Raw genomic sequence first — 55,886 nt, forward strand, 5'->3', positions numbered from 1 at the left:
CGTCCGCGAAGACGGCCGGCCGGTGGCGACGATTCAAGACAACGACGCGATTATTTTCTACAACTTCCGCCCCGACCGGGCGATTCAAATTTCGAACACGTTTACGAACGAAGATTTCCGCGAGTTTGACCGCGGCCCGAAACATCCGAAGCATTTGTTCTTTGTCTGCTTGACCCATTTCAGCGAAACGGTGAAAGGGTATGTGGCGTTCAAGCCGACAAACCTGGACAACACGCTCGGGGAAGTGCTGTCGCAGCACGGCTTGCGCCAGCTGCGCATCGCCGAGACCGAAAAATATCCGCACGTGACGTTTTTCATCAGCGGCGGCCGCGAAGAGAAATTTCCAGGCGAAGACCGGATTTTGATCAACTCGCCGAAAGTGCCGACGTATGACTTGAAGCCGGAAATGAGCGCCTATGAAGTGACGGATGCGCTGCTCAAGGAAATTGAAGCCGATAAGTACGATGCGATCATTTTGAACTACGCCAACCCGGATATGGTCGGCCATTCCGGCAAGCTCGAGCCGACGATCAAGGCGGTGGAGGCAGTGGACGAATGCCTCGGCAAAGTCGTCGATGCCATTTTGGCAAAAGGCGGCATCGCCATCATCACCGCTGACCACGGCAACGCCGATGAAGTATTGACGCCGGACGGCAAGCCGCAAACGGCCCATACGACGAATCCGGTGCCGGTGATCGTGACGAAAAAAGGCATCAAGCTTAGAGACGGCGGCATTTTAGGCGATTTGGCGCCAACGATGCTTGATTTGCTCGGCTTGCCGCAGCCAAAAGAAATGACGGGGAAATCGTTGATTGTAAAATAACGATGATCTTGAGAAAACGATACGAAAAGGAGTGTGTTCCCATGTCTGCCATTATCGATGTCTACGCCCGCGAAGTGCTCGATTCGCGCGGCAACCCGACGGTGGAAGTGGAAGTGTATACGGAAGACGGCGGCTTCGGCCGCGCCTTGGTGCCGAGCGGCGCCTCAACCGGCGAATATGAAGCGGTCGAACTGCGCGACGGCGATAAAAACCGCTACCTCGGCAAAGGGGTGCTGAAAGCAGTCGAAAACGTCAACGAAGTGATCGCGCCGGAAATCATCGGCCTCGAAGTCACCGACCAAGTGGCGATCGACCGGAAGCTGATTGAACTGGACGGCACGGAAAACAAAAGCAAGCTTGGCGCCAACGCCATTTTGGGCGTCTCGCTCGCCGTTGCCCGCGCGGCAGCGGACGAGCTTGGCCTGCCGCTGTACCAATACTTGGGCGGCTTTAACGCCAAAACGCTGCCGGTGCCGATGATGAACATTTTAAACGGCGGCGCGCATGCCGACAACAACGTCGACATTCAAGAATTTATGATCATGCCGGTCGGCGCGGAAAGCTTCCGCGAAGCGCTGCGCATGGGGGCGGAAATTTTCCACAGCTTAAAAGCGGTGCTAAAAGCGAAAGGCTACAACACGGCGGTCGGCGACGAGGGCGGTTTTGCCCCGAACTTGAAATCGAACGAAGAAGCGTTGCAAACGATCATCGAAGCGATCGAAAAAGCGGGCTACAAACCGGGCGAACAAGTGATGCTCGCCATGGATGTTGCCTCGTCCGAGCTGTACAACAAAGAAGACGGCAAATATCATCTTGAAGGCGAAGGCGTTGTGAAAACGTCGGAAGAAATGGTCGCTTGGTATGAAGAGCTTGTATCGAAATATCCGATCATCTCGATCGAAGACGGGCTCGATGAAAACGACTGGGAAGGACATAAACTGCTGACCGAGCGGCTCGGCAAAAAAGTGCAGCTTGTCGGCGACGACTTGTTTGTCACAAACACGAAAAAACTGGCCGAAGGCATTGAAAAAGGCGTCGGCAACTCGATTTTGATTAAAGTGAACCAAATCGGCACGCTCACCGAAACGTTTGACGCCATCGAAATGGCGAAACGCGCCGGCTACACCGCCGTCGTCTCGCACCGCTCCGGCGAAACGGAAGACAGCACGATCGCTGACATCGCCGTCGCAACCAACGCCGGCCAAATCAAAACGGGCGCGCCGTCGCGCACCGACCGCGTCGCGAAATACAACCAATTGCTCCGCATTGAAGATGAACTCGGCCACACGGCCATTTATCAAGGCATCCGCTCGTTTTACAATTTGAAAAAATAACGGGAACAGGCGTCCCCAACGGAGGGGGCGCCCGTCGTTTTGACGGAGGCCAAAAGGGCGCTGAATGGCTGGCGGTGATCAAGACGTCTTGACGCATTCAGGAAAGCTGCGCCTCTCCATCTCCATAAGATGGAACCATTCGTCAATGATCGTCTTGTGCTGCAGGGCGCAGACCGTGAATGTCGTCTCATGATGAGGACAAAGTCAAGTGGCATAATTTGTAGAAAATTATCGAATTTTTTCGAATAGTTTTTGTTGTTTTTTTATTTTTTTTTTTTTTTTTAGAATGGAATTATAAAAAAAGAATTCGAAAGTTGGTGAAAAACAGTAGATCTATCGGATTTGTACGAAGTCGCTAAGGAAAGAAAGTCGTAGTTCTGTAAAATTTTTTTATTTACACATCAGTGGTAGAGGAGGTATTTACTTGAAAGGGAAATTTAAGAAATTTTTGGTAGCCTCATCGTTTGTAACACTACTATCTGGATTTAATTTGGTAAACTATGCTTTTGCAGACTCAAAAGTTGTAAACAATGAAAGCAAAGAAGTTAAAGAAGTGTTAGAACAAAAAGAAAAACTTAAACAAAGTGTGAATATTGATAAGTATGACTTAGTCAGAAAATCAGAATTGGGAGTTAAAGAGGGTTATGACAAGGATGACCCTGAGCCGGACTGGGCGCCTGGTGATTCTTTTGGTTCACCCAAAGGTACGAATAACATATCTTTCGCGGCGTTTGCACCTGGCGATATTATTGTAGTACATGATGGTTCAGTAGCATGGGGGTATTATCGTCATGCCGCTGTATGGGACGGTACTTATTATACTGGTAGTTTAGATTCATATGCATTCATTGAAGCGAATGTAGAAAACCAACCTGGTGACGGACAAAGTAATGTCCACTATTCCACGGCAAGGAAATTTAGAAACTACGACCAAGCCGTCGGTTTATATGTCTATACTTTAGAACAGCAATTTAGAACCCTTGCCCGTAATTACATTAGAAACCAATTAGGAGAACCATACAAATTTGTAGGTTCTTACAAGTCGGATACCAGCACGTGGTATTGTAGCAAATTAGCTTGGAAAGCGTATTATGATATGGGGAATCGTGATTTGGATTACGATGGCGGGTTATACGTTTATCCGGATGATATTTATCAAGACGGAGATACTAAAATATTTGCAACCGGTTCATGACTCTGCTGATTAATACGCAATACTTGATGGTAAAATAATCTTTAGAAGGCTAGTGAAAAACTAGTTTTTTGCTCAAATCGGCGGTATTTGATCAGAAACGAGAACAGCTCTGAAAAGGCTTATCTCATTGAAAAAAAGAGTTAGGGTGAGCCGCTTTTTCATTAAAAATCACCGGCCTTTTAGAAACTATATTTTTGGATCTTCATCACAAAATGTGCTTAACAAAAAAGATGATCACGATAAAGAAAACCAAATAGTGCACATTTCTGCACTGTTATTTTGCACTAAACAACCGGGTGGCCTTCATAGGTGGAGGAGGTTTCTCGAACCCGGTGCGTGGCACTGTTTCTCTCGGCCAACGTAAAGGGGTCGCTCCGCGGGATGTTGACCGAATCGGCCTCAGCTAATGCTCGTACGGCGGTTGTCACCGTGTGTGGACCTACAGGGATTCTAGCGAGGCCGATTCATATGCGCTGTAAAGGGTTCTTGTTCGTCGCATCGGCGTGAAGACTCGGGGAGAAAGTCCTCTTTTGGGTAAATATGAATCAAGCAAGCGCTAATGATGTGGTGAATGCTGTCCTTATACAGGCGGTCGAGACGACGAGCCAACGCATCGTCATTCAACAGGGAAGGATGGAGCCCGGGATGGATGGGGTTCTCCAGGTCAATCGTGTGACCCCATTGTTCCAAGTGAACGAGGTTTTAAGTAGTCCTATTTTCATGAACACTTATTTACGAGGGGCTGTATAATGAAGAAAATCATGATTTTCATTTATTGCATCTGTTTGTTTTTAATGGTTGGGTGTGAGAAATTGAAAGAAACTGTCTCCCGAAACGATACAAAACTGAAGGTGAACCCAGCCTTTGTTGCACTTGCTGATGGAGATAGCAAATTAATTTTTCTTGATAAAAAGATGAATATAGTCAAAGAAATTGAAAATAAAAATAAATTTCAAAGCTTTTCTATAGAAGGAAATCGAGTTTATGCAATAGATGATGGTACATATATGGGAACTAAACCATCGATGCTTATCATCAATCTTTCGAGTGGTCATGTGGAAAAGAAGTTAAAGTTGCCGCATGTTCCGTCGTCTTATGCGGTACTAAAGCAAAAAGTTTACATGGCTTCATCTGAAATATTTAGAGAAGGCATGCCTTTTTTTGTTGTTAATGTGTCTAGTGGGAAAGTAGAAAAATTGACATTTACCAGTGGAATGGTCAGTACAATTAAACATTACAAAAATGAAATTTTCATCACTATAAATTCTGGTGGTAAATCCAGTGAGCATAGCAACGTATATAGGATACAAATTAATGATGCATCCCTTTCCTTTCATCCTGTCATTAAAGATAATATTGAATTACCACCAAGTGATTTTGTGATTGAAGATAACAAAATGTACTGTGTTTTTACAGGATTTTCTTACGGGCCAAGGCCAGAATGGGTAAAAAATCCTGAAAGATATACAAATAAGCTTATGGTTGTAGACTTGAATAATGGTCAAATCATTTCTGAGAAGAAATTGTCTAAACCTTTCCCGCAAAAAATAATTAATATTGGTAATAAATTATACATTAATAATTATACGGATTTGGATATGAAAGGGGGATTTTTCACAATACTTGATAAAAATGACTTAAGTGAATCTTTTTTTTCAATAGAAAATCCAGCGTATTTTGACTACAATAAGCGATTTGAAGAATTCATAGTTTCTAATCCTCAAAATGGAACTCTGCGATTAGTTAAAAACGGTAAAGTAGTCAAAAAAATTAAAGTTGGAGATAATTGTAGTATAGTTAAAGCGGTTCAAAAAAAATAAACTTTACTGTAGATGAGCAATTTTCATTACAATATTTTCCGTTAACAAAGAGACCAACCTACAGTTTATTAGTGAATTTGCTCAACTATATAGATGCAATTTGAAGCTTTACCATTTGCAGCTTTTCCCGAGTATTTGATCGACTGTCGGGCGACCGAACAACGCCGCTTAAGGTGATCGCGCCTAGAATCATCTTTTTCATGGCGCTGACTGTTTCGGCCGCGTCTATCTTTACTTTTGTGCATGGGCGGGGCACCTCTCTTTTGGACGCGGTATGAGAACCTCGCGTGCGGTCGCAAAACGATGGACGCAGACTGGCTGTTGGTTTATAATATTTTTGAATCATTTGAATATTCAGGAGGAAAGGGAATGGAACCAACCGTTGTCGAAACACGGTATGGACGGTTGCGCGGGGGGACGAATGAAGGCGTTTTCGTTTGGAAAGGAATTCCGTATGCGAAAGCGCCGGTCGGCGAGTGTCGGTTTCTTCCGCCGGAACCGCCCGATGCGTGGGATGGGGTGCGTGAGGCGGCCGCGTTTGGCCCCGTGGTCATGCAGCCGTCGGATCCGATTTTCAGCGGATTGCTCGGGCGGATGAGCGAGGCGCCGAGCGAAGACGGGCTGTACCTGAACATTTGGTCGCCCGCGGCTGATGGGAAGAAGCGCCCGGTGTTGTTTTGGATTCATGGCGGAGCCTTTTTGTTCGGTTCGGGTTCTTCGCCGTGGTATGATGGGACGGCGTTCGCGAAACACGGCGATGTCGTTGTCGTGACGATCAACTACCGAATGAACGTGTTTGGCTTTTTGCATCTCGGTGATTCGTTTGGCGAAGAGTACGCCCAAGCCGGGAATCTCGGCATTTTGGACCAAGTGGCGGCATTGCGCTGGGTGAAGGAGAACATTGAGGCGTTTGGCGGCGATCCGGACAATGTGACGATTTTCGGTGAATCGGCCGGAGCGGCGAGCGTCGGCGTCCTCTTGTCGCTTCCGGAGGCGAGGGGGCTGTTTCGGCGCGCCATTTTGCAAAGTGGTTCGGGAGCGCTTCTCCTTCGTTCACCGGAGACAGCCATGGCGATGACCGAGCGTATTCTCGAGCGCGCCGGCATCCGCCTGGGCGACCGCGGCCGGCTCTTGTCGATTCCGGCCGAGGAGCTGCTGCGGGCGGCGCTGTCGCTCGGCCCAAGAATCATGTACGGTCCGGTGGTAGATGGCCGCGTATTGCGCCGCCATCCGATCGAGGCGCTCAACGACGGGGCGGCCAGCGGCATTCCGATTCTCATCGGCGTCACGAAAGACGAGTACAATTTGTTTACCTTGACGGATCCATCGTGGACAAAGCTTGGCGAAAAAGAACTGCTTGACCGGATCAACCGTGAAGTCGGGCCCGTGCCGGAGGCGGCGATTCGCTATTATGCAGAAACGGCGGAGCCGTCGGCGCCCGCCTGGCAAAAGTGGCTTCGTATCATGACGTACCGCGTTTTTGTCGAGGGGATGCTGCGGACGGCGGACGCCCAAGCGGCCCACGGAGCGGATGTGTACATGTACCGGTTTGATTATGAGACGCCGGTGTTCGGCGGCCAGCTGAAAGCATGCCACGCGCTCGAGCTGCCGTTTGTATTTCACAATCTCCATCAGCCGGGCGTCGCGAATTTCGTCGGCAATCGGCCGGAGCGCGAGGCGATCGCCAACGAAATGCATTATGCTTGGCTTTCGTTCGCCCGCACGGGCAACCCGAACGGCGATCACTTGCCGGAAGAGTGGCCGGCGTATGCGAAAGAGCGCAAGCCGGTGTTTGTGTTTGCCGCGGCAAGCCATGTGGAAGACGATCCGTTCGGCTGCGAGCGTGCGGCGTGGATGACGCGCGCATAAGGAAAAAGGAACGGCCAACCGCCGTTCCTTTGTTATTCGTTTGCTCCCGGTGAAGGAAGCCCGAACTGTTCCGCCAGCGCCGGGTCGCGGTCGATCGCCTCAAGCAGCTTCCGCATGACGTTGACGTCAAACGTAAAGTTCGCCCCGATCGGCGAGGTGACGAAAATTTTTCCTTTCTTCGCCTCCCGCGCCCGTTTGAATTGATAGCCGTCAATCGCGATGACGACTCGTTCGTCTGGTCTTGCCATTGGAGTCCCTCCAGTCGTTGCCGATTTGCTTTCATTGTAACTTATTTCGGCTGCGGACGACAATGATCATACCGCGCCCGAGGCATGGAGCGTCAAGCAGATGGAGGATGAAACGTTCCCCCATCTATGCAAAGGGGTAGAGGCAGGGAATTTTTTTGGCCCCCGCCCTTCGATTCAGCTGTCTTGCAAAGACAGGAAACGCAGTCTTTCCTTCAACACCGTTCCATTCTTCCGTTGCCTCCAGGCCGATCAAGTCAGATACGTTGCGATTTTTGCCAGGCATTCGTCAATGATTTCATCGATTTCCTCCATTTGAGCATCTTCCGGATTGTATTTTTTTAAAACTTTTAGATGACGGGCTTTCCAATCCAATGATTTGATTTGATCCGCTAAAATGACTCCTGTGATGGGATCGCCGCCGCCTTCAAGGAGTATTCCTCCTTTTGGCAAATCCACTTCAAACGGATAGCCTTTCTTCTGATTGGTGATTGGACAAACAGCCACAAATCCTGTTGCCTGATTGAATTTTTTAGGAGATAAAACAATGGCAATTCTTCTTCCTGCCTGTTCATGGCCAGCTTGTGGATGGAAGTTCAACACAACGAAATCTCCTCTTTCCGGTACGTCTGCGGGCATTAGATCAACTCACGTCCTTCTACCCCGAAATCCATCTCCTCATGTCGATTTTCAGGGGTAATTTGTGATATCAGTTCTTCCAGTGTGTATTTCTTCCGTGTTCTTTTCGGCTTTAATGTGATGATTCCTTCGTTTTCAATGACATGTAATTCCATTTCAGAACCTTGTTGAATCCCGATTTGGTCAGCCGCGTCTTTTGGGATGCGAATGCCCAAACTGTTCCCCCACTTTTGCACGATTACGGTAGACATATCATTCTCTCCTTTCCTTTTTGCGATGTTGTTTTGTTTTGAATTCATTCTATCATCTCCATCCTTAAATGTATATACACAGTATATACAAATTCACCAAAAATGATCACATGTTTCACAAAAAAGTGAATTTGTGCCTTTCGTCGTGTTGAGACAGGCCCGCCAGTTGCCGCCAACGGCGATCTATGGTATAGTGAAATTATTGCAACGTCGGTCGTTGGAGGTGTCAGGCATGCATGCCTTGCTTGTGACGCTGCTTGTCATTGTGTCGATCGCGCTGATCGCGGTTGTCTTGTTGCAGTCGGGCCGCAGCGCCGGGCTGTCGGGGGCGATCACTGGCGGCGCCGAGCAATTGTTCGGGAAGCAGAAAGCCCGTGGGCTCGATGCGGTGTTTCAGCGCGTCACGGTCGTGTTGGCCGTCTTGTTTTTCGTATTGACGATCCTGGTTACGTACGTACAGCCATCATAAGTCAAACATGGGGCGGTCCATAGAATGAAGGGCTGCCCTTTCTATTTCACACCAGAGAGGAAGGAGAGCCTATGATGAAAATTGTTCCGCCGAAGCCGTTTTTCTTTGAAGCCGGGGAGCGGGCGGTGCTGCTTTTGCATGGGTTTACCGGCAATTCCGCCGACGTTCGGATGCTTGGGCGATTCTTGGAATCGAAAGGGTATACGTGCCACGCTCCGATTTACAAAGGGCATGGCGTGCCGCCGGAAGAGCTCGTCCACACCGGACCGGATGATTGGTGGCAAGACGTCATGAACGGCTATCAGTTTTTGAAAAACAAAGGCTACGAAAAAATTGCCGTCGCCGGACTGTCGCTTGGAGGCGTATTTTCTCTCAAATTAGGCTACACTGTACCTATACAAGGCATTGTGACGATGTGCGCGCCGATGTACATCAAAAGCGAAGAAACAATGTACGAAGGCGTGCTCGAGTACGCGCGCGAGTATAAAAAGCGGGAAGGAAAATCAGAGGAACAAATCGAACAGGAAATGGAATGGTTCAAACAAACGCCGATGAAGACGTTGAAAGCTTTGCAAGAACTCATTGCCGATGTGCGCGCCCACCTTGATTTGGTTTATGCACCGACGTTCGTCGTCCAAGCGCGCCATGATGAGATGATCAATCCAGACAGCGCGAACATCATTTATAACGAAATTGAATCGCCGGTCAAACAAATCAAATGGTATGAGCAATCAGGCCATGTGATTACGCTTGATCAAGAAAAAGATCAGCTGCATGAAGATATTTATGCATTTCTTGAATCGTTAGATTGGTAATGGAGAAAGGAGGGGATGGCCAATGGATCATGTGTTGGCCGAACGCATTTTAACGTTTATGCGCGATGAGGCGTACAAACCGCTCACCGTCGAAGAACTGGAAGAAGCGTTTGGCATCGAGGATGCGGACGGGTTCAAAGAATTTGTCAAGACGCTTGTCGCCATGGAAGAGGAAGGTCTTGTCGTCCGGACGCGAAGCAACCGCTACGGCGTGCCTGAGCGGATGAATCTCGTGCGCGGCAAAGTGACCGGCCACCCGAAAGGATTCGCGTTTGTCACACCGGAGGAGCCGGGACTGGATGATATTTTCATCCCGCCGTCCGAATTGAAAAACGCGATGCATGGCGACACGGTGCTTGTGCGCGTCCAAGCCGATTCATCCGGGGCGCGCCGCGAAGGAACGATCGTCCGCATTTTGGAGCGTGGGGTGAAGGAAGTCGTCGGCACGTACACGGAAAGCAAATATTTCGGCTTTGTCATCCCTGATGACAAACGGATCGTCAACGATATTTTCATCCCGAAAAACGCGGCGAACGGCGCGGTCGAAGGGCATAAAGTGGTCGTCCGCCTGACGTCGTATCCAGAAGGGCGGATGAGCGCCGAAGGGGAAGTCATTCGAATTCTCGGCCATAAAAACGACCCGGGCGTCGACATTTTAGCGATCATCTATAAATACGGCCTTCCGCTTCAATTCCCAGAAGACGTGATCGAGCATGCCAACCGGGTGCCGGACGTCATTACGGAGAAAGATTTGGAAGGGCGCCGCGATTTGCGCGGTGAGATGATCGTCACGATCGACGGGGAAGATGCGAAAGACTTGGATGACGCGGTGACGGTGACGAAGCTTGAGAACGGCAACTATAAGCTCGGCGTCCATATCGCCGATGTGAGCTACTATGTTGAGGAAGGCTCGCCCATTGACCGCGAAGCGTACGAGCGCGGCACGAGCGTTTATTTGGTCGACCGCGTCATTCCGATGATTCCGCATCGGCTGTCGAACGGCATTTGCTCGCTCAACCCGAAAGTCGATCGGCTGACGCTCTCGTGCGAAATGGAAATCACCCCGCAAGGTGAAGTCGTCCGCTATGAAATTTTCCCAAGCGTCATCCGCACGGTGGAACGGATGACGTATTCCGATGTCAATAAAATTCTCGTTGACAAAGACGAAGCCTTGCGCGAAAAATATGCGCCGCTTGTGCCGATGTTTGAGCTGATGGCTGAGCTCGCCGACATTTTGCGGCAAAAGCGGATGAAGCGCGGGGCGATTGATTTCGATTTTAAAGAAGCGAAAGTGCTCGTCGATGAAAACGGCAAACCGTACGATGTCGTCTTGCGCGAGCGGTCGGTCGCTGAGCGGCTCATTGAAGAGTTTATGCTGGCGGCGAACGAAACGGTCGCCGAGCACTTTCACTGGTTGAACGTGCCATTTATTTACCGTGTTCACGAGGATCCGAAGCCGGAAAAATTGCAGCGCTTTTTAGAGTTCATCACGAACTTCGGCTATGTCGTCAAAGGGACCGGCAACCAAATCCATCCGCGCGCCCTCCAGCAAATTCTCGAAGCTGTGCGCGGCGAGCCGGAAGAAATGGTGATCTCCACCGTCATGCTTCGGTCGATGAAGCAGGCGCGCTATGACGCCGAGAGCCTCGGCCATTACGGCCTGTCGACCGAGTTTTACACCCATTTTACGTCGCCGATTCGCCGCTACCCGGATTTGATCGTCCATCGGTTGATCCGGACGTATCTCATCAACGGCCAGATGGATCTTGACACCCAGCAAAAATGGGCGGAAAAGCTGCCTGAAATTGCGGAACACGCTTCCGATATGGAGCGGCGCGCCGTTGAGGCGGAGCGGGAGACGGACGATCTGAAGAAAACCGAGTTTATGGAAGACAAAATTGGGATGGAGTTTGACGGCATTATCAGCTCGGTGACGAACTTCGGCTTGTTCGTTGAGCTCCCGAACACGATCGAAGGCTTGGTGCACGTCAGCTACTTAACGGACGACTATTACCGCTACGACGAACGCAGCTACGCGTTGATCGGCGAGCGGACGGGGAAAATGTACCGCATCGGCGATGAAATCACCGTCCGCGTCATCAACGTCAACAAAGACGAACGGATCGTCGATTTTGAAGTCGTCGGCATGAAGGGACGCCGTCCGCCGAAAGCGAAAGCCGCTCCGGTCGTCATTGAAGGGAAAAAACAAAAACAGGCCAAGGCAAAGGCGGAAGCGAAAACGAACAGCGGCAAAAGTCGCAGCGCGAAAGCGAAAAAGAAGAAAAAGAAAAGACGGTGAGGAAAAGCCGAACAGGCGGCTTTTCCTTCTTTTTCGTTTTTGGTAAAATAAGAAACGCTACGATGAGGAGGGAGAAAACGGATGCCCAAAGGCGAAGGAAAAGTGATCGCCCAAAACAAAAAAGCGCACCACGACTATTTCATCGAAGAAACGTATGAAGCCGGCCTTGTGCTGCAAGGGACGGAAATCAAATCGATCCGCAACGGCCGGGTGAACTTGAAAGATTCGTTCGCCAAAGTGGAAAAAGGGGAAGTGTTTCTCCATAACATGCATATCAGCCCGTATGAACAAGGCAACCGCTACAACCATGACCCGCTGCGGACGAGAAAGCTCCTTTTGCACCGCCGCGAAATCAACAAGCTGATCGGCTACACGAAAGAGCAAGGGTATACGCTCGTGCCGCTGAAATTGTACATTAAAAACGGCTTTGCCAAAGTGGAGCTCGGGGTGGCCAAAGGGAAGAAAAAATACGACAAACGGGAAGACATGAAGCGGAGAGAAGCGCAGCGCGAAATCGAACGCGCCTTCCGCGAGCGGCAAAAACTATAGGGAGTCGGTGGTGTATGGAAAAAACAGCTCTAAACCGAATCTTCTCAAGTGGAGAAGCCTTGAAACATCGGCTCTTCTTTCCTAGTGAACTCCATCGCTTTGGCAAAAATGACCGTTTTTCACCGGCGTTGAAAACATTCCCATTGAAAATGCGCATCGCCATGGTATAATAAATAATGCAACAGCCAGTTATCTATCGCTTACGCTATTCCGATCTTTCTTCGCCACCGCGGGGACGATCCGGATTCGACAGGGGTAGGTCGAGCTTAAGCGGCGAGCCGAGGGGGACGTCCTCGTAAAAACGTCACCTAAAGATAACTGGCAAACAAAACTACGCTTTAGCTGCCTAATTGCTGCAGCTAGCTCCTCCCGCCATCGCCCGCGTGGCGTTCGAGGGGCTCATATGAAGCGGGCTACGCCCAAATCCGCCGCCTGAGGATGAGGGAAGAGACGAACCAGGCTAGCCGCCGGGAGGCCTGTCGGTAGGCGGAACGGACGGCGAAGCGAAATATACCGACTACGCTCGTAGATGCTTAAGTGGCGATGCCTCTGGACGTGGGTTCGACTCCCACCGTCTCCATTTCCAACATCCGAACGGTTTGGATGAAAAATTGAGAAACCATTGATGCGACTGCAATTGCAGTCGTTTTTCATTTTTGGGGAATCATCAAAAAAAACGATAGAATCAGAAAAAATTTTGCACGGATTTTGCACGGCTATTGGGCATGATACAGCTCCTATTGAACGGGCGGAGAAAAAATCAAACAACGTATAAACGAAAGCCTCTTCTGCTGCCTGTGCGAGTGAAGAGGCTTTTTTATAATGGATTTATCGGTCGGTAGCGCCAAGATGCTTCTTTAATGCTTCTTGAAGAATTTGGGAGTAGTTCACGTTATGTTCTTTCGCTAGATCATCAAGCCATTTCGGGATAGTCAGCGTTTTTTTTACCGCTTTGTTTTCCATTTCGTGTCGAAAAGGTGACATCCATACCTCTATGAACACGATTACTTGATTGTTTTCTGTTTGAATTTCGGACACTTTTGAAGGCTGAGGAATCTCTTCATTTTCCTGCTCCAAGCCGTATAAGTGTAATGCCATCGCCTCTTTGGCCATTTTAAAAGCTTCTTCCTCTGTATCTCCGCAGGTAAAGCAGCCAGGAAGATCAGGAAACTCGACAGATATTCCATCGCTGCTGTAATCAAAAATAGCTGGATAAATATAGCGGTCTTTTTTGTGCATATATGTTAACCTCCTTTAGGAGGGGCTTATAATAGCCCCGCCTGTTTGAGTATGCTTTTTACTGTTTTGGTCGGTAAGTTTTTCTTTGGATGAGGGATGGTTACTAGTCCGGGTTTACTGGGATGTTTAAACTGATGATGACTGCCACTTGTTCTTCATCCATCTTGTTGTATGATTTTTATTAATTCCTTTGAAGAGTAACTCTTCATTTCCCTCCTTGATTTTATTATAACACGTATTATTATACGTATAAACAGTTTTTGATTAATTTTTTACCCGTGGTGCTAGATAAAATCAGACAAGCATAAAAATAGCCCTTGCATGAGGATCTCCTTAAAATGAAAGTGCAACCAAACCTCAAAAGGAGAAGTTCCCATGCAAGAGCACTTTCATTTTACAACAGATCGTGTCAAACTTCCAAAACAATATGCATCGATTTTGCTTTTTGTATCGGCTCAACGATCGTATAACCTCGGTGACAAAGGGTATATCAGCCAAAAGCTGCAAAAGAAGCTGTACGAAGAGCACCGAGTCGCTTTCGGATCACCGAGATTCGAGCGAACTCGGTTTCTGGATTTGAAACGGCACTGGATGGTATTTTACTGGCTTACTCGCTTGTTGTTCTTGGGCTAGTTGAGCGTTAAGACTCAACTAGCACCACGGGTTTTATACAGTTTTGAGAAACAGAAAGAGATTTGTCGGCTGCCCAAAAATGCGGCGATGCATAGCCCCATCACCGAAGTGGTTGTCAGCGGTACAAATACGGGGTGCCGTAGTATTCCGTCCGGTTGAGCTCCGGGTATTCCGAAGTGAAATGAATGAAAATCGGGCACCAATCACAAAACGGGTACGTGTGAAAAAAAGCGCGGTCGCCATAGCGAATGGCTTCGAGCGCCAACGGCAATTCTTTCTTGAATACGTTCGCCCGGCGCGCATTTTCTTGCCGGCCCATTTGTCGGTTGCCAATGAATACATAGAGAAACAATACTAGCTGTTGCCCGGCTTGTTTCCATTCACCGAGCACTTCATCGCGTTGAGAAGTGAGCTGATCAGTGACAAATGCGCGGGAGACGGTGAGGAATAAGGCGCCAGTCGTGTCTGAGTGGGTTAAGGTGTACAGACGGCCGTTCACTGGTGACAGCTGGGTGATTCCAGCGGTCTGGGTGACGTACAGTCGCTCGGGAGAAAGGTGTTTCATGGCGGTCCTCCTTCTGTTCTGGAAAGTGGATGATCTCATTCATCTATATGTGCCTTTATTGGCGGCGATGACAAAACAAAACCGAACGGGACGGTCGATCCGCGTTCGGTTTTGCTTTATGGTTTTTCATGAGGTGGCGGTGGTTGCTTCTTTGTCCGCAGCGGCTTCATGATGAGCGGCAGGAGCGTCGGCTTCAGCCCATTGCGGGCGCCAGGCGATGCAAAGCGCCCCACCGATGATGCCGAGAATCGTGCCGACTAAGAAGCCGCCCAAGGCGCCCATGATCGACAGAATGGCACTGAACATGCCGATGATGCCGAGCAAGGTGGATAGCCGCGGCATGGCGTAGGAAAGAATCCCCATCAACATGACCATGCCGCCAAGGAAAAAGCCGGCGAACACCATGCTTCCGGGTACAAGCGAAATTTCATACAGCTGCATCGGAATCCATAAAATCACAAGGCTTGATAACAAGAGAAACGTCGCGCCCCAAAACGGGCGGCGTTTCCGCCAGCGACCAAACGCCTGCCAGCTGGAACGAATGATGCCCAATGTCCCTCATCCTTACTAAAATTAGTTAAGTTTTTCAAAGTACACTTTCATGCCCGGCAGCGACACTTTTTGCTGGAATAAGTAGACGGTTTTAATATCGCCATTTTCGATCGTAATGCTGTCGGCTCCTTGTGAGAATTCTTTGGCTGCCTTCTCGACTGGGTTGCTCGTATCGCCGACATAGCTTTCTTTCATCGTCAAGCTGCCGAAGGAGATGTTGCCGTTGATTTGCGTCGCTTTTTGCACGAGGCCGTCAATGGAGACCAGTTCGCTCGCGACAATGACGACGCGAATGCCCAAGGCCGGGAAGTCTTTCGAAATCCGAAGACCTTGAATCGTTGCTTTTTCCATTTCATTGACGAAGACCGGCGTCTGTGGGGCATTGCCTGCTTCCGCCACGCCGCCGTACATTTTAAACCCGCTGCCATTCAGTTTGTCAAATTGAACGGTGAACTCCCCGACCCCGCTGATCGGCACGGCATAGGCGACGCCTGTCAGCCCGAAGGCGGACAACATGAGGGCGAGGGAAAGAAATCCCCCGAGCAAGGCGAGAAGCAACGGTTTTTTCGCCGTGTGCCCTCCTAAAATCAGTGATTGGCTAGCCATGTTCATCAGCATTCTCCTCCCTTTCGCGAAATGTAAGCGCTTTTAAAAAATGAATTTGATTAAATATTAAAACAATTCTAACGAAATCACATCCCTACATTTGTAGGATTTTTTTCCTGTCTTTGTTGTAGAAAGGGGAAGGAATCGTTGGCTTTGGTGTGAAAATACAATAGTGAGGGAACACGGTCGATGAAAAAAGGGGGGAGCTACCGTGTCGAAAGAACTGCACGACCATTTGTTTCGACTGCTGAAAGAGGCGGTGGATATTTTGCGTCAGTATGAAGGGGAAGTGAAGGGAGAATGGGAACGGATCGGCGAAGCGCTTGGCAAGCGGAATGCGCGGGTTCAAGAGGTGTTTTCCACGCTGTGCGCATTCGTTCAGGCAAGATTGCTTCCGTACGGGGGCGACCATCCAGCGAATGAGCAGCTCGAACGCATTGCGGCGTTTCATCCGGAGATGGTCATATTTTCCCTGAATTTAATGGAAAATACGGTTCATCAAGTGTTGAAGGCGCATGCGTCAGCGGCTGCTGCGCTTCATCCGGCGGTGCGGTATTTGTTTTTTAAATGGAATGAGTGGTTGTTGTATGAAGTGAATGAACAATCATTCAAAAAGAGCGGTGATTCTCCATGGAAAAAAGAAACATTGTGGAAAGACGCCGTGATTTTGTTTAACGAATGGATTTTGCGGGCGCAGACGTTTGAGGAATCGGCGGCGCATATTTGTTTTGGTTTTTCTTATTTTCTTCCTTTCACCCGTTGTGCTCTGTTTCAATTTGTCAATCAAGAGAGAACGGCCATCGGCCTGCATGGGCACGGCGTGGACAATGAGCAAATTCAGCGGTTGCGCGTGGAATTGGACAGCATTCCGATGTTGAAAGAAAGTGTGGGGAAGTTGAAAGCGGAAGTGCATGAATTTCGCCATTTTCGGCCGATTTACGTTGAACGGGCGTCCGAACAGTTTCCAAACACGTATATCAAGCCATTCGATTTAGCTTCGCTCGTGATCGTTCCGGTGTATGTGCCGACGGAAGGGAGGATGATTGGAGGCGTCGTGCTCGACCGCGGACCGGGCCGCTTTTTTGCCGTTGACCGCCGCTTGTTTCCTGCGCTGATGAAATTTGGACAAAGCGCGGGGGAATTGTTGTTGAAATTGATCGAGGCGCCGGTGAGAAAAAAGGAAGGGGAAGAACATGAGCCGCTGTCGCCTCGGGAAATCGAGGTGCTGAAGCTGCTCGCTGATGGGGCATCGACATCAGAAGCAGCTGAACAGCTGTATTTAAGCGAATTTACAGTACGTGACTATATTTCGAGCGTCTTAAGGAAGCTTCGCGCTAAAAATCGGACGGAAGCGGTGGCGAAAGCGCTGCGCCTTGCGATTATCGAGTAAGCTTGAGAGGCGGTGATTTCACACAACTTTCGCTCGTTGTTCACGGTCTGCTCACAGCTTTTCCTTACACTGTAGATGAAAAAGATGCAAGGAGGGAAAGCGATGGAGCAGATGATGAAAGAGGAGAGGCAACAACGGGAGATGTATGCGGCGGTGTGGAGATGGCATTTCTATGCCGGGATCATCTTTGCGCCGTTTTTGATCATTTTGGCGTTGAGCGGCGCTGTTTATTTGTTTAAGCCGCAAATCGAATCGATGTTGTACCATCATTTGTACGAGGTGGACAAAATCGGCGAGAAAAGGCTTCCTCTCGTTGAGCTGACGGAGCGGGTCAACAAGAAATACCCCCATGATGCCATCGTCTCTGTGACGATTGAGAATGATGCGAATCGAACGGTGAAGGTCGGGATGATGGACAAAGGGGACATGGTGTTTGCATTCATCAATCCATATACCGGGGAAATTCAGGGGACGTTGCGTGCGGATGAGAATTGGACGGAAATCGCGAAAAAAATCCACAGTGAGCTGTTGATTGGCGGAACGGCAGCCAATCGTTTTGTAGAGCTGGCCGCTTGTTGGGGATTTATATTGTTGGCCACGGGTCTCTATCTTTGGTGGCCGCGGCAATCATTCTCTGTTCTCGGGACGTTTTGGCCGCGCTGGCGGGCGAACAAACGGTTGGCTTGGCGCGATTGGCATGCCGTGTCCGGTGTATGGATGAGCATCGGGATTTTGCTTTTGATCGTGACGGGTATGCCTTGGACAGGCGTGATGGGAGAAGCGATCAACCGGGTGGCGACAGCGACGAATACCGGCTATCCGCCGTTTGCGTTCAGTTTCGGCCCGAAGCCGGAATCGAAAGTAGTCACCAAAGACGTGGCGCAAGACGTGCCATGGGCGGTCGAACAACTGCCTGTGCCTTCTGTTCACAAGCATAAGGCGGTCACGCTTTCGCTCGATGAGGTGTATGCGATCGCGGAGGCGAAAAAGGTGAAAAAGCCGTTCACCATTTCGCTGCCGCAAGGGGAAAAAGGGGTGTTTACCGTTGCGACCTCGAAGACGAAGCCGTGGGAGAACGCCACTTTGCATATTGACCAGTATTCAGGGCGGGTTTTGAGCGATGTCCGTTTTTCTGACTATGGGGCGTTGGCCAAGACCATTACGATTGGCATTGCGTTCCATGAAGGGCGGTTGTTTGGGCTGGTCAATCAGCTCATCAATCTCGTTTTTTGCCTCGGATTGGTGTTTTTGGGCGTCAGCGGCTTTGTGATGTGGCGCAAGCGCAAGCCAAAAGGCGTCCTCGGCGCCCCTAGGCGGGTGAAGGATCCTCAGGCGGCGAAAACAGTGTGGGGCGGCATGATCGCTGCGGCGGTCGTGATGCCGTTGTTTGCGTTGTCGCTCGCTGTGATTTGGCTGTTTGATCGTTTTGTTGTGCAAAAGATTCCGAGCGTTCGCCGCTTTCTCGCGGCGTAACCATCGTTGGAAGCGGCTTGATGAGTAGGCATCAAGGCCGCTTTCTTTTTTGGGACGCTTGGTTTTTTGTCATGTTCGGCACAGGGCGGCATATGGATAAAAAGGGAATCTTCTTCAACGCATCAAAAGGGAGGAAATGAGAATGAACCAGCCCTACGCGTCCCATGCCTCGCCGCCGCAGCTCATTGCCCTGGTTGACCCGTATGTGTACCACGCTTTCCAAGCTTTGAACGGCAAAGAAGTGGTAGTGGAAACCGTCCGCGGTTCGATCCAAGGAATGGTGAGGGATGTGAAGCCGGACCATATCGTCATCTCGGCGCATCAGGCGGTCTATTACATCCGCTTGGCGCAAGTGGTGTCTGTTCGCCTCGGCAATTAATGAAAAAGGAGGAAAAGAGTCGTGGTATTTCAGCGGATCGACCGGCTGGCGATTGAATTGCCGAAGCCCAAATACGCGGACCCCAATGCGGCTGCCGCTGTTCAGGAGCTGCTTGGCGGCCGTTTCGGAGAAATGTCGACGTTAAACAATTATTTGTTTCAGTCATTCAATTTTCGGCAAAAACAGAAGCTGCGCCCGTTTTACGAGCTGGTGGCGAGCATCACCGCCGAAGAGTTTGGCCATGTGGAGCTCGTGTCCAATGCGATCAACCTTTGCTTGACCGGCTCCACCCATCCGGGTGATCCGGATGCGGCGCCGATGAAGGAGGCGAAAGACAAGCGCAATACGTATCATTTTATCGCGACGGCGCAGACGGCGTTTCCCGGTGATTCGATGGGGAAGGCGTGGACGGGGGAGTACGTGTTCAACAGCGGCAACTTGATTTTGGATTTGCTTCACAACTTTTTCCTTGAATGCGGAGCGCGCACGCATAAAATGCGCGTCTATGAAATGACGGATCATCCTACCGCCCGCGAGATGATTGGCTACTTGCTGGTGCGCGGCGGCGTTCATATTTTGGCGTACGCCAAGGCGCTGGAAGTGGCGACGGGCGTTGATGTGACAAAGCTCCTGCCAATCCCGAACCTCGATAACCGCGTGTTCGATGAGGCGAGAAAGTATGAGGAACAAGGCGTCCACCGCCGGCTTTATACGTTCAGCGACCGCTACTACAAAGAAATCGTCCGCATTTGGCAAGGAACCCATCCAAGCGACGGCCAGCCGCTCGAGGTGGTCGAAGGAGCGCCCCAAGGGGGGGCGATCCCCGATTTGGACGAAGTGCCGGAAGAATTCGCTCCCGGGATTTCGGCCGAAGATTTTTTCGAAATCGCCAAGCGGCTGCAACGGTCGGCCGGATTGTGATGAGGCGCCCAACGGCGCCTGATTTTTTTTGGGGGAAAAACCGGCCGTGGAACGAAAAGGGCAGGGCAACGAAGAGATGATGAGCGTATCGTGTTTTCATTTGCGTCAACATCCATGATGGAAGAAACCATTATCTTTTTCATGTTATCCGCCGGACGTGCGGGCGGAAACGGTTTGGAGCACATCAAGGAAGCGGCGGGCGCTTTTTGGCAAATACCGCTGCGGGTCCAGGATGACGGCAGCTTCTGCTGTCATGGAAGAATCGATGATCTCGAGCACCTTGATGCCGGGAAGGCGGAACAAGGCGACGGTGGATTGCGGCACAATGGTGGCTCCGAGGCCTTGGGCGACGAGGGAGAGCAAGATCGTCGCGTCCGGGCATTCGCATAGGACGTTCGGCTCAAATCCATGTCGGCGGCATTCTTCCATGACTCGCTCGTACTGTCCGGCACCATGCACGCGGTGGAGAAGGAGAAGCGGCCAATCAGCAAAATCGCGCATCGACAAGTAAGGTTTACTCAATGCCCAATGTTCCGGCAGGACGGCGATATAACGGTCGCTCGGCAGGTGGATGACGTCATAATCAGCTGAGTCGATCGGCAGTCGGACAATGCCGATGTCAATTTGACGCTCTTGAAGCAGCCGGCAAACGGAAAACGTATCCCCTTCGCGGAGATGAAAGGTCACGTTCGGAGCTTGTTCATGGAAGTGGCGGATCGCCTGAGCCAAATAGTAAAAGCACGATTTGACGCAGCCGATCGACAGCGTCCCCGCCGTTCCTGCTTCGATTTCTTTCACTTCCGCTACGGCGTCATCAAGCTGGGCGAGCAGCCGTTTCGCCTTTTCGTAAAACGCTTTGCCCGGTGCGGTGAGCTCCATTTTTTTCGCCTTCCGGTCAAACAACGGAACGCCGAGCTCTTCTTCGAGCTGCTTCAGCTGCTGGCTGAGCGGCGGCTGGGCGATATGAAGCTTTTGCGCTGCTTTCGTGATTTGCCCTTCTTCAGCAATTGTGACGAAGTATTTCAGCTGTTTCACATCGATCATGGCCGTGCCTCCTCTCTTGCTTCCATATCTTTTTCGTATAGGATGGTGGATCATTTTTGTATTTTTCATATATGAAATCATATGTTATATTAATTTTGAACATTCTGAATGATAGCGTTTCCTTATCTATTATACGTGAAAATAGGGGGAATGAAAATGCCGGCCAAAACAGGTCAGGAGTATATGGAGCGGCTCAAGCGGGCGAAAAGCAGCGTGTACATCCATGGGCAAAAAGTAGAGGATGTCACCGTTCACCCGGCATTTCGCAACGTCGTCCGTTCGATGGCCGCGCTTTACGACCGGCAGTATGAAAAGCCGGACAAAATGTTGTACCGGTCGCCGACAACCGGACAGCTCGTCGGCATGACGTTCATTCAGCCGACGACGATTGAGGAGCTCATCGCCCGCCGCGAGGCGACGCAAGAATGGGCGCGCATGTCGGCTGGAATGATGGGGCGCTCGCCTGATTATTTGAATGCCGAAGTCATGGCCATGGGCATCGCCAACGATTTGTTTGCCGAAGACGATCCGATGTTTGCCGAAAACGCGAAAAACTACTATGAGTACGCGCGTGAAAACGACATCAGCTTGACGCACACGCTCATCCATCCGCAAATGAACCGTGCCAAGGCGCTTCATGAGCAGAAAGACGCCGATGTGCCGCTCCATTTGGTCGAACGGCGGAAAGACGGGATCATCGTCAGCGGCATCCGTCTGTTGGCGACGCAAGGGGGGATTACCGATGAAATTTTAGTGTTTCCGTCGACCGTGAAAAAATCGTCGTCCGGTGAAGACCCGTACGCGCTCGCCTTTGCCGTTCCGAACAATACGCCGGGCGTCAAGTTCATTTGCCGCGAGGCGTTCGACTACGGGCGGAGCGCGTGGGACCATCCGCTCGCGTCCCGCTTTGAAGAAGGCGATGCCATCGTGTCGTTTGAAAACGTGTTTGTGCCGTGGGAGCGCGTGTTTGTGTGCGGTAATTCATCGATTTGCAACCGGACGTTCCGTGAGACGAACGCGGTCATTCATATGTCCCATCAAGTGGTGGCGAAAAACATCGTCAAAACGGAGTTTTTGCTTGGAGTTACCCTTTGTCTGATCGAAGCCATCGGCATCGGCGAATTCCAGCATGTGAAAGATAAAGGGGCGGAAATCATGCTCGTCCTCGAGACGATGAAGAGCCACCTGTACCGGGCTGAGCACAATGCGAAGCGAGACCGCTGGGGAACGATGACGCCGGATTTTGCCGCGCTTGATGCCGCGCGCAACTGGTATCCGCGCATTTATCCGCGCCTGGCGGAAATCATTCGCATTTTAGGTGCATCAGGCATGATGGCGATTCCGACGGAAGCCGACTTTGACAACGAAGAAATTGGCGATATCGTCCGCCGAGCAATGCAGGGGGCGACAGTGGATGGCTATGAACGCGTTCAGCTGTTCCGGCTCGCTTGGGATCTCACGATGAGCGCGTTCGGAGCCCGGCAGACGCATTATGAATATTACTTTTTCGGCGATCCGGTGCGGATGGGGATGGCGTATTTTGACGGCTATGAAAAAGAGCCGTATCAACAGTTCGTGCGTGAATTTCTGCGCGGCGCCAAAAGTGTGTTCATTCCTTCTGACAGCCAGCGGTGACAGTGCAAATGGAGTTGAATTTGATCGAAAGGGGAGAAGGATGGTGAAATTTTCCATTATTCGCTGCGCCCGCGCAGTGCTGCATGTGACTGATTTGGCCGCCGCCCGCGATTTTTACGAACGGGTGCTTGGGTTTGTCGTGACGGAAGCGGATGAGAGCCATCTGTATTTGCGGGGGCTGGAAGAATATCATCATCATAGCCTTCTGTTGAAAAAGGCGCCCCGTCCCGCGGTTGAAGCGCTTGGCTACAAAGTCGGTTCCGAGCAGGAATTGGAAGCGCTTTATGAATGGTTTGCGGCGCAAACGCTGCAGCCGAAATGGCTGGAAGCGGGAAGCCAGCGCGCCGTCGGGAGAGCGTTTCGCGTGCAGGATTCGTCCGGGCTGCCGCTTGAGTTTTTCGCGCATATGGACAAAACTGAGCGGCTGTTGCAGCGGTATGACTTGCACCGCGGCGCCCGCGTGCAGCGCATTGACCATTTCAATTGCGCGGTGACGGATGTTAAGCGTGCGTATGACTTTTATGTTCACGGCTTGGGGTTTGCTTGTTCGGAGTATACGGAAACAGAGGATGGGAAGCTTTGGGCGGCATGGCTGCACCGGAAACAAAATGTCCACGATTTGGCGCTGATGAACGGAAAAGGGCCGCGCCTTCACCATATCGGGTTTTGGCTGCCGGACCCGCTCAGCCTCATCCATGCGTGCGATGTGCTGGCGGCGGCTGGATATGCGGCAAACATTGAACGCGGGCCGGGCCGCCACGGATTGTCCAACGCCTTCTTTGTCTATTTGCGCGACCCGGATGGCCACCGAATTGAGCTGTATAACGGCGATTATTTGACGAGCGACCCCGATTTTCCGCCGATCCGTTGGGATTTGGACGATCCAAGGCGCCAGACGTTTTGGGGGCATGCGGCGCCGGACAGCTGGTTTGAAGAGGCGTCCGTCGTTCTCGATGTTCACAGCGGTCAGCCGATCGAGCCGGACGAACCGACATTGGCGAAGCAGAAACCGACCTTCCTGATTTAGAAAAAAACCGCCGTCCTTCTGCTCGCGGTTTTCGGATCAAGATTATATATGATTTTATCGTTGATTTTATATATGATAATGTGTACAATATAAATAACATTCGGAAAAGTAAAACAAATAGGGGGGAGAAAGGATGGCATACCGCGAGGCGAAAGAACGGCTGCGCGGCTCAATCGCGCCGGTCGTCACGCCGTTTGATGAGGAAGGAAACGTGGATTTTGCGGCGCTCGCCGCGCTCATCGATTGGCATATTGAAAGCGGCACGCACGGCATTTCCGTCACGGGAACGTCGGGAGAGCCAAGTTCGCTGACGCTTGACGAACGGAAACAGGTGATGGAAACGGCGAAAAAAGCGGTGGCGGGTCGGGTGCCGTTCGTGCCGGGGACGGGCTCGACGAACCATGCGGAAACGATCGAGCTGACCAAATTTGCGCAGGAGATTGGGGCTGATGCGGCGATGGTCATCGTCCCGTATTACAATCGCCCGTCTCAAGCTGCGCTCTATAAGCATTTTAAGGCGGTGGCCGAGTCCGTTGACATTCCGATCATCATCTACAATATTCCGGGGCGGACGGCGGTCAATTTGGAAGTCAAAACGTTGGCGCGGTTGGCTGAAGATTGTCCGAACATTATCGGCGTGAAGGAGTCAAACAAAGATTTTGAACATGTGAACCGAGTGCTGTGGCACTGCGGGCGCGATTTCCTTCTCTTTTCCGGCATCGAGCTGTTGTGCTATCCGATGCTGGCGATCGGCGGCGCCGGTTCGATCAGCGCGACGGCGAACGTCGTGCCGCATAAGGTGGCCGAGCTGCATGATGCTTGGTTTGACGGCGACATCAAGCGGGCGCAAGATCTTCATTTTGAACTGATGGAGCTCAATGATGTGCTGTTCATCGAAACGAATCCAGGCCCGGTCAAAGCAGCGCTCGGCATGATGGGGAAAATCACCCCGAAGCTCCGGCTGCCGCTCGATTTGCCAAGCGAAGAGCATCAGCGGCAAATCCGCCGCACGCTCGTCAAATACGGACTGCTGGCTGAAGAGCCATCCAAAACGGCATAACGGGGCGGGAGGAGAAGCGATGGTCAATGTGCGCTTGCGCCTGGCCGGCATGAGGCGGACGATTGAGGCAAAGGCGGATCCTTGGAGCGGAACGGTGTCGTTTGACGGTCGGATGCACCACATCGATGAATGGGAATGGGACGTGCCTGTTGACGGGGTGATGTACGGGGTGGCGCTGAATGATCAGAAGGAGTGGGAAGCGTTGTCAACCGAAATGAACGCCCCGCCGTATGAAAAGCCGCCGGAGGGCCCGGTTTTGTATATGAAGCCGGCCAACACGATCAACGCCCATCGGCGGCCGGTGCTGCTGCCTCGTGGGGTGAAGCATCTTCAGGCGGCTCCAGCGCTCGGGATTGTCATCGGACGGACGGCGGCGCGCGTGCAGCGCGAGCAGGCGCTCGATTTTGTATTCGGCTATACGATCGTCCATGATCTGTCGATTCCCCATAAGCAGCGTTACCGCCCGGCGGTGAAGGAACAGGCGCGCGACGGCTTTGCCCCGGTCGGCCCGTGGATCGTGCCGAAAGAGGAAGCACCGCCGCTCTTTTCGCTCGTCGCACACGTATATGTGAACGGACGCCTCGTCCAGCGCGCCGATCCGAGCCGTTTCCGCCAGCCGGTCGAACAATGGCTCGCTGAGGTGACCGAATTTATGACCCTTTACCCGGGGGATGTGCTGTTTTTCAGCTGGCCGGCCGACGCGCCGCTCGTTTCGGCGGGAGATGTCGTGCGCATCGAAATCGACGGGATCGGCGCGTTGGAAAACGAAATCGCCCCGGAACAAGGAGGCGATGAACAATGAAGCGGGCGCGTGTGGCATGGAACGGAACCGTGACGGAAGCGGAGCCGCTTGATGATGGACGCCTCCGCCTGCCGGACGGAACGATCGTCGACGAGCTTGACGTGATGTGGCTTCCCCCGGTCGAGCCGGGCGTGATCGTGGCGCTTGGGTTGAATTACGCCGATCACGCCGGCGAGCTGTCGTTTGCCGCGCCGAAAGAGCCGCTTTTGTTTCTCAAAGGGAAAAACACCCTCGTCGGCCATCGCGGCCGCACCGTCCGCCCGGAGGGGGTCAACATGATGCATTATGAATGCGAGCTTGCGGTGGTGATCGGCCGCCCGGCCCGCCGGGTGAGGGCGGAACAGGCGTACGACTACATTTCCGGCTACACGATTGCCAACGATTACGCAGTCCGCGATTACTTAGAAAATTATTACCGGCCGAATTTCCGCGTCAAAAACCGCGACCGGGCGACGCCGCTCGGCCCATGGATCGTCAGCCATGACGAAGTCGGCGATCCGATGGCGCTTCGGCTGCGGACGTATGTCAATGGAGCAGTGGTTCAGGAAGGGTATACGGGCGACATGATCTTTTCCATCCCGTATTTGCTCGAGTACATCACCGAATTCATGACGCTCGCGCCGGGCGACGTCATGTTGACCGGCACGCCGAAAGGAGCAGTGAACGTCCAGCCCGGCGATGAAGTCGTGACGGAAATCGAACGCATCGGCCGGCTGGTCAATTACATCGCCTAGCCAAAGGGGGAGAGAGGATGCCGCACTTTATTGTGGAATACACGGCCAATCTCGGTGAAGAAGCTGACATTCGCGGCTTGCTGGAAAAAGTCCACCGCGTGCTGATCAAGCGGCGCGATTCGTTTCCTGTCGGCGGCATCCGGTCGCGCGCGATTCGCCTTGACGAGTACTATGTGGCCGACGGCGCGGAAGACGATGCGTTTGTGCACGCGACGCTCAAAATCGGCGCCGGGCGCCCGGAACAGGTGAAAAAAGAAGTCGGCGCCGAACTGTTTGCCGTGATGAAAGACCATTTCGCCCCGCTGTTTGCGAAACGCTATTTGGCGCTGTCGCTTGAGCTGTATGAGTTCAGCGAGGCGGGGACGTACAAGCATAACAACATTCATGCGCGCTATCGGACATAGCGGGAGGGGGAAACGAATGGCAGTGCAACCAAAAGTGCTTCATTATATCAATGGGCAGTTTGTGGAAGGGGCGGCCGGTGCGCATTTCGACAACATCAATCCGTTTACGAACGAACCGATCAACGAAGTCGCCGAGGGGCGGAAAGAAGACATCGATGCGGCGGTTCGGGCGGCGAAGGAGGCGTTTGATCACGGGCCGTGGCGGACGATGCCGGTTGAAAAGAGGCTCCGGTATTTGTTCCGCATTGCCGAGCTGATTGAAACATATGCGGACGACATCGCCTATTTAGAGGCGCTCGACACCGGCATTCCGATCAGCCAGGCGAAAAAACAAGCCGCCCGCGCGGCGGAAAACTTCCGCTTTTACGCGGAAATGGTGAAGACGCGCCTTGTCGGCGAGGCGTACCATGTGAATGGTCAGTTTTTAAACTATACCGTTTATAAACCAGTCGGCGTCGCTGGGCTCATTACGCCGTGGAATACGCCGTTTATGCTGGAAACGTGGAAGGTGGCTCCCGCGCTGGCGACCGGCAACACCGTCGTCTTGAAGCCGGCCGAATGGTCACCGTTGACGGCGAATAAACTGGCGGAAATCATCGATGAAGCGGGACTGCCCCGCGGGGTGTTCAACGTCGTGCACGGGTTTGGCGAAACGGCGGGCGCTGCGCTTGTCACTCATCCAGACGTGCGCCTCATCTCGTTTACCGGCGAGACGACGACCGGCATGGAAATTATCCGCAACAGCGCGGCAACGTTGAAAAAAACATCGATGGAGCTCGGCGGCAAGTCGCCGCTCATTGTGTTCGCCGATGCGGATCTCGAACGGGCGCTCGATGCGGCAGTTTGGGGCGTGTTTTCGCTCAATGGCGAACGGTGCACGGCCAACTCACGGCTTTTGCTCGAGCAATCGATTTACGACGAATTTGTCGCCCGGCTGAAAGAGCGCGTCGACCGCATTGTCATCGGCGATCCGATGAACCCCGCGACCGAACTGGGACCGCTCATTCACCGCGACCATTGGGAGCGGGTGAACCGCTATATTGAGATTGCCAAGCAGGAAGGGGCGGACGTCTATGCCCCCAGCGTTCCGAAAGGGCTGGAGCGCGGCAACTTTGTGCCGCCGACATTATTGCTTAACTGCCGCAACAATATGAAAGTGGCGCAGGAAGAAATTTTCGGACCAGTCATGGCGGTCATGTCCTTTGCCGATGAAGAAGAGGCCATTCGGTTGGCGAATGATGTCAAATACGGCTTGGCAGCGTACGTTTGGACAAATGACATGAAGCGCGGCCACCGCGTCGCCCAAGCGATCGAAAGCGGGATGGCGTGGGTCAACTCGCCGAACGTCCGTGATTTGCGCATCCCGTTTGGCGGGACGAAATACAGCGGCATCGGCCGCGAAGGCGGGCATTACAGCTTTGATTTCTATACGGAAGTGCAAGTTGTCCACGTCGCGGTCGGCGATCCGCCGATCCCCGCGTTCGGCAAGGGGGAGAAACCGACCGCCTTGTCTGCCGAACAGGCATAATGGCTAGTCAATATATACGATCTAGTATATGATAAACGTATGGGAACGAAAGCGAAAAACAAAACCCAACTGGCTTACGAGTATATTCTTTCCCGCATTGAAAACGGCGTCTATGGTCCAGGATACCGCGTCGTCATCGACCAAATCGCCCGCGAGCTTGGACTCAGCAGCATCCCGGTGCGCGAGGCGATCCGCCAGCTCGAGGCGGAAGGGCTCGTCGAATTTAAGCCGTATGCAGGCGCCGTTGTGAGCAACATCAACGAGAAAGAATATATCGAGACGCTGTCGGTGTTGGCTGTGCTGGAAGGCTATGCGACCGCGCTCGGCTCCCCCCATTTGACAAAGGAGGCGATCGATCGGCTTGAGCAAGTAAACGAGCGGATGGAGCGGGCGCTTGAAGAGCTGGAGCTGGAACGGTTCAGCGAGCTGAACTATGAATTTCACTCTCTGATTTACGCCCATTGCGGCAACGCCTATCTTGAAGAGCAAATCAAGCAAATTTGGCAACGGATGAAGCGCATCCGCGTGTACGGATTTACGTTGATCCCGCAGCGGGCGAAAGCATCGATCGAAGAGCATCGAGAGATCATCCGTCTGCTGCGGGAACAGGCGCCGCCGTATGAAATTGAACAATACGTTCGACAGCACAAAATCAACACCGCCGAGGCGTTTAAGCGGCGGCGCTGATCTTCTTCCGCCGGGTGAAGGCCTGGCGGAAGAACGACGATTTGAAAGCGCTGTCAATATAAAAGGGGGAAAAAAGATGAAAAAAGGAATGTCTCGATTGCTGGCGGCATTGTTGCTCATGTTCCTTGCCGCTTGTGGGAAGACGGCGACATCGGGAGGAGAGGATGAAGTCAAAATCGGCGCCATTTTTTCTGCCTCAGGCGGGGCGGCGCCGCTTGGCAAACCGGAGATGGAGACGGTCAAAATGCTTGTCGAGCAATGGAACGAGCAAGGCGGTATGGATGGAAAGAAAATCAAGCTGATTGCCTACGATGACAAGTCCGATCAAAATGAAGCCGTATTATCCACGAAAAAACTCATCGAACAAGACAAGGTGACCGCCATCATCGGCGGCACGATCAGCGGCAACTCCTTGGCCATGATCCCGCAAATCGAAAAAGCCGGCATCCCGTACATTTCCCTCGCCGCAAGCAAACAAATCGTCAATCCAAGCGATGGATCCTCGCGTCATTGGACATTTAAAACCGCTCAAGGGGACAATATCGTCATTCAGAAGCTGCTAGGTTTTTTAAAGGAAAAAGGATGGACGAACGTCGCTTGGCTGAACGTCGCCAATGCCTATGGAACGAGCGGTCATGAAGAGTTTAAACATTATGCTCCGGAATATGGGGTGAAAGCCGTCATTGAGGAGGAATTTGAGGCGACAGTCGATGATGCGAAAGCGATGTTGACAAGAGTGAAGAAAGCCAATCCACAGGCGATCATCGTTTGGGGAACAGCGCAGGAATCGGCGGTCGTGACGAAAAACATCCGCCAGTTGGGCATCGAGTCGCCGATTGTGGAAAGCCATGGCATCGGCACGAAAAGCTTTATCGACTTGGCCGGGGAGGCAGCCAACGGCGTATGGTTCCCTGCCGGGCGCATTTTAGTGGCCGATCAGCTTCCGGACAGCGACCCGCAAAAAGAAACGCTGCTGAAATACAAAGAACAATTTGAGAAAGCGTACGGCTATGCCCCGACCACGTTTGGCGGACATGCGTGGGATGCGTTCCATTTGTTGGTCAATGCGATCAAAGAAGGGGGAACCGATAAAGAAAAAATACGGTCGGCTTTGGAAAATACGAAAAAATTTATCGGCATTTCGGGCGTATTCCATATGTCGAAAGACGACCATACAGGGCTTGACGCCGACAGTTTGGTGATGGTGCAAATTCAAGACGGCAAGTTTGTGCTTGCCGAGCAGTAAACAACAGTTGCTTGAAGGAGGGCAGGGCATGGAAGCGTGGAGCCAGTTTGTGCAGCTGTTGTTTTCCGGGCTGACGGTCGGCAGCATTTACGCGTTGGTGGCGCTCGGGTTTGTCATTACGTACAGCGTGACCGGCATTTTAAATTTGGCTCAAGGCGATTTCGCCATGTTAGGCGCGCTGCTGTGCATGACGTTTGTCAACAGCGGCATGCCGTTTGTGCTCGCGATCGGGCTCAGCATTGCGGCGGTGATGGCGGTCGGTGCGCTGTTTGAACGGCTGGCCATTCAGCCGGCGCGCCGTTCGTCTGTCGCCGTGCTCATTATCATTACGATCGGGGCGTCGTTTGTATTCCGAGGGATCGCCTTGCTTGCTTGGGGGACGGACCCATACGCGCTGCGCCCTTTTACGGGCCATGGGGCGCTTGAGGTGTTTGGAGCGGTCATCCAATGGCAAAGTGTCTGGGCGATTGTCATTTCGCTCGCGAGTTTTGCCGCCTTGCATCTGTTCTTTCAACGGACGTACATCGGCAAGGCGGTGGCGGCCTGCGTCATCAACCCGTTTGCCGCTCGATTGATGGGGATTGACATCCGCAAAATGTCGCTTGGGGCCGTGGCCGTCAGCGCCGGTCTGGGGGCGCTCGCGGGAATCGTCATCGCCCCGATTTCGGGCGCCTCCTATGATATGGGGATGATGATCGGGCTGAAGGCGTTCATCGCCGCCGTTGTCGGGGGATTGACGAACGCCCCGGCGGCGATCGCCGGCGCGTTTCTCGTCGGGCTGCTTGAGTCGTTTGCGGAAGGATACTTGTCTTCGGGGTACAAAGAAGCGATCAGCTTTGGGCTGCTATTGCTTGTTCTGTTGTTCATGCCGAACGGGCTGTTCGCCAAGATGACCGGAAAGCGGGTATAAGGGGGACGGATGGATGGAGCAGGATCAACGAATGGCGGATGGATGGAAACGATGGCTCTTGCTTGCCGGCGCAGCCGTCTGGCTCGGTCTCCCTTGGCTCGTCTTCGGCAATAATTACGTGCTAAGCACGTTGATTCTCATCGGGCTGTATGCGCTCGTGGGCACGGGGATGACGCTGTTGATGGGGTATGCGGGCCAAATTTCGCTCGGCCAGGCGGCGTTTTACGGCATCGGGGCTTATGCGTCCGCCTATTTGACCGCGCATGCGGGATGGCCGGCCTGGCTGGCGCTGGCTGCCGGCGCGGTTTTGGCTGCATTGGTGGCGCTTGTGGTCGGCATTCCGGTTTTTCGGCTGCGTGAGCATTATTTGGCATTGGCGACGTTAGGATTCGGTGTCATTATGTTTACATTTTTTAAGGAATGGAAAGGGATCACGGGAGGGTTAAATGGCTTTTTTGGCATTCCGCCGATTCGCATCGCTGGGGTTCCGTTGCAAAGCGATCTCCCTTTTTACTACCTTGTATCGTTGTTCGTTCTGGCCGGGGTATGGTTTGCCCGCAACATCGTCCGCTCCCGAGTCGGAAGGGCGCTGCGAGCGATTCATGGAAGCGAGGTGGCGGCAAACTCGCTTGGGGTGAACATTACAAAATACAAGTTGCAAATCTTTATGCTCAGCGCTGTCTACGCTTCGATTGCCGGGAGCTTATACGCCCATTATGTCACGTTCATCAATCCGGACTTATTCGGCATCGTCCCTTCGATTTACTTTTTGATTATGGTGGTGATCGGCGGGGCGGGCAGCGTATGGGGAGGACTCATCGGCGCGGCTGTCTATGTCTGTTTGGGAGAATGGCTCAAAGCCGTTGTCCCGCTGCTGCTTCCTGATGCCGGCGGGGAATTTGAAATCGTCTTTTTTGGCTTGCTGCTCGTCATCATGTTGATTTACATGCCGAACGGGCTGACGGGCGTCGCGCTCAAAGGATGGAGGCGGTTTTGGAAAACAGGCTGGCGCCGACAGGTTGACAGCCATAAGGCCCGTTCGATCGGAGGGGAGCGGGGATGAGCGCCATGCTGCTTGAAGTGGAGCGATTGTCCAAATCATTTGGCGGCGTGCAGGCGGTGCAAGACGTCTCGTTCGGCGTCGCCAAAGGGGAGATGGTTGCCGTGATCGGGCCGAACGGGGCGGGGAAAACGACATTGTTCAATATGATTAGCGGCGTGATTCCGCCGACTGGCGGCTCCGTCCGCTTTCAAGGGGGCGTGATCAACGGCAAAAAGCCGCACGAGCTGGCGATGCTGGGAATGACGAGGACGTTTCAAAACTTGCAGCTGTTTTCTGATATGACGGTGTTGGAAAATGTGATGGTCGGCTTTCATACACGGTTGACGGGCGGAATCTTCAGCGCCGGCTTTCGGTTGCCGCTTGCGCGGCGAGAAGAAAAGCAGGCGCAGGAACAGGCGTTTTCCTGCCTGGAGCAAATCGGATTGGCCCATCTCGCCTGGGAGCGGGCGGGCACGCTGCCGTACGGAACGCAGCGGCTTGTGGAAATCGCCCGGGCGGCTGTGTCTCGCCCTTCGCTCATTTTGCTTGACGAGCCGATGGCCGGTCTGAACCCGCAAGAATCCAAGCAGCTCGTTGACGTGCTGCTGGCGATGAGGGAACAAGGCTTTACCTTTTTGTTCGTGGAACATGATATGGAAACGGTGATGGCGATCGCCGACCGGATCGTCGTCCTCGATTACGGCAAAAAAATCGCCGAAGGGGCGCCGGAAGAGATTGCGCGGCATCCGGATGTCATCAAGGCGTATTTGGGAGAGGAGGCGGTCTGATGCTTGTGCTTCGCAGCGTTCACGTCCATCACGGCCATTTGCACGTATTGAAAGGGGTCGATTTGCACGTCGGCGAAGGAGAAATCGTGGCGATTGTCGGCGCCAACGGGGCGGGCAAAAGCACGCTGCTCGGCACGATCGCCGGCGTCTACGCTCCAACCGAAGGGGAGATTCTTTTTGAACATAAACCACTTCCATATGGAAAGGTGGAGCACATCGTCGACAAGGGCATTTGCCTTGTGCCGGAGAGGCGGCAAATTTTTGACAGCTTGTCGGTGAAGGATCATTTGCTGCTCGGGGCGTACCGCCGCCAGCGCCGCGACAGGCAGGAAGTGAAGCGCGACTATGAGCGGGTGCTCGGGCTGTTCCCGAAACTGCAAACGATGCTCGACCGTCCGGGCGGACTATTGAGCGGCGGCGAACAGCAAATGCTGGCGATCGCCCGCGGGCTGATGGCGAGACCGAAGCTGCTCTTGCTTGACGAACCATCGTTAGGGCTGGCGCCGCTTGTGGTCAAGGAAGTGATGGGGATGCTGAGGGGGCTTTGCGATCAGTTCCACACGGCCATGATTCTTGTCGAGCAAAACGTGCGGGCCGCGTTGCAAACAGCGGACTATGCGTATGTTCTCGAGCGCGGTGCCATCGTCTTGCACGGAAAAGCGGCCGAGCTGCTTGCCGATGAGCGGGTGGCGGAGGCATACCTTGGAGCGGCGGACCGCCGATGACAGCGGTAGATCGTCGTTGTGTCTTTCCCCTATTTCTGCTATGATGGGGGTAGATTTGACCCTCATTTCGGCATGAATGGGGCCTAGCCATAGAGGCAAGATTGTCGGACGAAGCGTCCGTCGTGTGGAAACATCGAGAAGGAAAGCCGCCCAACCGCCAGCGGAAGGCGCAGGGCGGCTGATGACGAAAAGGGAAGGATGGGAGAACCGTATGGATGATCGTACATTTCGCAGAGCCATGGGAAAATTTGCGACCGGTGTGACGGTCGTGACGACCGAATTTCAAGGGGAAGCGAAAGGAATGACGGCGAACGCGTTTATGTCGGTTTCGCTTGACCCGAAGCTTGTCGTCGTCTCCATTGGCCATAAAGCGCGAATGCATGACATTGTCAAGCAAACGGGGAAATTTGCTGTCAACATTTTGCGGCGCGATCAAGAGGAGTTGTCGCGCTTGTTTGCCGGCCAGTTGAAAGAAGAGCGCCCCGTTTCGTTTGATTGGGTGAACGGCCATCCGATTTTGCCGGAGGCGTTGGCGAATATTTTATGCAATGTTCACAGCTCGCATGTAGCCGGCGATCATACGCTTTACTTTGGGGAAGTGACCGACATTTTCATGAAAGACGAACCGGGCGACCCGCTCTTGTTTTTTGAAGGGAAGTACCGGAGCATTGGACAATAAGCGCCCTTGGATGGATCGGGGCCGCTATGTCGATGCGGGGACGACGCAACAGGCGTTTCAGCCCGTCATCTTGCGTCCCGGCCGTTTCCATGGCGCTGTTAGAAAAGGTGTCCCGCTGTTTGGGACACCTTCGTTGTTATTTTTTCAATACATCGTGATCAACGTACCGTTCGCCGTTCAGTTCGCTGATGACGTTGATGGCGACTTTCGCCCCGTCGCCTGCTGTGATGATCGTATGAACACTGACGCCGGCCACCGTCCCTGCCGCCCAAATGCCGTCGATGTTCGTTTTGCCATTGGCGTCGACGTCAATCACCGTTTTAATGCGCGGCTCCGTGCCCGGTTTGGTGCGCAAGCCGATTTTTTCCGCAAGATCCGTGGCGACGCCGGTGGCGAAGATGACGTGTTTCGCTTCATAGGATCCGGTTTCCGTTTCAAGGCGGAATCCCCCGTCTGTTTTTTGCACATTTGTCACTTGCGTTTCCACCAATTCCGCCCCGAATTTTGCGGCTTGCTTTTTCCCGGTTTCCACCAATTCCGGACCGCTGATTTGCGGAACCCCGTAATGGTTTTCCACCCAAGCGCGCTTTGTCATGCCTTTGTCGCTGTCAAACAAGACCGTTTTCTTCCCGGCTTTGGCGGTGAAAATCGCAGCGCTTGCCCCCGCAGGCCCGGCGCCGATAATGGCGATGTCGTACATGGTGAACTCCTCCTTCTTTTGAATATTGGCACTATTATTACCTTATCACAAATGGAAAAAAGAGGCCAAGTGATCTGTTTATTTATTTATAATGATTATCATTTTATATTTACTTTAAATAATGACAGATGTATAATAGATACCAAACACACAGCAAAGGGGAGGAAAGGTGTGAATAAACCGGCCATTTGTGAACAGTGCGGTCAGCCGTTGCGGCGGCTGAAACATTCGCTGCTTTGTCAATGCGGGATGAAAATTGTCGTGCAAAAATAATACAGCGAAAAGCGGCTTCTTGTTTCTGTCGCATTCAACCGGCGAATGGCGCCGGTTTTTTTATCTTCTCATTTACGAAAGCAGCGAATATATAAAAATAAAACCGTATTTTTCACAAGGGTTGGTGCCGCTGATGCACGACAAACAAGATTTGGGAGCCCGCTTGGCCGCTTTTTACGTGGGGATGGCGGAGTGGGTGGGACAAAAGCAAAAGTATTTTCCCCTTCCATCCCATGAAGAGAGCCGGGATCAGTTGCTTGCTTGTTTATATATGAGGGAGCACATGCCGTCGGATTTGCGTGAAGCGATGGAAGATGCCGGATGGCGGCTCGAGGGGCAAGAGGCTCATCTCATCGACGCAATCGAACAAGTTTTGGCCTATTTGCGTACGCCGGTTGATGGCGGATGGGAGCTTCGAAAGATGACAAGAAAGGAAGCGAAACAGTTGCTTCATAAACGGGCGGAGGCTGTGTTCGGAAGCCCAAGTTCTGTTCGGTCTACACGCATCATGGTGACGATGGACGAGACATGGGTCGATGAACCGGGGCTGATCGAGCTGCTGCTTCTTTACGGCATGGACATTGCCCGCATCAACTGCGCCTACGGTTCACCGGAAACGTGGGAGGCGCTCGTTTCCATCATTCGTCAAGCCGAGAAGCAGTTGGAGCCACAGCTGCAGGCGAGGCGATGTCGCCTTTACATGGATCTGCCAGGGCCGAAAATCCGGGTGGACCGTCTGGCGGTCGACGCGGGGCCGATGAAGCTCTCTGTCAAGAAAAATCAATATGGAGAGGCAATCGAGCCGCTCTCGGGCCTCATTTCCTTCTCTTCTTCCCCGCCTCCGTCTACGCTCCCTCGTGAAATTTCATTCTTTTGGCAGTTGACGGCTGAGGACGGAGCGGCTGTCGAAGAAGGGGATGAACTGCTGTTTACCGATGTGCGCGGAAAAAAACGAAAATTGCGGGTGGCGGAACAAATCGCGCCGTCTTGTTTTAAAGTGTTTCTTTCACAGACCGCCTATGTCCAAAGAGGGATGAAACTGCGGAACGGATCGGCTTCCTTCATCCTTTCTTCTGTTTGGTTCATTCCAATGAAAGCGTTTGTCACCGTCGGCACGCCGCTTTATATTTACTTCGATGACGCCGCGTTTGCAGCGGCGCACAATGGCGGTGGAGTGAAAATGACGACGACGTTGGCGAAAGCGTGGCGCAATGTGAGAGCAGGGGATCGCCTCTACTTGAACGATGGGCAAATTGTCGCACGGGTTGTGAAAGTGCACGAGCAGCATGTAGAGGCCAAAGTCGTTGCCGATGGCGGAAAGCGGAAAGCGATCAAGCAAGGAACAGGCATCCATCTTCCTGATTCGTTTCTTCATTTGGCCGTTCCGCCGCTCACGGACCGCGACCTTGAATGGATTCCATTCATCGCCAGTCATGCCGATATCGTTGGGCTATCGTTTGTTCAGTCCCCTTATGACCTGAGAAAGCTTTATCATTTGCTTGCCGAACAAGGGGCCGGTTCTCTCCCGGTGATCGCGAAAATCGAAACAAGGGTGGCGCTTCATCACCTCGCCCGCATTTTGCTTGAAGGGCTGAAATTTCCGGCGTTTGGGGTGATGATTGCGCGTGGGGACTTGGCGCTTGAGATCGGATTTGAACATCTTGCGGCTGCACAGAACGACATGTTAGCGCTCTGCCGGGCGGCTCACATTCCGGTCATTTGGGCGACGCAAGTGCTTGAACAACTGGCAAAAAAGGGAATGCCGTCGCGCGCGGAAATCTCGGATGTGTTTCTTGGAAAACAGGCGCAATGCATCATGTTGAACAAAGGAAGGCATATTGCGGAGGCGGTGCGCTTATTGTCGTCGTTGTTGGAAAAGGAGGAGAGGCAGAGTGAGACGCTGACGTTGCCGAAAACAGACGGCGAACGGATGAACCTGCTTCACTTGTGGGAGGATGAAGGGTGAGCGTTGGGCTGCCGCTTGCGCCGTCTGTCTGAGAAATGAGCCGCGCCAAAAAAGGAGTCCTTCTGTGTTCGGGGGCTCCGTATTTTTTGTTTAAATGTAAACCTATATAAAAATAAGGTTGACAAATAAAACCCATATCCGGCACAATAGAAAAAAAGATTGGGAGAGGAGGGGAAACGTGCACATCCGTTCCTTTGTTTGGGCAGCCTTTTTTGCCGCGCTGACGGCGGTCGGCGGATTCATCAAAATCCCGGTGCCATATGTGCCGTTTACGCTGCAAATCGCTGCCGTTTATTTGGCCGGCTGTCTGCTTGGCCCCAAAATTGGAGCGCTCAGTCAGATGCTTTACGTGTTGATTGGGCTGGCGGGTGCGCCGGTGTTTGCGGAAGGAGGCGGGCTCGGTTATATTTGGAAGCCGACGTTTGGCTATTTGCTCGGTTTCATCGTCGGGGCGTATACGTGCGGCGCGCTTGTGCACCGCTTTCAATGGACAAGAGCCAGAGACATATGGCTGGCGAATGTGGCGGCATTGTTCGTCGTGTATATGTTTGGCTGCACGTGGTTGTACATAGCCATGAAATGGATCGCAGAGACTCCGTTTTCCATCGGCCAAACGCTATGGTTCGGCTTTCTTCTTCCGGTGCCGGGGGATCTCGCGCTTTGCGCCGTTTGTTCGGTCATTGCGGCGCGCGTATGGCCACGCGTCCAGCCGATCGTGATGACTCGAGGGATGGGGGGATAAGAGAATGGGGAAAGCCATTTTCATGACCGGAACAGGAACGGAAATCGGCAAGACGGTGGTGACGTCCATTGTGGCATTGGCGCTGGAGCGGCTTGGGATGAAGGTCAGCGTGTTTAAACCGGTTCAAACTGGACTGGCCGAAGATGGGGTGTCGTTTGCCGAACAGTATTGGTATGAACGAGTGGCAAAAATTCCTGCATCAGAAGGCATGTACTATATGGAGCCGGCGATGTCTCCGCATTTGGCAGCCGCGTTGACCGGAACGTCCATCAAACCGGAGCGGATTGCCGAGCGGTTGGAATGGCTTACGCAGCGCTATGATGTCGTGCTCGTCGAAGGAGCGGGCGGGCTGGCTGTTCCGTGGTGCGAGCGTGATGGACGATGGTATATGACGAGTGATTTCGTTCGTGATTATCAGCTGCCGGCTGTTCTCGTGTCGCTCTCGGGTCTTGGGGCGATTCACCACGCGGTGACGACGGCGGCGTATGCGGATGCGCAAGGCATCCGCCTGCTTGGCTTGATGTTCAATCAGTTTCAGGAGCAGGAGATCATCCACCGAAACAATGTCGAAACGATCGCCGCGTTGCTTCGGCTCCCGGTGCTGGCGGTCGTGCCGCTCCTTCCTGCTGTGTCAAGGAAGGAACTGGGAAATCTGGCCGAACAGTGGATCGAACAAGGAAAGGCGAAACAATGGTTGGAGGTGCTTAGCGTTGGTGTATAGCTACGAGCAATTGGAGCAATGGGACAAGCAGTGCGTCTGGCATCCATTCACGCAAATGAAGCAGTATGCGAAAGAACGTCCGTTGATCATTGAACGCGGGCAAGGAAGCTATTTGTACGATGTCGATGGCAACCGGTACTTGGATGGCTATGCGTCGCTATGGGTCAATGTTCACGGTCATAACGATCCAGAGCTGAACGCGGCGCTTCGCGAGCAGTTGGAGAAAATCGCCCATTCGACATTGCTCGGTTCGGCGAATGTGCCGTCGATTTTGTTAGCCAAACGGCTGCTTGAATATTGGCCGCACATGTCAAAAGTGTTTTATTCCGACACCGGGGCGGCGGCGGTGGAAATCGCGCTCAAGATCGCCTATCAGTATTGGAAAAACATCGATCCGGTCCAATATGCGACGAAAAATAAGTTTGTCTCGTTGAAGGAAGCGTACCACGGCGATACGGTCGGGGCGGTGAGCGTCGGGGGGATGGATGTGTTTCATCGCATTTTTGCGCCGCTTTTGTTTGAGCGGATCGAAGTGCCGTCGCCGTACGTGTATCGCATGGAGGAATACGGAAGCGAGCAGGAGATCGTCAGCTATTGTTTGCGCGAGATGGAACGGGTGCTTGAGGAGCAACACGAGCACATCGCCGGCGTGATCGTGGAACCCCTTGTGCAAGGAGCGGCGGGGATCATCGTCCATCCGCGCGGGTTTTTAAAAGGAGTGGAACGGCTTTGCCGGCAATATGGGGTGCTCTTCATTTGCGACGAGGTCGCCGTCGGCTTTGGCCGCACCGGCACGATGTTTGCTTGTGAGCAGGAAGAGGTGAAGCCGGATCTTGTCTGCCTTGGGAAAGGGATCACGGGAGGATATTTGCCGCTCGCGGCCACACTGGTCACGGAAGAGATTTATGCGGCATTTCTCGGCGATGTGGACGAAGACAAAACGTTTTACCACGGCCATACGTACACAGGAAACCAGCTCACTTGTTCCGTTGCGCTGAAAAACATCGAGCTCATCGAAACACGCGGCCTGATGGACAGCGTCAAGCGGAAGGCGCGCCGACTGGCCGAATGGCTTGATCGGTTGTATGACATTCCGATTGTCGGCGACATCCGGCAAAAAGGCTTGATGTGCGGCATTGAAATCGTGAAAGACCGAAGAACGAAAGAAGTGTTTCCGCGCGCGGCCATGGTGGAGCACCGGATCATCCTTGAGGCGCGCCGGAAGGGGCTTGTCATCCGTCCGCTCGGCCCGGTGTTGACGTTCATACCCGTTCTGTCGATGAGCGAAGACGAAATGGCTGAGGCGGTGCGCATTTTGTTTGATTCGATCGCCTGTTTGTACGAACAGGCGCGCGCAGAGCTTCTATAAGCGAGGGCGGCGGACAGCCGCCTGTTTTTTTGGAGTATACCGCAAATCCGAGAAAAGGATTTTCTTGAAGGGAAAGACCTTGTAGAAAGAAGATTTCCCTTGCATTCACGGATCGATGATTTGGGAGAAAAAGCCGTTTTTCACCAGCCTTCTAGGTACTGGCCTAAGCAGCGGGCGTTTTTCCTGCATACAGTGGGACTAAAGCGAGCGGAAGGGGGGAAGCAAGATGAGCCATCTCCAAGTAGCGGATGAGCGCATTTGGCGGCCATGGGGCTTTGGGTTTTGGCGGCCGCGCCCGTTTTTCTTCGGCGCTCCGTTTTTTGGCGCTCCATTTTTCGGCGGCTTTTTAGGCGGCTTGCTTGGGAGCGCATTGGTCCCGCCGTTTTTCTATCCGTGGTGGTATGGCCCGATTTGGTGGTGAGAAAACAGGCGAAGGGTGGGCGGACGGCCCACCCTCTTTTCTTGTTGTTGCATATGAATAAAGTGTAGCATTCTAGCTTTGGGGAAAGGAGAAGGAACAATGCTATTTCCAGGATTGTTGTTTGGCGCCCCATTTGTCGGCGGCTTCTTGGGTGGACTGCTCGGCGGCGCATTGGCTCCGCGGCCCTTTTATCCGCCGTATCCGCCATACCCCCCGTATCCAGGCTGGTGGTATTAATCAACGATTCATGAAAGAAGAATAAGCATCCCTTTGGAACACGAAGGGATGCTTATTCAATGATCCCGGTGTCGCGGATGCGGACGTCCGCTGTGATGCGAAACGGCAGATGGCGGTAGCGACGATAAAAGTCGCGGTAGCTGAAATGGCGGTACTGGCTTTTGGCCCATTCGCCGAGGCCGATGGGATCGATGTTCTGTTCCTGAAAGCGGCGGAGAAGGTTGCTGGCGTTGATTTTGATCTCCTTTTCAAACTGTTGTTGAACAGCCTGTTGAGTCGATGGGGTGAACGGCCCTTGTTTATGTTCCCGTATGACCCCTTCAAGAGAAAGATGAATGTGGAGATGCGGCCGCGTTTTCGGCCCTGAAAAGGAAATAGTCCGTTTTGTTGAAATGTTTTTGACGGACGCGTAATTGCCTTTTTGCAGCCGAACCGTATGAGTCCCTTCTGTATAGGAGTCGGTCAGGATTTTAAAGAAGAACATGTTGTTTCGCTCAATATAATCGACGACCCGGTCACCGCGAAATAAGGCGATTCCCTCGACTTGTACATCTTGGCCGACCTGTCGGAGATACGGCAAAAAGGGGTCTTGGCCATCGGCATAGTACATTTTCAAAAACAGATGCAAATTCGTTTTGGGCACGTCCCGCTGTTCAATGTTATGTTTGAGCAGATTGGAAAGATAAATGCCATTTCCTTGACGGCTGTAATGCCCTTTTAATAACTGTTCGGCCGTTCCGTCGACAACGGCTAAATACAGCCCAGTTCCGATGCTGGAATCACGATGGAAGTTATCGACAAATGGGAAAAGGCCATGTTCCGCCAATCGTTTTCCATACAACGCCACTTCAATGCTTCCGTTGACAAGAGGTTCGGGCGTTTTATGCTGCAGCTCTTCAAGAATATCTTTCGTGCTGACGGAAACGGCGGTTAATGTTTTATTGGCTGTCTCTTCTTTTTTATAAATAGGGATGAGCACGGTGCCTTTTATTTTGGTTGGGCTTACATAATCGAACCCGACGGCGCTTTCAATATTGATGTCGTCTAAAATTTCCTTGCGCAGGCAGCCGGAGAGCAGCGATGCGGCCATAAGAACAAGAAGAAACGTCTTTCCGTTCATAACTTTCCTCTCACTTTCATCCGAATATACGTGAACGCCGCCAAACATGGCAGCCATACATAAAGAAAATAAAAGCCGATTCGGTTTAAGATCGAATTGATCATATTGACGCCAGTCCGGTCATGAATGGCGAGCGTGCCAAGAAAGCATCCGATGGCTACAAGGAACAAAGCGGTTTTTTGCCGAACCGGAAGCACCTTCTTGCATATGCGGGAAGAGCACCAAAGCCCTAAGCATACGTTTGGCAGAATGACAAACAGCCAATTGGCAATGCCAATATACTCAAACCGTTCGATGAACGGCATCTCAACCATTTTCCACATCGTCAACGTCGCCCAAATTTGGCGTTGCAGCTGTTTTTCGCTAAAATAGGCCAATGTCAACACGGTGAGCAGTGTGTAAAACAGGGTGGTGGTCAATAAAGCAGCGTGCGCCCATTTGGCCGATTGTTTTCCGCTTTTCAGGAAAGGGTAAAAGAACAAAACCGTTTCATATCCAAGCATAGTTAAGGTCATTTCTTTGGCTGCTTTGACAATGTTGGAGAGCGGGTGATCCAAAATCGGGAGCAGTCTGTAAAAGTCGGTATAATCGAAGACAAACCAAAACGTAAACAGCAGATAGCTAGGAATGATTAAGCAAAAAAAGCAAATGCCGACGACAATCCGAAAACCGCCCAATGTGATGTACAAGCAAAGAAGCAAAAAGGCGAGCGAAAACTCCCATGTGCGCAAATCGGGAAACATCCATACTTGAATGACTTCGATATAGGTGCGCAGGACAACGAGTGACATGGAGGCAAAGTAAGCAGCCATTGCCAAAGAAAGAACGTTGCCGAGCCAGCGGCCGAATAATTGCTGATGCAAGAGGATGAAGTCGCCATCCGCCTGCTGCAAAAGCCAATACATTAAGGCAAGCACGAGGTGTCCTGCCGCGCCAGCTAACAGGACGGAAATCCATGCATCATGTCCCGCCGTTTTCGAGATGATGCGTTGAAAGCCAAGGACACCAATGCCGATTTGCATGGACATAATGATAAAAAAGGCCATGAAGGCAGAAACTTGAGACCGTTCCGCGACAGAAGCCATCTTCGTCCTCCTGCAAAATGATCATCTATTCATCAATATCTCGCTTTTCCTTTGCTTTTTTGCCATCGAATCGAATCGGCTGCGGCGTTCTGAGTGAGCTTGGCCGCTTCGCTTGGCTTGTAAACGGAAGGCGGATGAGCGCGTCCTTCCAATCCTTCCAACGCGGTGGATACAGCGGCGCAAGAAATGGCCGTCCCAGTGAGGTTAAAGAAAGCAGATGGGTCATGACGATGCAAAAGCAAAACGCCACCCCGAGCAGCCCCCACATTTCGGCAAACAATAAAAATGGAAAACGCATCAAGCGAATCGTATTGCCCATTTTGTAGACAGGGGTAGTAAAGGATGCCAGCGCGGCAAGCGCCACCAAGATTAACAAGACATTGCTTGTCAGCCCGGCCTCAACGGAAGCCGTCCCAATGACAATCCCGCCGACGATGCCGATTGTTTGCCCGACTTTGGTTGGCAGCCGCGCCCCGGCTTCACGCAAAAGCTCGATGGTCAACTCGAGAAACAACACTTCCACAATGGGCGGAAACGGAATTTCCTTCCTTGAAGTAATGAGCGTCCCCAACAAATCTTTCGGTATGAGCTCATAATGGTAATTCAACGTCGCCACATAAATAGGTGTAATCAAAATGGAAAAGGCGACAGAAAAAAGACGAATGAGACGAAAAAAGGAAGCAATAATCCAGTTTAGAAAATAGTCTTCAAAAGATGAAAAAAACTCGACGAGAGTGGTCGGACCGATGAGCGCATGCGGCGAACCGTCCACCAAAATCGCGACTTTTCCTTCCGCCAGCACCGCGGCTACTCGGTCAGGGCGTTCGGTGTCAAGCAGTTGTGGAAACAGGGAATGTCGGTTGTCGGAAATCAGCTGGACGATATAAGAGCTGTCAATGACTTCATCAAATTCGACTGCCTGGATGCGCTGCGACACCGTTTGCACGTTTTCCGGGTCCGCAATGCCATCGATATACACAACGGCTAATTTCGTCTTCGATAATGTTCCGACTCGAAACATGTTGACGGTCAAGTGATCCGAGGGAATGCGCTTGCGCAACAAATATAAATTCGTTTCCAATGATTCAATAAATGACTCTTTCGGGCCGACGACGCTAAATTCCACTTCTGGAATGGTCAGTGTCCGCTCGAGTGTCTTTTGCGCTTTGACCAACAATCCGGTTTCATCGGTTTCGTTCAGCCGAATGAGCAAATAGCCTTCGAGCAATTTCTGTTTCATGTCATTCGGGTCAGAGGAAAGATACGCCTCGTCCAACGGCAGCGCACCGCACAGGTCTTGTAGTGTCGAAAAGTGATAATGAAGCAAATAAGGAAAAATATTTTTAACAGCAATTTCGATATCAATCATGGGTTCAATATACGACACCCATATTCGCTGCCCAGACGTTTGGTTTCGGTACACTTTTGTTTGGAAATCAAGGGAACACCCTAACGTTTGCAGCATGCTCCACACGGATTCGGATGGCGCTGCCATCCTTTTCTCCCCTTTCTGCACCCGGTCTTCTTAACGGATTGAGAAAGAGGATGTCCTCCTGCTGTTCGGACATCCCCTCGTTTTGTTATTGCATGGCATTTCGTTGATAAGGGAGCTGATTCGTATACCCTTGGAACTGCTGGTACGTTTGCTGAAGCTTTTGTGGATCGGCGGCTTCAAGTTTGTACCATCCTTTTTTGAACATCAAGTTGTACAAGTCGCGCTGACAGTTTTGCGTTTCGGTGAAAATATTCATCATATCTTGATATAACGGTTGGTTGCTCGCTTCATGCAAGTACACGCTGTATGACAACGTCATGTATTTTTCCGTCGCCAGCATGTCATTGAGAAAATCGCGCTCGTTCATTTGCGGCGTTTTCGGCACTTGTGTCTCCGGATTTTGCACTTGTTTCGTGTTCATGCATCGTTCCTCCTTTCACATCACCGGCGGCTGCGGCGAGGCTTGCAAATGGCGCAGCATCATTTCATAATGGCGTTGATGCATTTGTCCAGCGCGCTCGATCGCCTGCACTACTTCGGGATCCCGACATTGCGAGGCGAAAAAGTGCGCCTTTTTCGCCGCCAGCAAGTTCCATGACATCATATCGGAAAAATACATGGCGTCTTTGGTGGACACCATTTGCGGCGGCTCAGGCATCGCCGCCTGCGGGTTCGTTTGCGGTTGCTGTTGCACCATGGTTCGCTCCTTTCGTTGGTTGTTCGCTTGTAGATTGTCCAGCGAGTGGAAAATTATACATAAATAAAAAATAAAACGTCAGGAAAAAACATATTCAATAGAACGGAAACATGGTACAATAAGAAACGGTGAATGCGTTTCCATACAAGGAGGCTTGCAACAGTGGAGCAGTTGATGCGCGATTTTTTCCTGTTCTTATCGAAAAATAAAACATTGACGAAATGGGCGAAACGATACGGCCTCCGCTTCGGCGCTTCACGGTTTGTCGCCGGCGAAACGATCGAGGAAGCGGTGCGCGTCATCCGCCAGCTGAACGAAAAAGGATTGGTGGTCACGGTCGACTATTTGGGTGAGTTTGTTGACAATGAGCAGGAAGCGAATGAGATGGCGCGCCATTGCTTGGAGGCGATTGAGGCGATCAGCCGGGAGAAGTTGAACTCGCAGCTGTCGTTGAAAATGACATCGATGGGGCTTGACATTTCTGATGACCTTGTCATGCGCAATATGCGCCGCATTTTGGATGCGGCAAAACAGCACGGCGTGTTTGTGACGATCGATATGGAAGACTATTCGCGCTGCCAAAAGACGCTGGACATTTTTAAAACGTTGAAAAAAGAATACGACAACGTCGGCACGGTGCTGCAGGCGTATTTGTACCGGACGGAACAAGACATTGAAGATTTAAAGCCGTACCGCCCGAACTTGCGGCTCGTCAAAGGAGCGTACAAAGAGCCGCCTGAAGTGGCGTTTCCGGATAAAAAAGATGTCGATGAGAACTTCAAGAAGATCATTAAAATGCATTTGCTAAACGGCAACTATACGGCGGTGGCGACGCATGACGACGCCATCATCGAATATACGAAGCAGCTCGTGAAAGAATACAACATCCCGAACAGCCAGTTTGAATTCCAAATGCTGTACGGCATCCGCCCAGAGCGCCAACTCGAGCTGGCGCGCGAAGGATATACGATGCGCGTGTACGTTCCGTACGGCACGGACTGGTATGGATACTTTATGCGCCGGCTCGCCGAACGACCAGCCAACGTGGCGTTTGTTTTAAAAGGCATCTTCCGCAAGTAGGGGCGCAAAACAGAGGAAAACGCCGGCGGCCGCCGAGCGTTCGGGCGCAGAAGGGGACAGGCATTCAGCGTGCGGTCATGAAGCCGATTTCCATTTCAAACCATGGCCGCTGCATATCCCGAGGCGTCCGATGGTCATTTGAGGGAAAGGCCGTTCAGATCGTGCGGCCTTTCTTTGCTTTCCCCCATATTTGCAGCCATGACAGGCGGGAGCTGACGACGTGGGCGTCAGCTCCCTTGCATGTTGTGCTTTTTGTACTGCTGGTTTTGGCTTGTCCGTTTGCCGCCGCCGTCGTCTTCGACCGTCGGGCCGGCGTTTCCTTTGACGCTTGCGGCGCTGACGCCGCGTTCAGACGGATTTTTTTTCAACCGGGCCATCGTCTTCACCTCCTGTTTGTTAGTATGGATGAAAGAACGGCGCCGATGTGAAAAAAATGTGCGCAAATATATTGCGAAAATTACCAACATACTATATATTGAATATAGAGAACGTTTTCACGGTTATTTTTTTCGCTGAAAAATGAATGATGATTCATTCAATGGTGTGAGGGGGAACCGAAATGGCAAAACGCATTCGGCGCGCCGCGGTGCTTGGGTCCGGCGTCATGGGTTCGGGCATTGCCGCCCATTTGGCGAATGTCGGCATTCCGACGCTGCTGTTGGATATCGTGCCGCGGGAATTGACGAAAGAGGAAGAAGCAAAAGGTTGGACGCTCGAGCATAAACAAGTGCGCAACCGCCTCGCCAATCAGGCGCTCGAAAGGCTGCTCAAGCAAAAACCGGCGCCGCTCATGTCCAAAGACAACATCGCTTTAATTGAAACGGGCAACTTCGAGGATGACTTCCACCGGCTCGCGGAAGTCGATTGGATCATTGAAGCCGTTGTGGAAAAGCTGGACGTGAAAAAAGCGGTTTTCGCCCGCGTCGACGAGGTGCGGACGCCGGGGACGATCGTCAGCTCGAACACATCCGGCATCTCGATCGCCGCGATGGCGGAGGGGCGTTCGGATGATTTCAAAAAACACTTTTTAGGCACGCATTTCTTCAACCCGCCGCGCTATTTGAAGCTGCTGGAGATCATCCCGACGGAGCATACGGATCCAGATGTGGTCGCCTATATGAAATCGTTCGGCGAAGACGTGCTCGGCAAAGGCGTTGTCATGGCGAAAGATACGCCGAACTTCATCGCCAACCGGATTGGCACGTACGGGCTGCTTGTCACCGTCCGGGAGATGATGCAAGGCGGCTACAGCGTCGGCGAGGTCGATTCGGTCACCGGGCCGCTCATCGGCCGGCCGAAAAGCGCGACGTTCCGCACGCTTGACGTCGTCGGGCTCGATACGTTCGTGCATGTCGCCAACAACGTGTATGAAAACGTCGAAGGGGAAGAAAAAGAGGCGTTCCGCGTCCCGGAGTTTATGAAAACGATGCTGGAAAACGGCTGGCTCGGCAGCAAATCTGGACAAGGCTTTTTCCTCAAGCAAGGAAAAGACATTTTTGAGCTGAACTACGTCACGATGCAATACGAGCCGCGCAAAAAGCTTGTCACCCCGGCGGTGGAGATGGCGAAGCAGGCGAAAGGAGCGGCTGCCAAGCTGCAAACGCTCGTGTATGCCGATGGCGACCGCGCGGGAACGCTCCTTTGGAACATCATCGCGCCGACGTTGCTGTACACTGCCCGCCTTGTCGGGGAGATCGCCGACGACATCGTGGCGATCGATCAGGCGATGAAGTGGGGGTTCGGCTGGGAGCAAGGTCCGTTTGAACTGTGGGATGCGATCGGCCTCGAGAAGTCGGTGCGCAAAATGCAGGCGGAAGGGCGCGACATCCCGTCGTGGATCACGGACATGCTCGCCGACGGAGCCACATCGTTCTATCAAACGAAAAACGGCCGGCTGTTCTATTATGCGCCGGGCGGGTATAAACCAGTAGAAGAAAACGAAAAAGTCATCCACATCCGCCGGCTGAAAGAGGCGCGCGGCGTCATCAAGAAAAATGCCGGCGCCAGCCTCATTGACCTCGGCGACGACGTGGCGCTTCTGGAGTTCCATTCGCCGAACAACGCGATTGGCGCCGATATTGTCCAAATGATCAACGAGGCGCTTGAGGAAGTCAACCGCAACTACAAAGGTCTCGTCATCGGCAACCAAGGGAAAAACTTCTGCGTCGGCGCCAACTTGGCGATGATGCTCATGGAGGCGCAAGATGAAAACTTCTTTGAATTGGAGCTTGCCGTCCGCCAGTTCCAGCAAGCGCTCATGCGCGTCAAATACAACCCGAAGCCGGTCGTTGTGGCGCCGTTTGCCATGACGTTAGGCGGCGGGGCGGAAGTGAGCTTGGCGGCTTCGCGCATCCAAGCGGCGGCCGAGACGTACATCGGGCTCGTCGAAGTCGGCGTCGGCTTGATTCCGGGCGGCGGCGGCAACAAGGAGCTGTACATCAAACGGTTGAACAGCCTGCCGCGCGGCGTGGACGTCGACTACGTCAAAATCGCGGCCAGCGTATTTGAAACGATCGCCATGGCGAAAGTGTCGACGTCAGCGGCGGAAGCGCGCGAGCTTGGCTTCTTGAATCACCGCGACGGCATCACGATGAACGGCGACCATCTGCTGTATGAAGCGAAACAGGCGGTGCTCTCGATGTATGAGGAAGGGTACCGGCCGCCTGTAAGGAAGAAAGTGCCGGTGGCCGGCGAAAGCGGCTATGCCGCCATGCTGCTTGGGGCGCAGTCGATGTTCCATTCCGGCTACATCAGCGAGCACGATTTGAAAATCGCGAAAAAATTGGCGTATGTTCTAGCCGGCGGCAAAGTGCCGTACGGAACGGAAGTCGACGAGCAATATTTGCTCGATCTCGAGCGCGAGGCGTTTTTGAGCCTCATCGGCGAGCCGAAGACGCAAGCGCGCATGCAGCATATGTTGGTGAAAGGAAAACCGCTCCGCAACTAAAGCGGAGGAGATCAAGGGGGGGATTGGCGTGAGAGAAGCGGTCATTGTCGCAGGTGCGCGCACACCGGTCGGCAAAGCAAAAAAAGGAACGCTCGCCCACGTGCGGCCGGATGATTTAGGAGCGCTCGTCGTCAAAGAAACGATCAAGCGCGCGGGGAACTATGAAGGAAACATTGATGACTTGATTATCGGGTGCGCCATGCCGGAGGCGGAGCAAGGATTGAACATCGCCCGCAACATCGGCGCGCTCGCCGGGCTGCCGTATACCGTGCCGGCGATCACGATCAACCGGTATTGCTCGTCCGGTTTGCAGGCAATCGCCTATGCGGCGGAACGGGTGATGCTCGGCCATTCCGATACGGTCATCGCCGGCGGGGTCGAATCGATGAGCATGGTGCCGATGATGGGGCATGTCGTCCGCCCGAACGCCCGCTTGGCGGAAGAAGCGCCGGAATACTACATGTCGATGGGGCACACGGCCGAGCAAGTGGCGAAAAAATACGGCGTCAGCCGCGAGGACCAAGACGCGTTCGCGGTGCGCAGCCACCAGCGCGCCGCCAAGGCGATTGCCGAAGGGAAATTCAATGAAGAAATCGTGCCGGTCGAGGTGACGGTGCGCAAAGTAGAAGGCAACAAACTCGTTGAGGAGAAAGTCGTCTTTACACAAGATGAAGGCGTGCGCCCAGACACGAATATGGAAACGCTCGCGAAACTCCGGCCGGCGTTTGCAGTAAACGGCACGGTCACAGCCGGCAACGCGTCGCAAATGAGCGACGGGGCGGCGGCGGTCATGGTGATGGACCGCGAAAAAGCAGAGTCGCTCGGCTTGAAGCCGCTCGGCAAGTTTCGTTCGTTCGCGGTTGCCGGCGTGCCGCCGGAAGTGATGGGGATCGGCCCGATCGCGGCGGTGCCGAAAGCGTTGAAGCTGGCCGGTCTTGAGCTGTCCGACATCGGTTTGATCGAGCTGAACGAAGCGTTCGCCTCGCAATCGATCCAAGTCATCCGCGAACTTGGATTGGATGAAGACATTGTCAACGTCAACGGCGGGGCGATTGCGCTTGGCCACCCGCTCGGTTGCACGGGCGCGAAGCTGACCTTGTCTTTGCTTTACGAAATGCGGCGCCGCAACGTGCAGTTCGGCATCGTCACGATGTGCATCGGCGGCGGCATGGGAGCGGCTGGCGTGTTTGAGCTGCTGTAGCGGCAGCAGACATCAAGCGGGCTTCATCAGCTCGCGCGAGGCATGCATCCGCATTTGCCCGGCTGCATGGAACGTCTATTTCCCGGGCGGCGTTGCCGCCCGGATCATCCATCATCTTTCGGGGGAGGAAATCAACGATGGCCAAAACGATGGAAGAAGCGATCAAAGGCGGCAGCTTTTTGATTGAAGACATTCCGGCGGAGCGCGTGTTTACGCCGGAAGATTTCACCGACGAGCATCATATGATTGCCAAAACGACGGAAGAGTATGTCAACAATGAAGTGCTCCCGCAACTCGAGCATTTGGAAAACCACGAGTTTGACCGTTCCGTGAAATTGCTTCGCAAAGCGGGCGAGCTCGGCTTGTTAAGCGCTGACATTCCGGAAGAATACGGCGGTTTGGGCCTAGATAAAGTGAGCTCGGCCATCATTGCGGAAAAAATGGCGCCGGCCGGCGGTTTTGCCATTTCGCACGGGGCGCACGTCGGGATTGGCTCGCTGCCGATTGTGTTGTTTGGCACGGAAGAACAAAAACAAAAATATTTGCCGTATTTAGCGACCGGCGAAAAAATCGCCGCCTACGCCTTGACGGAGCCTGGCTCGGGTTCGGACGCCCTCGGCGCGAAAACGACGGCGAGATTAAACGCGGAAGGCACGCATTACATTTTAAACGGCGAAAAACAATGGATCACCAACTCCGGTTTCGCCGATGTATTTGTCGTCTACGCGAAAGTGGACGGCCAGCACTTTACGGCGTTCATCGTGGAACGCGACTTCCCGGGCGTGTCGACCGGTCCGGAAGAAAAGAAAATGGGGATTAAAAGTTCGTCGACAAGAACGCTCATTTTGCAAGATGTGCCGGTGCCGAAAGAAAACGTGCTCGGTGAAATCGGAAAAGGCCATGTCATCGCCTTCAACATTTTGAACATCGGCCGCTACAAGCTTGGGTTAGGGGCGGTCGGCGGCGCGAAGCGGGCGCTCGAAATCACGCTCCAATACGCCAACCAGCGCCAGCAATTCAAACGCCCGATTTCGCAGTTTACGCTGACACAAGAAAAATTCGCGACGATGGCGTCGCGCCTGTATGCCGCCGAAAGCTCGGTGTACCGCACGGTCGGCTTGTTCGATGAACGGATGGGCCTGCTGGATGCGGAAAAGGCGAAAGACGGCAAGGAAGTGGCGAAATCGATCGCCGAATATGCGATCGAATGCTCATTGAACAAGTTTTTTGCGACGGAAGTGCTCGATTACATCGTGGATGAAGGCGTGCAAATCCACGGCGGGTACGGCTTTATGCAGGAATACGAAATTGAGCGCGCCTACCGTGATTCGCGCATCAACCGCATTTTCGAGGGGACGAACGAAATCAACCGCCTGCTCGTTCCGGGCATGTATTTGAAAAAGGCGTTAAAAGGCGAGCTGCCGCTCTTCCAAAAAGCGCAGCAGCTTCAGGAAGAACTGATGATGATGACCGCCGAAGAGCCGGGAACGGGCGTGCTGGAACAAGAGAAATACTTGGTGCGCAACGCCAAAAAAATCGCCTTGATGGTCGCCGGCTTAGCGGCGCAAAAATACGGCCAGCGCATTGAAGAAGAGCAAGAAGTGCTTGTGAACATCGCGGACATTGTCTCGAACGTTTACGCGATGGAATCCGCGCTCTTGCGCACGGAAAAAGCGATTCAAGCAAGCGGCGAGGAGAAAAACAAACAAAAATGGCTGTACACGCAAATTTTCTGCCAAGAGGCGTTCAATGAAATTGAAGCCCATGCGAAAGAAACGCTCGTCGCCGTCGAACAAGGCGACACGCTGCGGATGATGCTCGCCGCGCTCCGCCGGCTGACGCGCCATACGCCGATCAACGTGATCGCGAAAAAGCGCGAAGCGGCCGCCGCGCTCATTGAAGCCGAACGGTATATTGTGTGATAATGGGAAGTGCCAGGCAGACTGCCTGGTGCTTCTTCTTTATGTCTTGACAGGGAGGAATGGCGATGGCGTATATGTTGTATTGGTATCCAAAATGCGGAACGTGCCGGAAGGCGAAGCGTTGGCTCGATGAACACGGCATCGATGTGCAAACAGTGCATTTGGTCGACGAACCGCTGACGAAAGAAAAGCTGGCTGAACTGCACCGAAAAAGCGGGCTGCCGCTCAAAAAATTTTTTAATACGAGCGGCATGAAATACCGTGAGCTTGGCTTGAAGGACAAGCTCGATCGCGCATCGGAAGACGAGATGCTCGATTGGCTCGCCTCGGACGGAATGCTCGTCAAACGGCCGATTTTGACGGACGGCGAGAGGGTCGTCTTGGGCTTTCGCGAACAAGACTACGAGGCGTTTTTCGCCAAGAAGGCATAAAATTTTTTGCAAAATCGCGTCAAGACAGTGAGTTTTATTGAAAAATCGGTTATGATGAAGAAGAACATATTTTGATTTTGCTGCGATGGAGGGATTCGATGAACACGCCGAAAGAACTTCGTTACACAAAGGAGCATGAATGGGTGCGTGTGGAAGGAGAGAACGTGCGCATTGGCATTACAGATTACGCCCAGTCAGAACTTGGCGACATCGTCTTTGTCGAGCTGCCGGAAGTCGGCGCGGAGGTTGTGGCCAACGAGCCGTTCGGCAGCGTCGAATCGGTGAAAACGGTCTCGGAGTTGTATGCGCCGGTCAGCGGCACGGTCGTTGAAGTGAATGAGGCGTTGAACGACCATCCAGAGTACGTGAACGAATCGCCATATGACAAAGCGTGGATGATCGTCGTCAAACCGAACGATTTGAGCGACATCGACAATTTGTTGACGGCGGAACAATACGAGGCCATGATCAACGAAGGATAAACGTTCCTGCAATCTTCGCTTCGATTCGGGCACTCTATACATACCGGAATTTGATTGAAAAAAGGGGTGCTCGCGATGCTGCAAACGACGCGCATAGATGTCACGGACCGGATCATCGGCAAACTGAACGGCTGCTCGCTGGAGTTGTACGAGGAAGGAGAGCTCATCGGGCGCCTTCCGCTTCCGGCGGCCGTCCCGTTGAAATATGGATATATCGAACAAAACGGGCGAATTTTCAAGCAGGTGACCGCTACCGTTGAACCGAACCAAAAATATGTCGACTGCGACGGGGAAGCGGGCTGGTGTTGAAAGGCAACGGTGCGATGCCGTTGCTTTTCTGTTTCCACCTTTCGCCGGCGCGGGGCATACCATATCGTATCACCTTTCGAAGTAAGGTGGGTCGGACATGCGACGCGTGGAAAAAGTCATCATTGTGGAAGGGCGATCGGACAAGCAAAAGGTGGCGGCCGTCCTGAAAGAGCCTGTCATCATCCTTTGCACGAACGGCACGATCAGCGACGCGCGCTTGGAAGAATGGGCTGATGAGCTGGAAGGATATGATGTGTACTTGTTGGCGGATGCCGATGAGGCGGGAGAAAAATTGCGCCGGCAGTTTCGCCGCATGCTTCCAGAAGCGGAGCATCTTTACATTGACCGGGCGTACCGTGAAGTGGCGGCCGCTCCGATTTGGCACTTGGCGCAAGTGTTGCTGCGCGCCGATTTCGACGTCCGCATCGAATTGCTGATGAAAGGGAGAGGCGAGTGAACGCGATCGATCGAAACGATGTCAAGCGAGTGGTGGAAGGCGAGCCGCTTCTCGCCCTTTACTTGTACACCCCGCTGTGCGGCACGTGCCAGCTGGCGCGGCGGATGCTTGTGGTGGTGGAGAAGTTGTTTCCGGCGCTTCCGTTTTACGAAACAGACATCAACTATATTCCCGAACGAGCGGCTGAGTGGAAAATTGAAAGCGTTCCTTGCCTGCTTCTTTTTCAGGATGGAGCGATCGCAGGCAAGTGGTATGCCTTTCATTCCGTTCCGTATTTGTACGAAGTGCTTCAAGCACGCTTGCCGGTCAAGTGATTCGCCTTTTTTTGACGCTGTTTGACACATTTCTTGGGAAATGACAAAAACGGCGCTCGTTCGTCAACGGGTTGTCGAGATTTTTGTAAAGGATTTCTCCTCTTCAGGTGGAAGTGAAAAAATAAAAATGGGGGAGGGGATATCCATGGAAATGCGTGAATTAGTCGGACAGTTCGTGGAACGGATGCAAGTGTTGCGCCATTTGATGCCGATTTTGCCGGATGAGCAGCTGTGTGTTCGGTTTGAAAGCGGGGATGAAACCGCCTTGCTTTTGATCGGCAGGGAACCAGCCGCTTTAGGGATGGAACACGATGAACGGAAAACATTGACTGTGCGCGGCTCCAAAGAGGCGCTCGCGTCCCTGCTGAACGGCGAACTGAAGCTGCAGCAGCTCATCCGCCTGCAAGAAGTGCACGTGTCAGGAAGCTTCCGTCAGCTGTTGCTTCTTGAATCGCTCCTCCATTTGGCTAAACCGTATCGGCATGTTGGGTGAAAAAATTGTTGACAGCGTTCGACAAGCGGTGATACAATCACATTCGTAAATCAATTGCATAGGCGATTGTTGCGCTCTTATCAAGAGAGGTGGAGGGATGTGCCCAATGAAGCCCGGCAACCGTCAGCGCGTGCGCTGAAATGGTGCCAATTCACACAAAGCGGCCTGCTTTGAGAGATAAGAGACGGAATGGTGCACAATACCTTTCTGTTCTCTGCGGGCAGAAAGGTTTTCTTTTTGCGCTCTGCCGCTTGGGAAGGAAGGTGAAACGATGATTACACTCGAACAAGTGACAAAAATCTATCAAGCGGCCAACGGCTCAGTCACGGCCGTCGACAATGTGTCGCTTGAGATTCGCGAAGGGGAAATTTTCGGCATTATCGGCTACAGCGGCGCGGGGAAAAGCACGCTCATCCGATTGCTTAATGGGCTCGAGAAGCCGACGAAGGGCCGGGTCGTCGTCGCCGGGTGCGATATGACGCGCGTGAAGGGCCGAGAGCTGCGCAAGGCGCGCCAAGAAATCGGGATGATTTTTCAGCACTTCAACTTGCTTTGGTCGCGCACGGTCAGGGAAAACATTGCGTTTCCGCTCGAGATTGCGGGCGTTCCGAAGGCGGAGCGGCAAAAGCGGGTGGATGAATTGATCGAGCTCGTCGGGCTCGCGGGACGGGAAGATGCGTATCCGTCGCAGCTGAGCGGGGGACAAAAGCAGCGCGTCGGCATCGCTCGAGCGCTCGCCAACAACCCGAAAGTGCTGCTTTGCGACGAGGCGACATCGGCGCTCGACCCGCAGACGACCGATGCGATTTTGGACTTGCTCGTTGACATCAACAAGCGCCTCGGGCTGACGATTGTGCTCATCACCCATGAAATGCACGTCATCCGCAAAATTTGCGACCGCGTTGCGGTGATGGAAAGCGGCCGAATCGTCGAGCAAGGCGACGTGCTGCATGTGTTCCGAAACCCGCAGCAGCCGATTACGAAACGGTTCGTCAAGCAGCTGATCGAGCCCGAGGAGACGGAAGAGGCGATTTCCCATTTGTTTGG

At 52.8% G+C, this 55,886-nt stretch carries 60 protein-coding genes, 1 other RNA gene, 3 pseudogenes and 1 riboswitch (2 of these 65 running past the window's edge); of the genes and pseudogenes, 47 read left to right on the forward strand and 17 right to left on the reverse strand.

Features of this window, described 5'->3' with window-relative positions:
- From gpmI to B9L19_RS02710, 3 genes are all read left to right on the forward strand, one after another.
- Window positions 1-823, forward strand: partial view of a 2,3-bisphosphoglycerate-independent phosphoglycerate mutase gene (gene gpmI / locus B9L19_RS02700; RefSeq protein WP_025949886.1) — the 3' portion only. Its footprint begins 713 nt before the window's first position; only the last 823 of its 1,536 coding nucleotides appear in the window; its start codon lies beyond the left edge, outside the window; it ends in the stop codon at window positions 821-823.
- A gap of 41 nt (window positions 824-864) precedes the next feature.
- The gene (gene eno / locus B9L19_RS02705) at window positions 865-2,157 is read left to right on the forward strand and encodes a phosphopyruvate hydratase (RefSeq protein WP_025949887.1); all 1,293 of its coding nucleotides are present in this window, start codon (window positions 865-867) and stop codon (window positions 2,155-2,157) included.
- Between the two features lie 424 nt (window positions 2,158-2,581).
- Window positions 2,582-3,352, forward strand: a complete 771-nt coding sequence (locus tag B9L19_RS02710; protein WP_025949888.1) for a YiiX/YebB-like N1pC/P60 family cysteine hydrolase — start codon at window positions 2,582-2,584, stop codon at window positions 3,350-3,352.
- A 290-nt stretch (window positions 3,353-3,642) separates the two neighbouring features.
- On the opposite strand, the pseudogene B9L19_RS19640 reads toward B9L19_RS02710, so the two are convergent.
- Window positions 3,643-4,051: pseudogene (locus B9L19_RS19640) on the reverse strand (DUF4277 domain-containing protein); the annotation flags it as partial.
- 50 nt (window positions 4,052-4,101) lie between these two features.
- Here B9L19_RS19640 and B9L19_RS02720 point away from each other — a divergent pair.
- Together B9L19_RS02720 and B9L19_RS02725 are read left to right on the forward strand one after the other, a co-directional pair.
- The gene (locus B9L19_RS02720) at window positions 4,102-5,172 is read left to right on the forward strand and encodes a hypothetical protein (RefSeq protein ID WP_025949890.1); all 1,071 of its coding nucleotides are present in this window, start codon (window positions 4,102-4,104) and stop codon (window positions 5,170-5,172) included.
- A 369-nt stretch (window positions 5,173-5,541) separates the two neighbouring features.
- Window positions 5,542-7,041, forward strand: a complete 1,500-nt coding sequence (locus B9L19_RS02725; RefSeq protein WP_025949891.1) for a carboxylesterase/lipase family protein — start codon at window positions 5,542-5,544, stop codon at window positions 7,039-7,041.
- 32 nt (window positions 7,042-7,073) lie between these two features.
- Here the strand turns inward: B9L19_RS02725 and B9L19_RS02730 are convergent, their stop codons facing one another.
- From B9L19_RS02730 to B9L19_RS02740, 3 genes are all read right to left on the reverse strand, one after another.
- Window positions 7,074-7,289, reverse strand: coding sequence for a hypothetical protein (locus tag B9L19_RS02730; protein ID WP_011232518.1), 216 nt, complete (start codon window positions 7,287-7,289; stop codon window positions 7,074-7,076).
- Between the two features lie 249 nt (window positions 7,290-7,538).
- Entirely contained in the window at window positions 7,539-7,925 is a 387-nt protein-coding gene (locus B9L19_RS02735; RefSeq protein ID WP_025949892.1) for a type II toxin-antitoxin system PemK/MazF family toxin, read from the reverse strand.
- Window positions 7,925-8,224 (reverse strand): AbrB/MazE/SpoVT family DNA-binding domain-containing protein, encoded by a 300-nt coding sequence (locus B9L19_RS02740; RefSeq protein WP_025949893.1) that lies wholly within the window; start codon window positions 8,222-8,224, stop codon window positions 7,925-7,927. The genes B9L19_RS02735 and B9L19_RS02740 overlap by 1 nt, the downstream gene beginning before the upstream one ends.
- A 184-nt stretch (window positions 8,225-8,408) precedes the next feature.
- Here B9L19_RS02740 and secG point away from each other — a divergent pair, with 184 nt between their 5' ends.
- From secG to ssrA, 6 genes are all read left to right on the forward strand, one after another.
- Window positions 8,409-8,645, forward strand: a complete 237-nt coding sequence (gene secG, locus B9L19_RS02745; protein ID WP_013144265.1) for a preprotein translocase subunit SecG — start codon at window positions 8,409-8,411, stop codon at window positions 8,643-8,645.
- 74 nt (window positions 8,646-8,719) lie between these two features.
- Window positions 8,720-9,460, forward strand: coding sequence for a carboxylesterase (gene estA, locus B9L19_RS02750; RefSeq protein ID WP_025949894.1), 741 nt, complete (start codon window positions 8,720-8,722; stop codon window positions 9,458-9,460).
- 22 nt (window positions 9,461-9,482) lie between these two features.
- The gene (gene rnr, locus B9L19_RS02755; RefSeq protein ID WP_025949895.1) at window positions 9,483-11,759 is read left to right on the forward strand and encodes a ribonuclease R; all 2,277 of its coding nucleotides are present in this window, start codon (window positions 9,483-9,485) and stop codon (window positions 11,757-11,759) included.
- 81 nt (window positions 11,760-11,840) lie between these two features.
- Entirely contained in the window at window positions 11,841-12,308 is a 468-nt protein-coding gene (gene smpB, locus B9L19_RS02760; protein WP_011232513.1) for an SsrA-binding protein SmpB, read from the forward strand.
- 14 nt (window positions 12,309-12,322) lie between these two features.
- Complete coding sequence (locus B9L19_RS18925; RefSeq protein ID WP_167372761.1) at window positions 12,323-12,478, forward strand: hypothetical protein; 156 nt, start codon at window positions 12,323-12,325, stop codon at window positions 12,476-12,478.
- 61 nt (window positions 12,479-12,539) lie between these two features.
- Window positions 12,540-12,891, forward strand: a transfer-messenger RNA (tmRNA) gene (gene ssrA, locus B9L19_RS02765).
- Window positions 12,892-13,136: 245 nt separating this feature from the next.
- Here the strand turns inward: ssrA and B9L19_RS02770 are convergent.
- Together B9L19_RS02770 and B9L19_RS02775 are read right to left on the reverse strand one after the other, a co-directional pair.
- A complete protein-coding gene (locus tag B9L19_RS02770) occupies window positions 13,137-13,547 on the reverse strand; it encodes a type II toxin-antitoxin system HicB family antitoxin (protein WP_025949896.1) in 411 nt (136 codons plus the stop codon).
- Window positions 13,548-13,573: 26 nt separating this feature from the next.
- Window positions 13,574-13,756, reverse strand: a pseudogene (locus tag B9L19_RS02775) (type II toxin-antitoxin system HicA family toxin).
- A gap of 256 nt (window positions 13,757-14,012) precedes the next feature.
- Here B9L19_RS02775 and B9L19_RS02780 point away from each other — a divergent pair.
- A pseudogene (locus B9L19_RS02780) lies at window positions 14,013-14,191 on the forward strand (IS982 family transposase); the annotation flags it as partial.
- Window positions 14,192-14,295: 104 nt separating this feature from the next.
- Here B9L19_RS02780 and B9L19_RS02785 read toward each other — a convergent pair.
- From B9L19_RS02785 to B9L19_RS02795, 3 genes are all read right to left on the reverse strand, one after another.
- Window positions 14,296-14,745, reverse strand: coding sequence for a staygreen family protein (locus B9L19_RS02785; protein ID WP_025949898.1), 450 nt, complete (start codon window positions 14,743-14,745; stop codon window positions 14,296-14,298).
- Window positions 14,746-14,871: 126 nt separating this feature from the next.
- A complete protein-coding gene (locus B9L19_RS02790; protein ID WP_025949899.1) occupies window positions 14,872-15,297 on the reverse strand; it encodes a DUF6114 domain-containing protein in 426 nt (141 codons plus the stop codon).
- Window positions 15,298-15,318: 21 nt separating this feature from the next.
- Window positions 15,319-15,909 carry a DUF6230 family protein gene (locus B9L19_RS02795; RefSeq protein ID WP_025949900.1) on the reverse strand — a complete coding sequence of 197 codons (591 nt, stop codon included), beginning with the start codon at window positions 15,907-15,909 and terminating at the stop codon, window positions 15,319-15,321.
- 205 nt (window positions 15,910-16,114) lie between these two features.
- On the opposite strand from B9L19_RS02795, the gene B9L19_RS02800 reads away from it, so the two are divergent.
- The 4 genes from B9L19_RS02800 (at window position 16,115) to B9L19_RS02815 (ending at window position 20,066) form a co-directional block, all read left to right on the forward strand.
- Window positions 16,115-17,293 carry a helix-turn-helix transcriptional regulator gene (locus B9L19_RS02800; RefSeq protein ID WP_025949901.1) on the forward strand — a complete coding sequence of 393 codons (1,179 nt, stop codon included), beginning with the start codon at window positions 16,115-16,117 and terminating at the stop codon, window positions 17,291-17,293.
- A gap of 102 nt (window positions 17,294-17,395) precedes the next feature.
- Window positions 17,396-18,766: a PepSY-associated TM helix domain-containing protein gene (locus tag B9L19_RS02805; RefSeq protein ID WP_025949902.1), complete on the forward strand. Its 1,371-nt coding sequence runs from the start codon at window positions 17,396-17,398 to the stop codon at window positions 18,764-18,766.
- 142 nt (window positions 18,767-18,908) lie between these two features.
- The gene (locus B9L19_RS02810; RefSeq protein ID WP_025949903.1) at window positions 18,909-19,145 is read left to right on the forward strand and encodes a YuzF family protein; all 237 of its coding nucleotides are present in this window, start codon (window positions 18,909-18,911) and stop codon (window positions 19,143-19,145) included.
- A 21-nt stretch (window positions 19,146-19,166) separates the two neighbouring features.
- Window positions 19,167-20,066, forward strand: a complete 900-nt coding sequence (locus B9L19_RS02815) for a manganese catalase family protein (RefSeq protein WP_025949904.1) — start codon at window positions 19,167-19,169, stop codon at window positions 20,064-20,066.
- A gap of 144 nt (window positions 20,067-20,210) precedes the next feature.
- Here B9L19_RS02815 and B9L19_RS02820 read toward each other — a convergent pair whose 3' ends face one another.
- Window positions 20,211-21,110, reverse strand: a complete 900-nt coding sequence (locus tag B9L19_RS02820) for a LysR family transcriptional regulator (protein ID WP_025949905.1) — start codon at window positions 21,108-21,110, stop codon at window positions 20,211-20,213.
- A 156-nt stretch (window positions 21,111-21,266) separates the two neighbouring features.
- On the opposite strand from B9L19_RS02820, the gene hpaB reads away from it, so the two are divergent.
- The 14 genes from hpaB to B9L19_RS02890 all read left to right on the forward strand — a co-directional run bounded on the left by hpaB (window position 21,267) and on the right by B9L19_RS02890 (window position 34,377).
- Window positions 21,267-22,745, forward strand: coding sequence for a 4-hydroxyphenylacetate 3-monooxygenase, oxygenase component (gene hpaB / locus B9L19_RS02825; protein ID WP_025949906.1), 1,479 nt, complete (start codon window positions 21,267-21,269; stop codon window positions 22,743-22,745).
- 43 nt (window positions 22,746-22,788) lie between these two features.
- Entirely contained in the window at window positions 22,789-23,772 is a 984-nt protein-coding gene (hpaD, locus tag B9L19_RS02830) for a 3,4-dihydroxyphenylacetate 2,3-dioxygenase (protein ID WP_025949907.1), read from the forward strand.
- Window positions 23,773-23,905: 133 nt separating this feature from the next.
- Window positions 23,906-24,832, forward strand: coding sequence for a 2,4-dihydroxyhept-2-ene-1,7-dioic acid aldolase (gene hpaI, locus B9L19_RS02835; protein WP_025949908.1), 927 nt, complete (start codon window positions 23,906-23,908; stop codon window positions 24,830-24,832).
- Window positions 24,833-24,851: 19 nt separating this feature from the next.
- Window positions 24,852-25,634 carry a fumarylacetoacetate hydrolase family protein gene (locus B9L19_RS02840; RefSeq protein WP_025949909.1) on the forward strand — a complete coding sequence of 261 codons (783 nt, stop codon included), beginning with the start codon at window positions 24,852-24,854 and terminating at the stop codon, window positions 25,632-25,634.
- Entirely contained in the window at window positions 25,631-26,368 is a 738-nt protein-coding gene (locus tag B9L19_RS02845; RefSeq protein WP_025949910.1) for a fumarylacetoacetate hydrolase family protein, read from the forward strand. The genes B9L19_RS02840 and B9L19_RS02845 overlap by 4 nt, the downstream gene beginning before the upstream one ends.
- 17 nt (window positions 26,369-26,385) lie before the next feature.
- Window positions 26,386-26,772: a 5-carboxymethyl-2-hydroxymuconate Delta-isomerase gene (locus tag B9L19_RS02850; protein ID WP_025949911.1), complete on the forward strand. Its 387-nt coding sequence runs from the start codon at window positions 26,386-26,388 to the stop codon at window positions 26,770-26,772.
- Window positions 26,773-26,788: 16 nt separating this feature from the next.
- Window positions 26,789-28,300: a 5-carboxymethyl-2-hydroxymuconate semialdehyde dehydrogenase gene (gene hpaE, locus B9L19_RS02855; protein ID WP_047752582.1), complete on the forward strand. Its 1,512-nt coding sequence runs from the start codon at window positions 26,789-26,791 to the stop codon at window positions 28,298-28,300.
- Window positions 28,301-28,339: 39 nt separating this feature from the next.
- The gene (locus B9L19_RS02860; protein ID WP_025949913.1) at window positions 28,340-28,987 is read left to right on the forward strand and encodes a GntR family transcriptional regulator; all 648 of its coding nucleotides are present in this window, start codon (window positions 28,340-28,342) and stop codon (window positions 28,985-28,987) included.
- Between the two features lie 76 nt (window positions 28,988-29,063).
- Window positions 29,064-30,233 (forward strand): ABC transporter substrate-binding protein, encoded by a 1,170-nt coding sequence (locus B9L19_RS02865; protein ID WP_025949914.1) that lies wholly within the window; start codon window positions 29,064-29,066, stop codon window positions 30,231-30,233.
- Between the two features lie 28 nt (window positions 30,234-30,261).
- On the forward strand, window positions 30,262-31,143 hold the full coding sequence (locus B9L19_RS02870; protein ID WP_025949915.1) for a branched-chain amino acid ABC transporter permease: 882 nt from the start codon (window positions 30,262-30,264) through the stop codon (window positions 31,141-31,143).
- A 13-nt stretch (window positions 31,144-31,156) separates the two neighbouring features.
- Window positions 31,157-32,206 (forward strand): branched-chain amino acid ABC transporter permease, encoded by a 1,050-nt coding sequence (locus tag B9L19_RS02875; RefSeq protein WP_025949916.1) that lies wholly within the window; start codon window positions 31,157-31,159, stop codon window positions 32,204-32,206.
- Window positions 32,203-32,973 (forward strand): ABC transporter ATP-binding protein, encoded by a 771-nt coding sequence (locus tag B9L19_RS02880; protein WP_025949917.1) that lies wholly within the window; start codon window positions 32,203-32,205, stop codon window positions 32,971-32,973. Before B9L19_RS02875 ends, B9L19_RS02880 begins: the two co-directional genes overlap by 4 nt.
- The gene (locus B9L19_RS02885) at window positions 32,973-33,698 is read left to right on the forward strand and encodes an ABC transporter ATP-binding protein (RefSeq protein WP_047752583.1); all 726 of its coding nucleotides are present in this window, start codon (window positions 32,973-32,975) and stop codon (window positions 33,696-33,698) included. The genes B9L19_RS02880 and B9L19_RS02885 overlap by 1 nt, the downstream gene beginning before the upstream one ends.
- Before the next feature lie 211 nt (window positions 33,699-33,909).
- The gene (locus B9L19_RS02890) at window positions 33,910-34,377 is read left to right on the forward strand and encodes a flavin reductase family protein (protein ID WP_025949919.1); all 468 of its coding nucleotides are present in this window, start codon (window positions 33,910-33,912) and stop codon (window positions 34,375-34,377) included.
- A gap of 136 nt (window positions 34,378-34,513) precedes the next feature.
- On the opposite strand, the gene B9L19_RS02895 is transcribed toward B9L19_RS02890, so the two are convergent.
- Entirely contained in the window at window positions 34,514-35,077 is a 564-nt protein-coding gene (locus B9L19_RS02895) for an FAD-dependent oxidoreductase (RefSeq protein ID WP_025949920.1), read from the reverse strand.
- Window positions 35,078-35,483: 406 nt separating this feature from the next.
- On the opposite strand from B9L19_RS02895, the gene B9L19_RS02900 reads away from it, so the two are divergent.
- The 6 genes from B9L19_RS02900 (at window position 35,484) to B9L19_RS18930 (ending at window position 40,806) form a co-directional block, all read left to right on the forward strand.
- On the forward strand, window positions 35,484-37,316 hold the full coding sequence (locus B9L19_RS02900) for a pyruvate kinase (protein ID WP_025949921.1): 1,833 nt from the start codon (window positions 35,484-35,486) through the stop codon (window positions 37,314-37,316).
- 178 nt (window positions 37,317-37,494) lie between these two features.
- Window positions 37,495-38,058: a biotin transporter BioY gene (locus tag B9L19_RS02905; RefSeq protein WP_025949922.1), complete on the forward strand. Its 564-nt coding sequence runs from the start codon at window positions 37,495-37,497 to the stop codon at window positions 38,056-38,058.
- Between the two features lie 4 nt (window positions 38,059-38,062).
- Entirely contained in the window at window positions 38,063-38,779 is a 717-nt protein-coding gene (gene bioD, locus B9L19_RS02910) for a dethiobiotin synthase (RefSeq protein ID WP_025949923.1), read from the forward strand.
- Window positions 38,769-40,148: an adenosylmethionine--8-amino-7-oxononanoate transaminase gene (bioA, locus tag B9L19_RS02915; RefSeq protein WP_025949924.1), complete on the forward strand. Its 1,380-nt coding sequence runs from the start codon at window positions 38,769-38,771 to the stop codon at window positions 40,146-40,148. Before bioD ends, bioA begins: the two co-directional genes overlap by 11 nt.
- A gap of 226 nt (window positions 40,149-40,374) precedes the next feature.
- A complete protein-coding gene (locus B9L19_RS02920) occupies window positions 40,375-40,569 on the forward strand; it encodes a hypothetical protein (RefSeq protein ID WP_025949925.1) in 195 nt (64 codons plus the stop codon).
- Window positions 40,570-40,668: 99 nt separating this feature from the next.
- Window positions 40,669-40,806 carry a hypothetical protein gene (locus tag B9L19_RS18930; protein WP_167372762.1) on the forward strand — a complete coding sequence of 46 codons (138 nt, stop codon included), beginning with the start codon at window positions 40,669-40,671 and terminating at the stop codon, window positions 40,804-40,806.
- 52 nt (window positions 40,807-40,858) lie between these two features.
- Here the strand turns inward: B9L19_RS18930 and B9L19_RS02925 are convergent, their stop codons facing one another.
- The 5 genes from B9L19_RS02925 to B9L19_RS02945 all read right to left on the reverse strand — a co-directional run bounded on the left by B9L19_RS02925 (window position 40,859) and on the right by B9L19_RS02945 (window position 45,200).
- A complete protein-coding gene (locus B9L19_RS02925; RefSeq protein ID WP_025949926.1) occupies window positions 40,859-41,926 on the reverse strand; it encodes a Ger(x)C family spore germination protein in 1,068 nt (355 codons plus the stop codon).
- Complete coding sequence (locus tag B9L19_RS02930; RefSeq protein WP_025949927.1) at window positions 41,923-43,011, reverse strand: GerAB/ArcD/ProY family transporter; 1,089 nt, start codon at window positions 43,009-43,011, stop codon at window positions 41,923-41,925. The genes B9L19_RS02925 and B9L19_RS02930 overlap by 4 nt, the downstream gene beginning before the upstream one ends.
- Window positions 43,012-43,036: 25 nt before the next feature.
- Entirely contained in the window at window positions 43,037-44,506 is a 1,470-nt protein-coding gene (locus B9L19_RS02935; RefSeq protein ID WP_025949928.1) for a spore germination protein, read from the reverse strand.
- Window positions 44,507-44,591: 85 nt separating this feature from the next.
- Window positions 44,592-44,927 carry a spore coat protein gene (locus B9L19_RS02940; protein WP_025949929.1) on the reverse strand — a complete coding sequence of 112 codons (336 nt, stop codon included), beginning with the start codon at window positions 44,925-44,927 and terminating at the stop codon, window positions 44,592-44,594.
- A 15-nt stretch (window positions 44,928-44,942) separates the two neighbouring features.
- Window positions 44,943-45,200: a hypothetical protein gene (locus B9L19_RS02945; protein WP_025949930.1), complete on the reverse strand. Its 258-nt coding sequence runs from the start codon at window positions 45,198-45,200 to the stop codon at window positions 44,943-44,945.
- A 165-nt stretch (window positions 45,201-45,365) separates the two neighbouring features.
- Here B9L19_RS02945 and B9L19_RS02950 point away from each other — a divergent pair, with 165 nt between their 5' ends.
- The gene (locus B9L19_RS02950) at window positions 45,366-46,283 is read left to right on the forward strand and encodes a proline dehydrogenase family protein (protein WP_025949931.1); all 918 of its coding nucleotides are present in this window, start codon (window positions 45,366-45,368) and stop codon (window positions 46,281-46,283) included.
- Window positions 46,284-46,510: 227 nt separating this feature from the next.
- Here B9L19_RS02950 and B9L19_RS02955 read toward each other — a convergent pair whose 3' ends face one another.
- Window positions 46,511-46,660: a YuzL family protein gene (locus B9L19_RS02955; RefSeq protein WP_075261379.1), complete on the reverse strand. Its 150-nt coding sequence runs from the start codon at window positions 46,658-46,660 to the stop codon at window positions 46,511-46,513.
- A 182-nt stretch (window positions 46,661-46,842) separates the two neighbouring features.
- On the opposite strand from B9L19_RS02955, the gene B9L19_RS02960 reads away from it, so the two are divergent.
- From B9L19_RS02960 to B9L19_RS03005, 10 genes are all read left to right on the forward strand, one after another.
- Window positions 46,843-49,230 (forward strand): 3-hydroxyacyl-CoA dehydrogenase/enoyl-CoA hydratase family protein, encoded by a 2,388-nt coding sequence (locus B9L19_RS02960; RefSeq protein ID WP_025949932.1) that lies wholly within the window; start codon window positions 46,843-46,845, stop codon window positions 49,228-49,230.
- 28 nt (window positions 49,231-49,258) lie between these two features.
- Window positions 49,259-50,431: an acetyl-CoA C-acetyltransferase gene (locus B9L19_RS02965; protein WP_025949933.1), complete on the forward strand. Its 1,173-nt coding sequence runs from the start codon at window positions 49,259-49,261 to the stop codon at window positions 50,429-50,431.
- 137 nt (window positions 50,432-50,568) lie between these two features.
- Window positions 50,569-52,353 carry an acyl-CoA dehydrogenase family protein gene (locus B9L19_RS02970; protein WP_025949934.1) on the forward strand — a complete coding sequence of 595 codons (1,785 nt, stop codon included), beginning with the start codon at window positions 50,569-50,571 and terminating at the stop codon, window positions 52,351-52,353.
- A gap of 65 nt (window positions 52,354-52,418) precedes the next feature.
- Window positions 52,419-52,784: an arsenate reductase family protein gene (locus B9L19_RS02975; protein WP_025949935.1), complete on the forward strand. Its 366-nt coding sequence runs from the start codon at window positions 52,419-52,421 to the stop codon at window positions 52,782-52,784.
- A gap of 98 nt (window positions 52,785-52,882) precedes the next feature.
- Window positions 52,883-53,266 carry a glycine cleavage system protein GcvH gene (gene gcvH / locus B9L19_RS02980; RefSeq protein WP_025949936.1) on the forward strand — a complete coding sequence of 128 codons (384 nt, stop codon included), beginning with the start codon at window positions 52,883-52,885 and terminating at the stop codon, window positions 53,264-53,266.
- 75 nt (window positions 53,267-53,341) lie between these two features.
- Window positions 53,342-53,575, forward strand: a complete 234-nt coding sequence (locus tag B9L19_RS02985; RefSeq protein WP_025949937.1) for a YusG family protein — start codon at window positions 53,342-53,344, stop codon at window positions 53,573-53,575.
- A 97-nt stretch (window positions 53,576-53,672) separates the two neighbouring features.
- A complete protein-coding gene (locus B9L19_RS02990; RefSeq protein WP_025949938.1) occupies window positions 53,673-54,032 on the forward strand; it encodes a toprim domain-containing protein in 360 nt (119 codons plus the stop codon).
- Window positions 54,029-54,346, forward strand: a complete 318-nt coding sequence (locus B9L19_RS02995) for a thioredoxin family protein (protein WP_025949939.1) — start codon at window positions 54,029-54,031, stop codon at window positions 54,344-54,346. Before B9L19_RS02990 ends, B9L19_RS02995 begins: the two co-directional genes overlap by 4 nt.
- Window positions 54,347-54,491: 145 nt before the next feature.
- Window positions 54,492-54,839 carry a hypothetical protein gene (locus tag B9L19_RS03000; RefSeq protein WP_025949940.1) on the forward strand — a complete coding sequence of 116 codons (348 nt, stop codon included), beginning with the start codon at window positions 54,492-54,494 and terminating at the stop codon, window positions 54,837-54,839.
- A gap of 74 nt (window positions 54,840-54,913) precedes the next feature.
- Window positions 54,914-55,023, forward strand: a riboswitch (SAM riboswitch).
- Between the two features lie 87 nt (window positions 55,024-55,110).
- Window positions 55,111-55,886 carry the 5' portion of a methionine ABC transporter ATP-binding protein gene (locus B9L19_RS03005; RefSeq protein WP_025949941.1) on the forward strand. The gene runs 253 nt beyond the window's last position, so 776 of the gene's 1,029 nt are visible here — the first part of the coding sequence; its start codon is at window positions 55,111-55,113; the stop codon falls past the right edge of the window.

The organism is Geobacillus thermocatenulatus, from assembly GCF_002217655.1.
Lineage (GTDB): Bacteria > Bacillota > Bacilli > Bacillales > Anoxybacillaceae > Geobacillus > Geobacillus thermocatenulatus.

Coding starts and splice junctions, on each gene's coding strand:
- B9L19_RS02845 (WP_025949910.1), top strand. CDS start 25,631: ATGAAGCGGGCGCGTGTGGCATGGAACGGAACCGTGACGGAAGCGGAG.
- gcvH (WP_025949936.1), top strand. CDS start 52,883: ATGAACACGCCGAAAGAACTTCGTTACACAAAGGAGCATGAATGGGTG.
- B9L19_RS02895 (WP_025949920.1), bottom strand. CDS start 35,077: ATGTACGACATCGCCATTATCGGCGCCGGGCCTGCGGGGGCAAGCGCT.
- B9L19_RS02785 (WP_025949898.1), bottom strand. CDS start 14,745: ATGAAACACCTTTCTCCCGAGCGACTGTACGTCACCCAGACCGCTGGA.
- B9L19_RS02985 (WP_025949937.1), top strand. CDS start 53,342: ATGCTGCAAACGACGCGCATAGATGTCACGGACCGGATCATCGGCAAA.
- B9L19_RS02865 (WP_025949914.1), top strand. CDS start 29,064: ATGAAAAAAGGAATGTCTCGATTGCTGGCGGCATTGTTGCTCATGTTC.
- estA (WP_025949894.1), top strand. CDS start 8,720: ATGAAAATTGTTCCGCCGAAGCCGTTTTTCTTTGAAGCCGGGGAGCGG.
- bioD (WP_025949923.1), top strand. CDS start 38,063: ATGGGGAAAGCCATTTTCATGACCGGAACAGGAACGGAAATCGGCAAG.
- B9L19_RS02955 (WP_075261379.1), bottom strand. CDS start 46,660: ATGGCCCGGTTGAAAAAAAATCCGTCTGAACGCGGCGTCAGCGCCGCA.
- secG (WP_013144265.1), top strand. CDS start 8,409: ATGCATGCCTTGCTTGTGACGCTGCTTGTCATTGTGTCGATCGCGCTG.
- B9L19_RS02925 (WP_025949926.1), bottom strand. CDS start 41,926: ATGAACGGAAAGACGTTTCTTCTTGTTCTTATGGCCGCATCGCTGCTC.
- rnr (WP_025949895.1), top strand. CDS start 9,483: ATGGATCATGTGTTGGCCGAACGCATTTTAACGTTTATGCGCGATGAG.
- B9L19_RS02860 (WP_025949913.1), top strand. CDS start 28,340: ATGGGAACGAAAGCGAAAAACAAAACCCAACTGGCTTACGAGTATATT.
- B9L19_RS03000 (WP_025949940.1), top strand. CDS start 54,492: ATGGAAATGCGTGAATTAGTCGGACAGTTCGTGGAACGGATGCAAGTG.
- B9L19_RS18930 (WP_167372762.1), top strand. CDS start 40,669: ATGCTATTTCCAGGATTGTTGTTTGGCGCCCCATTTGTCGGCGGCTTC.
- B9L19_RS02890 (WP_025949919.1), top strand. CDS start 33,910: ATGGATGATCGTACATTTCGCAGAGCCATGGGAAAATTTGCGACCGGT.
- B9L19_RS02885 (WP_047752583.1), top strand. CDS start 32,973: ATGCTTGTGCTTCGCAGCGTTCACGTCCATCACGGCCATTTGCACGTA.
- B9L19_RS02720 (WP_025949890.1), top strand. CDS start 4,102: ATGAAGAAAATCATGATTTTCATTTATTGCATCTGTTTGTTTTTAATG.
- B9L19_RS02960 (WP_025949932.1), top strand. CDS start 46,843: ATGGCAAAACGCATTCGGCGCGCCGCGGTGCTTGGGTCCGGCGTCATG.
- B9L19_RS02725 (WP_025949891.1), top strand. CDS start 5,542: ATGGAACCAACCGTTGTCGAAACACGGTATGGACGGTTGCGCGGGGGG.
- B9L19_RS02735 (WP_025949892.1), bottom strand. CDS start 7,925: ATGCCCGCAGACGTACCGGAAAGAGGAGATTTCGTTGTGTTGAACTTC.
- B9L19_RS02730 (WP_011232518.1), bottom strand. CDS start 7,289: ATGGCAAGACCAGACGAACGAGTCGTCATCGCGATTGACGGCTATCAA.
- smpB (WP_011232513.1), top strand. CDS start 11,841: ATGCCCAAAGGCGAAGGAAAAGTGATCGCCCAAAACAAAAAAGCGCAC.
- B9L19_RS02900 (WP_025949921.1), top strand. CDS start 35,484: ATGCACGACAAACAAGATTTGGGAGCCCGCTTGGCCGCTTTTTACGTG.
- hpaE (WP_047752582.1), top strand. CDS start 26,789: ATGGCAGTGCAACCAAAAGTGCTTCATTATATCAATGGGCAGTTTGTG.
- eno (WP_025949887.1), top strand. CDS start 865: ATGTCTGCCATTATCGATGTCTACGCCCGCGAAGTGCTCGATTCGCGC.
- B9L19_RS02940 (WP_025949929.1), bottom strand. CDS start 44,927: ATGAACACGAAACAAGTGCAAAATCCGGAGACACAAGTGCCGAAAACG.
- B9L19_RS02770 (WP_025949896.1), bottom strand. CDS start 13,547: ATGCACAAAAAAGACCGCTATATTTATCCAGCTATTTTTGATTACAGC.
- B9L19_RS18925 (WP_167372761.1), top strand. CDS start 12,323: ATGGAAAAAACAGCTCTAAACCGAATCTTCTCAAGTGGAGAAGCCTTG.
- B9L19_RS02875 (WP_025949916.1), top strand. CDS start 31,157: ATGGAGCAGGATCAACGAATGGCGGATGGATGGAAACGATGGCTCTTG.
- B9L19_RS02850 (WP_025949911.1), top strand. CDS start 26,386: ATGCCGCACTTTATTGTGGAATACACGGCCAATCTCGGTGAAGAAGCT.
- B9L19_RS02820 (WP_025949905.1), bottom strand. CDS start 21,110: ATGATCGATGTGAAACAGCTGAAATACTTCGTCACAATTGCTGAAGAA.
- B9L19_RS02805 (WP_025949902.1), top strand. CDS start 17,396: ATGGAGCAGATGATGAAAGAGGAGAGGCAACAACGGGAGATGTATGCG.
- B9L19_RS02795 (WP_025949900.1), bottom strand. CDS start 15,909: ATGAACATGGCTAGCCAATCACTGATTTTAGGAGGGCACACGGCGAAA.
- B9L19_RS02975 (WP_025949935.1), top strand. CDS start 52,419: ATGGCGTATATGTTGTATTGGTATCCAAAATGCGGAACGTGCCGGAAG.
- B9L19_RS02990 (WP_025949938.1), top strand. CDS start 53,673: ATGCGACGCGTGGAAAAAGTCATCATTGTGGAAGGGCGATCGGACAAG.
- B9L19_RS02870 (WP_025949915.1), top strand. CDS start 30,262: ATGGAAGCGTGGAGCCAGTTTGTGCAGCTGTTGTTTTCCGGGCTGACG.
- hpaB (WP_025949906.1), top strand. CDS start 21,267: ATGCCGGCCAAAACAGGTCAGGAGTATATGGAGCGGCTCAAGCGGGCG.
- B9L19_RS02880 (WP_025949917.1), top strand. CDS start 32,203: ATGAGCGCCATGCTGCTTGAAGTGGAGCGATTGTCCAAATCATTTGGC.
- B9L19_RS02930 (WP_025949927.1), bottom strand. CDS start 43,011: ATGGCTTCTGTCGCGGAACGGTCTCAAGTTTCTGCCTTCATGGCCTTT.
- B9L19_RS02810 (WP_025949903.1), top strand. CDS start 18,909: ATGAACCAGCCCTACGCGTCCCATGCCTCGCCGCCGCAGCTCATTGCC.
- B9L19_RS02740 (WP_025949893.1), bottom strand. CDS start 8,224: ATGAATTCAAAACAAAACAACATCGCAAAAAGGAAAGGAGAGAATGAT.
- B9L19_RS02840 (WP_025949909.1), top strand. CDS start 24,852: ATGGTCAATGTGCGCTTGCGCCTGGCCGGCATGAGGCGGACGATTGAG.
- B9L19_RS02920 (WP_025949925.1), top strand. CDS start 40,375: ATGAGCCATCTCCAAGTAGCGGATGAGCGCATTTGGCGGCCATGGGGC.
- B9L19_RS02970 (WP_025949934.1), top strand. CDS start 50,569: ATGGCCAAAACGATGGAAGAAGCGATCAAAGGCGGCAGCTTTTTGATT.
- B9L19_RS02935 (WP_025949928.1), bottom strand. CDS start 44,506: ATGGCAGCGCCATCCGAATCCGTGTGGAGCATGCTGCAAACGTTAGGG.
- hpaI (WP_025949908.1), top strand. CDS start 23,906: ATGGCATACCGCGAGGCGAAAGAACGGCTGCGCGGCTCAATCGCGCCG.